Here is a 57671-nt window from a genome sequence, read left to right as displayed (position 1 = left end):
TCGAACACCTAAGGCGTGCTCCGGCGATGGCCCTTTCGGGCGGAGAACGGCGGCGCGTCGAGATCGCCCGCTGTCTGGCAGCGAACCCCAAGTATCTGCTTTTGGACGAACCCTTTGCGGGCGTTGATCCTATTTCGGTCGGGGATATCCGCCACCTTGTTTCTGACCTCAAAAAAAGAGGTATCGGCGTACTGATTACGGATCATAACGTCCGGGAAACGCTGGAGATTGTCGATAGGGCCTATATCTTGCACGAAGGCCGCGTGTTGATGTCCGGCACTCCGGACGAAGTGGTGCAAGACGGTGATGTGCGCCGCGTATACCTTGGCGACAACTTTAAGATTTCTTAAGTAGGTTTAACGCTACTTCCTGCCTGTTCCCATCTTAAATGATTGACTCGTAAGGGTCTCAAGTCGTCTAATCGAACTATGGCGAACTGGCTTTGCATGTTTGGAAAGGTTGCGCCACCTTCGGGTGGGACGGCCTTCAACATTCTAAAGACTGCCGCCATTCCCCGCATCTGATCACACATTGGACCGCCCTTCTTGGGCGCGCCTTTTGCGATCAGATTACACATTAAAGGAGACACTATGCGGTACCAGATCAGCGGAAAACAAATCGATATCGGCGACGCACTGCAAACACACGTCAAAAATGACCTGGGCGCGGCCGTCCAGAAATACGCCGAACGACCGACTGATGCCCTCGTTGTTTTTTCCAAATCGGCCCACGAGTTTGTTTGTGAGGCAACGGTACACCTTTCAACAGGCCTTACAGCTTCGGCCAAGGCCCACGCAAACGAGATCTATGCCGCTTTCGATGCCTGCAGCGAGAAGATGGAAAAGCAACTAAGAAGGTACAAGCGTCGGTTGAAAGATCATCACCAACAACGTGCAGAACCTGTTGAGCTTTTGGGCGCTTCCTCCTATATACTGGCATCAGAGACGAACACAGAAGGGGACGAGCCCGACAGCTTACAACCTATGATCATCGCCGAGATGGAGACAAAGATTGCTACTTTGTCTGTCGGGGAAGCGGTCATGCAGATGGAGCTTTCTGGCGCACCGGTTCTGGTGTTCAAGAAACAAGACAAAGACGGGGTCAACGTGGTATACCGCCGCGAAGACGGCAACATCGGTTGGATTGACCCTGCATAGAGACTGAGCTATGGCGCGCGCTTAGGCGCGCGCTCACAGGGAAAAGCAGACAAATGAACTTTGCAAAACTTCTGTCGCCAGAGGCGGTTAAAGTACTGTCATCGACCACCAGCAAGAAGCGCCTTCTCACGGATTTGGCTGAACTTGCGGAATCGGTACATGGCCTGAACGCACAAACCGTTGTCGAGGCACTTCTTGCGCGTGAAGCGCTTGGCCCGACAGGTGTTGGCCACGGTGTGGCTCTTCCTCATGCGCGGATTGATGGAATCACAAATGTAACCGGTCTTTTCGTGCTTCTTGAAAAACCTGTGGATTTTGGGTCAGTTGATCGCCAGCCTGTCGATATTGCATTTGCTTTGTTTGCGCCCGAAAACGCAGGTGTGGAACACCTAAAAGCACTTGCTCTTGTATCGCGCACACTGCGTGACACCGGCATTTGCGCCAAGCTACGGGCAAACCCATCGGCGAACACCCTCTATACCATCCTTACGGAAGCAGAAGGCGTTAAAGCCGCCTAAGCTTTAGCGCCAGCGCCCAAACCCAAACATCATGTAATCGCGCTGGTATACATCCGCGCCGAGCGCTTCGATTTCATCATCATAGATGTCTTCCAACGCGTATTTTCCATGAAAACCTGCTGGTTCGATTCGCTGTTTCTCATCATATCCAACCGCAGACGCCAGCGCTGTCAGGTCGCGCGGCAACGTATCTTCGCGCAGAATGACATCCGGCAGCGTGAAGTCACCAAAACCCTTGATCGCCTCGGCCTGAGTGCACCAGGCGGGATCAACACGAACGGCGGTCTGCCCCGCAAGATTGCCCTTTAGGAAGTTCAGAAACGCGACAAACGCCGTGCGGTGGGCGTTAACGCCAATGCTTCCCTCTTGCCCCTCTTCAGGCAGTGGCAGTTTGTACCGGCGAACCAAGGTCCGACGCAGTTGCAGGTAGCTACCTTTGTCCGAATTCATGATACGGTGGCAAAAGACCTCATGCGCCCGCAAGATCGGATGGCGTAGCACCGTAAAGCTGCGATGCCCCTCATTCTTGCGTTTCCACTGCCTTAGATCTTTCTGGGTCATCTTACTGCCCAGCGCATTCTGCTTTTCTCCGTCAAGCGCTGCAAGCCATCGGCGCACCTCTTGCTGTGGACCTCCAGCGATCGGCATAAACAGCAAGGGCGCCTTCACGCCCGTCACATAGCCAGGCACATTCGGGCCGCGCCGCGGCTCAAAGTTCGGCGTCCGGCTCAGGTCAAAGCGATCAAGTCGCGCAAGCGCCTGTTCCATTTGCGCGTAGTTAGTAACTTTTTCATGTAGCGGGCTCGGATTTTGCTTCTTAAGGCTATCGTCAAGCTCTTCCAGCATCTCCGGCACGCCAAGATAGGTCGCGATACCGTTCATTACCTCAACGCTTTGAAGGTCTTCGTAAGCAACGTAAAACGCGGTCTGGCCGCTGGTTTGCAAACGATTCATCAACAAAAGCTGGAAAGCCTGCAAAGCATTCAGATGCGCCTCGAATTCCTCGGCCACAAACTCCGCCTTTGCGGTTTTGTGCGCCTTCATATCTGTTAGCTTCCACTGCCCTGTGGTCTGCGCGATCTTCAAGCTCACATAGCTTTCGACCGGATTTCGGGTCAGAATAATCTTTGCCACCTTCGGATCATCCAGAACAACGTCCAGAATCCGCGGATCATGATCGTGGAAATAGCGAAATCCACCCATCGCGGCCGGATCGTAGCGGATCGCCCGCAGCAAAGCAGCTGGTTCCGAGTCACGGGTGGACTGATCCACACCCATAATACTGGTGCTATTCGGGTAGCCTATAAAATGGGGATTGAACGCTTCTCCGTGGCATTTGATCCCCGCAAAGGCGTTCAGATTAGCCTCCAGAAAATTGGAGCCTGTGCGCATTTCTGCAAACACAACAAAGCTGTCAAAGCGTGAAGACATTTATTTCACCAGATAAGGTTTGCGGGGCGCTTCCGTGTTTGAAACAGGCCCACGTTCGACAGGGAAATCACCCATCAAATACGGGTGCATGCCCTGATTTTTAAGGTTCTGCAGGAATTGCCCGAAGCCATGCAGGTCAACCATCTTTGGCGCCTCGGACAGCCGCCTGATTCTGGCCTGACCAATCTCATCCAAGATACCTTGCAACGGCTCCATCGGCGCTTCGATGAACTCAGCCATGTTCCAAATACGAACGCGTGCCTTTGTGTAAGGCGAGCGCAGAACATCCATATGCTCGCTCTCGATTTTTTGCAGTGCTGCGGCTACACGGCGAATTGCTCCAAAATCCATATTCGACCGGAACAGCGGTACAGACCACGCGCCTGTAATCACGGAAATTTGCGCATTAGGGTCTTTAGCCACACGCCAGTTGATGTCCTGATTGTCGAGCGGCCCGAATTGGAAACACTGCCGCTCCCCGCGTGTGTTCCAGATAAGGTTCGTCAAAAACGCCTTGGCATTGTAGTCGCGTTGCACGGCATTATCACTTAGCGCGCCATTAAGCGTCCCTTGACCATCCGCAAAATGCACCCGGTCAGGCGCGAAAAGATGACCATGTACACGCGCACCCGTGGCATTGTGCAACCAAGGCTCAAAATTCTCGAATAGTTCGGAAAACCCCTGAAACATCGAGTATTCGGCTGCGGTTACTCCGTTCTCCCAATCTTCGTTGGGAAACCGGCTTTGCATATAAAGCCCCGAACGGCCACGCGTTCGCCGCTCAACCGCTTTGGCAAAGATGCGGTCGATTTTGCCCGGATTAGGCTCCGTCTTTTTCATCGCTCCGGCGGCGTCCGTCAGGAACGCTTCGTACAGGCGGTCCGCATATGGCCAGATTTTTCGAGCAACGAAGCAGTCGGACCGCCGCAGCAATTGCAGGTGGTCATCGTAGAAAATATGCGGCTTACCCTGAAAGTCGAACTTGGACAACGTGAGCGATCGGCTCTCGATGTTTGTCGAATATAGCCGCGACAGTGTCTGGAAATAGCTTTCATCCGGAATCCAGACATGACGGAAGTACGCATCGTAGTTACCGCGCTCGGGGTCTTGCAGAATGGCAGACAAGGTTTGCCGCGTCAGGCACCACCACTGAGACCCCATATGCGGGACAACACCAGGCGGGATACGCCGCTTAAGGTTCAATTTGCGCTGGATGCTCACGGTTTTGTCGAACAAATACCGGTGCTGTTTCCATGAAAACGGGAAGCGCATTGTAAAACGCTCCTCATCCAACCCGCCAACGGTCCAAGGCACATCAGCTGTGGTCGCGCTCTCAATGAAATCGGTGCGCGGACGGTCAGCCAAATAATCAATCAGCTCATGGACAGGGCGCAGCGGCAGACACGACCCCGAAGCCAGATAGACATGACGCACATCCGGAAAGCTTGCCAACAGCAATTCTGATGCCGCTTGGGATGCCGCCACAATGCCCCAAGTCCCCCATTCACAACGGTATCGCTTACTGAATAGAACATTCGGTACATCGGCCAAAGCCGCCGCAAAATTATCATAGGTTTTCTTGGGCACATTCCGATCCACGTGGATCACAACAGGAACGTTCGCCGCCGCCCAATGACGGGCGACCTGCTCTGCACGGCCAAGTGCGGTATGCACCAACATGGCGACGCCCATCGACGCGCTCATGCCCAGTTCCCCTTTGACATCAGGCCCAGAATTTCCAGCTGGCGCCAGTTGATGTATTTCTCACTCCACTTACACCAGAGTTGCGGATTTTCCTTCACACGCTCGGCATAGGCTCTGTATTCGACCGAACCTGCGTAATGTTCGCCGCGCTCAAGCTCTTCAGCCGCTTTCGCGCCAAAAGTATCAATGAACTTCGCATGCAGCAGAACACCGCTTGCTTTTTCGCCGCCCCATTCATCATAGACCTGATTAAGTCCCCGCGGCAGCAGCATATGGGTCGAACTGACATAGACATATTTCTCGTCCCATTTGACCAACGGCACCTTATTCAGCGCAGGTGCTTTTTCAGGCTCTTCGGCAAAGAAAACCCGCGCGCGCGGCCCGCCCTGTATCCACAGATTGGTAAAGGCCGCATTACGCGCCATCGAGTAGTTGCCGCTGTCAAACCACGACGCAATCTCGATCGGGTCTTGACCAGACCGGTAAGGCTGTTCGTCCAAGCGCCCTTTTGGGTACATGTCCAGCAACATCGCTGAGAAAGACTTGATCGATGAAGCGTCCAGCCAGTCTGTCAGAGCCCGCAAAGGCCGAGTATCACAAAACGGATACACCAGAAATTCATCTGGATCGACAGTCAGCACCCAGTGGCCGTGAGCGTACTTGCGTTGCAGCCAGTTCAGCCAGTCTGCGCCAAAGCGTGACCTGCGATAACTGGCTCGCGTATGCCAGACTGAAACATCGGGCTGGTTGCGCAGATAATCCAACGCACCATCGTCACTATCATTGTCTACGAAGAAGAAGTGGTTCACGCCCTGCTTGCGGTAATAGTCCAGAAAATAGGACAAGCGTATCTTTTCGTTTCGCTGGGTGCAGAACAACAGGATATCGTCGGGCCGAATCTGATCGGTCCGGTCCACAACGCTTTTTAGCTCACGCCGTTTGCGAAATGCCCTGATGCGCCAACGTTGCCGCTGGAGCCTCAGGCGATATGATCGGATCGCACCCAAGCACTGCCCTTTATTCTTGGTCCATCAGTATTCCTGCACGCTTATCAGGTAAAACTTAATGCAATCTTGAAATGCGCTACCCACGTAGGTGCTTCAAAATCGCGGACCCTTAGCGTGATCCGAGCCTTCTTGGACCAGTCCACTATGCATTCTTCCCACAATTTAGTGGCTGAATCATCTACATAATTAGCCTTATCTGCAAGGATTTCCCTGAATGTCGCCATATTACTGCATAAAACAGGTGTACCAAGTACAAGTGCCTCGACAGCAGGCAGCCCGAAGCCCTCTGCGCGGCTTGGAAACAGTAGCGCATGCGCGCCCTCAATCAACGCACTCAGTGCCCCGTCCGAGAGGCCGGAAACCTCAAGCACCCGCGCATCTGCGCCCAGCGCATCAAGTCTTTTAAAAACCGCTTCGTTATTCCAGCCCCGACTACCACAAATCAGCAGCATTGGCGCATCCGGCCCCAAACGTTCCCAGACATCAAGCAAAAGCGCATGATTTTTACGCGGTTCTATGGTGCCTACGGTTATGAAATAGGGCGTTTCGGGTGGAAGCCCTTCTGGCAGCGCCGAACGGTCCGGTGACTGCGGCACTATCCCCAGATGGGCAACGATGCCCTGCGGCGCAGGCCCCCAATCCGACATTACGCGTTCTGTCCGCATCTGCGTATCAGCTGAATTATAGATAATCAGGTCGGCGTGCTGCTGCACTCGACGCATTTTTTGCTCAAAGACCCCAACCGTTCCTTCACGCTGAAATTGTGGAAACTCGATCGGGATAACATCATGCACAAAGACAGAAATCCGCGCCTGCGGTACGGCGCGCACCGCCTTAAAAACACGCTCTGACAAGTTGCTGTGCCCAGTGTTAAGGTAGGCGGTACCGACAGGAAGATGACGGGTCAGCATCTGCGGCAAGCCACGCGGAATACATCGCGCAACGGCCAACTTCCGGATATCGGTCAGCGCGCGTCGCGCTGTGTCCCCCATCCCCCGATGCAAACGAGACAACATATCTGGCGAAGAAAATTCAGCGCTACCAATGAGGCGCTGATGAAAACCGGCAAGACCATCTTGATCAAGCAGGACATACCCGAAAGGTGTTCGGGCCAACCCCCAAACCGGAAGCGGCCCCGCCGATAGCTCGGCGAGATACGCAAGCTCAACCCGATCCACACCTGTCCAGACACGCCCCGCGCGCCGCAGCAAACGGGTTACATCCAGCAATCGCGCCGGTGGGGTCGGGTTATGCGGTGTCCTGTCCAGTTTTAGGCCACTTTCGCGGGTCAGTCCGTGCTTTGGGCGACGCACATTGTGTGCTTGCTTTTCATTTTCCAAGCATGCCCGTTGCAGATCAATCCAAGCCGGGCACAATGCTTTTGAGGTAACCGGCAAGGTCGTCGCGCAATTCAGGACGCGCAAGACCGTAAGAGACAGTCGCCTGCAAAAACCCTGATTTAGAGCCACAATCAAACCGCTGACCAGCGAAACGGTAGCCATGCACCTTGCGACCATGCTCTAGATCAGCGGCAATAGCATCCGTCAACTGGATCTCTCCACCGGCGCCTTTCTTCATCTCGTCGAGGTTCTTCAGAACGGTCGGAGCAAGAATGTAACGTCCGATCACAGCCAGATTGGAGGGCGAATCCTCGGCTTTGGGCTTTTCGACCATGCCTTTGACATCAAGCAGTTTACCCTGATCACTGACAACATCCAGAATACCGTAGGATGATGTCTTGTCAGGATGGACCTCCATGGCAGCGACCATATTGCCGCCGGTCTCTTCATATGCTTCAACCATCTGCTGCAGACAGGGCTTGTCCGCCGCAATAACGTCATCCGGAAGAATGACCGCAAATGGCTGATCTCCGATCAAACGACGCGCACACCAGACAGCGTGACCAAGACCCAGCGCCTTATGCTGCCGGATATAAGCAATCGCACCGCTGTCCATATTTGTCTGTTGTAGAACTTCCAAAAGGTCGTCTTTGCCTTTCTTCCGCAGTTCCTCTTCGAGGTTCGGAGCCAAGTCAAAGTAATCCTCCAGCGCACCTTTGCCGCGCGAGGTAACAAAGATAAATTCGGTAATGCCAGCTGCACGGGCTTCGTCAATCGCGTACTGAATTAGCGGCCGGTCAACCAGTGTCATGATTTCTTTCGGCACGGACTTGGTCGCCGGAAGAAAGCGTGTGCCCATACCCGCGACGGGAAAAATTGCTGTGGTGACTTTGTTACCCATGAATCTTCAACTGCCTCATTTATTTATTCACATTACTAGGTAGTACGAATTACCCCAGCTTTGCGCAGCTTAGGATGCGCGAAAAAACCGAAGTTTCTAACATTTGTTGCCAATTAACGTCCAAACAAGACGTTAACATGACAGGTTGCCTATAACTACACAGAAAGGGTTACCAGCTGCAGGGGAATTAGCGTTGCTCCAACCCACGCACGGCAGCAATTCGCGCACGTTCCCGCTGGCTTCGACGGCGAAATGTTGTGAAGCGGAACAGCGGCTCATCTCGATTTGCCCGACCGAACAAGCCGCCGCGCTGCACCCACACACCGTCCAGCGTGAATTGAACGCTATGAAACAACGCCGTACGTGACAGCACCAGAACCGTTTCGATTGAGCCGGCAGCGACCCGCGCAACCGCGGCCTCGATCGCTGCGGTTGCACGTATGCCCCTCACAGAGGTAAATTTCGCCTCGCGACGACGAAACTCCACGGGGCGGAATGGCTGCATTGCGTGCCGTGGTAACTGGGCCGCGCCAAAGCTTCGATGCTGCCCGTCTTCATACCCCGCATCCAGACGATTCATGAGGCGGCGCACATCGCGCGGCTCAAGCCTTCCGGCTACCATGTGCTGCAACAGCCGCCGTCTTTCAGCGGTATGTTGCAGGCGCCAATGCGCCGGGCGGTCGGCCTTGGGGATATATTTTCGCTGGAACACTGCCCAGCTTGCGCCGATTTCAAACAGGTCACGCGGGACGCGGTCCTGACGCCGCGTGGCACTGGCGGCAAACCCGTGATGAACCTCTGCCAACGGTACCAATGCCGTTGCATGACCGGCCTGCGCCAAGCGCATGTTCACGTCAGTCTCATCCAGAAAAAAGCGGAATGCGGGATCAAACCCGCCAATATCAACCAAGACATCCCGCCGGAACGCCATGTTAGTGCCTTCTGTTTTGATGGCGCGCCCTTTTGGAGGAACCAGAACCGTGGCTTGAAACGGATCAATTTCCACCTCTTGCGGTGTTCCCTGAGCGTCAAGCGTGCGTGCCTTATACTGAAAGCTGATGCCATTTCGCGCCCGCACAAACCCGCCCATCGCAGCGACGTCTGCGCGCGCAGCCGGCGCAACCAGATGGTGCAGCCATTGCGGTTCAGGTACTGCATCGTCATCCACAAAAGCAACGATGTCGCCTGCAGCATGCTTCAGCCCCAAATTGCGCGCAGCAGATATGTTGGCTTCATCGAAGGCGATGCATTTTATCTCAGACAGCGCAGCCGATGCATTTGCCACGGCCACACCTTGTGGACAGGCGACAACAACCACTTCAAAGCTGCGATATTGCAGTTGAGCAATAGCCAGCAAACAGCGACGCAACGCTTCCGGTCGCGCGCGACTGACGACGATGACACTTACTGTCCGGTCATTCATCGCCTGCCTACTTTCATCGCGTTGGTCTGATCATGCTTTTTTCAGGTCAACACCCGGAGCATATGCAATGAAGAACGGATTTGCGTAATCAGCCTTGCCGTAGGTCAACGGGCTGTGGTCATCAAAACGGATCACATCACCACCGGCACCCTTCAGGACGGCATGACCAGCGGCCGTATCCCACTCCATCGTGCGGCCCACACGTGGGTACAAATCCGCCTCACCAGTGGCCACCAAGCAGAACTTGAGCGATGAGCCCGCGCTCTTCATATCCTTGACGTCGTATTTTCCGATGTAGTCGTCCGTTGCCTGGTCGCGGTGCGACTTGCTTGCGACCACCATCAATGCCGAATTGTCTGGCTTAGAGACTGATATGGCGGCTGTTGAACCAACATTTTCTTTGTCGAAGGCACCGGTTTCCTCGACAGACTGACCAGAGGCATCGGTAAAGAACATCCGGTTTTTCGCAGGCGCATAAACAACGCCACGTGTTGGCACACCTGCCTCTACAAGCGCGATGTTTACCGTAAAATCACCACGGCGATGAATGAACTCTTTGGTCCCATCCAGCGGATCGACAATCAGGAACGTATCACCGGTAGTGCTGTGGGTGGCAGACTGTTCTTCGGTAACCAACATAACATCGGGGAATGCCTTGCGCAGCCCGTCCGAGATGATCTTGTCAGCCGCTTCATCTGCTGCAGTTACCGGGCTATCATCTGATTTTGACTTAACATCAAAGTCATCCTGACCGTAAATCTCCATGATTTTGTCGCCCGCTTCCAGCGAAAGTGTCCGCATCACACGCGTCAATTTTTCGTAATCCATGCCCAACTCTCGCCATCCTTCGTTGATAAAAACTTTCGATACCTTATGATGCGCTTGCAACGGAACGGCAAGAATTCCGTGCGACCGTGGTCATATCCGCTAGGCAGTAAACAAATGTTCCAACCCGTCCGCACCCGTAGATCCACGCCGCATGTCGTCCTGACAATGCTGGAGTTGATCTATCACTCCATTGTACGGTCAGTGCGGAAGGGTCATAACAACGCCTTCATGGCCATCGCCACGAACCTGTTGCAGGCTGTAATCTTCGTCGGTGCCTTTTACGTCATGTTTTCCATTCTGGGCCTGCGCGGCGCAGCCCTGCGTGGGGATTTCCTGATCTACATCATGTCAGGCATTTTCCTTTACATGACGCATTCAAAGGCGCTTGGCGCTGTCGTCGGCTCCGAAGGGCCGGCAAGCCCGATGATGCAACATGCGCCAATGAACACCATTATCTCCATCGCCTCTGCCGCCCTTGGCGCACTTTATATTCAGGTTCTGTCGCTTGGCGTGATCCTGTTTGTCTATCACGTGGCGTTCACCCCGCTTGAAATAGAACAACCCATGGCAGCCTTTGCCATGCTGCTATTGGCGTGGTTCACCGGTGTCGCGCTTGGCCTTGTACTGCTTGCGATCAAGCCGTGGTTCCCAACAGCTGTCGGCGTTTTTTCGACGATTTACCAACGCGCCAACATGATCGCCTCTGGCAAGATGTTTGTCGCCAACACTCTGCCCAGCTTTATGTTGGCGATGTTCGACTGGAACCCGTTGTTTCATACAATTGATCAGGCTCGCGGATATGCGTTTATCAACTACAATCCGCGATACAGCGATCCGATGTATGCCTTCTGGGTGGGTTTGATCCTGTTGATGGTTGGTCTGATGGGGGAATTCTATACACGCCGCCATGCGTCACTTTCATGGAGCGCGCGGCGCTAGGAAAGTCTGCCAGTTGAAGAAAGGCTACCTACGGTTTCGCCTTCAACAATTTTGACATTCTGTAATTTGTCAGCGCTGATTCATTCTTGATAACCGCTTGCTTATGGTCAATTACCCACCCCAATCTCACAAAGAAGGGTTTGGCTTTTTCGCTTGCCTCAGTACTCAGCTTTGAAATGCGCTCTGCCAAAGCTCTTATTTCTATTTGGTTATACAGCAACTGACCAATTCCTTGCCCAGACAGCTCAGTTTTCACAAAGGCAAGATCAATATAACCCGATGCGTCCAAAGTCATAAATCCGACCATTAAACCGTCTTTCTCTGCCGCAAACCCTGAAATATTCTCAAATTTGTGCCGCCAGCCTTTAGGGTTGGGGGCACGTCCAGCCCACGCCGTTCGTTGCTCTGACGAGTAAACATCGCTGGTTCCATAGTGCACAGCATCAAAGAAAATCTCTGCGGCGGCTTCGGCATCTTCACGTACCAGCGATCTGATTTTTATCGGCATATAGCCTCCTAGCTCGAGGTAAATGCCTCCCTAAAATATACCTTTCAACAACCTGAAATGGGGTCGAAGCGACTATTCCGCGAAACAGCTATACCGCACCAGTCACTCCACCACTCTCAACGTCAAATTCAGGCGCCCACCCTTGGGCAGGAGTTTGGAGGAACCCGACCTGATCCGATCAACACCGTGATATGCCAAACGTGCAGCACCGCCCATCACCACCACATCACCTGATCGCAGCCAGATACTTTCAGTTTTGCCGCCGCGCGTGACGTTGCCCATGCGAAACAGCCCCTCATCCCCTAATGAAATGGAAACCACCGGCCAGCCCATATTTGTCTCATCACTATCTTGATGCAGTCCCATCTTGGCCTGCGCATCGTAGTAGTTGATCAAGCAACACTCCGGTTGCCGATCTAGCCCAGTCACCTGCTGCCAGATATCCAGAACTTCAACAGGGATCGCAGGCCACGGCGTTCCCTTCGGGTGCTTCGGGATATAGCGATAGCCCTTTTTGTCCGAGTACCAACCATAGGTCCCCGCCGCAGTCATCCGCACCGACATCGCCTTACCATTTGGCGTATCAGGTCGAAAAAACGGTGCCTGCGCCACGACAGCACGCACAGCATTCAAAACTGCACGCTGCCGCCCGACATCCAGAAAACCCGAGTGGATTTCAAAGCCTTTAACCGACAATTTCACCGTGCCACCCTCAATTTATGACCAAATTTCAGGATTTATTCCTGAATCATCACTTCTTGGTGTCCGCCATGGTTGCAGCACCCCTACCCCCTCACTATATACCCACCGAACTGCTGGGAACGACCTGTTTCCAGCGTCAACCAGATCGGAGCCAAGGTGCCGTAACGGGCCTGTGCTTCGTGTAATCGCCTTGAGCTAAAAGAGGGATCGAAAACATGGCCAAAGTAATTGGTATTGACCTTGGAACTACAAACTCCTGCATCGCCATCATGGACGGCAGCCAGCCTCGCGTTATCGAGAACGCCGAAGGCGCGCGCACAACGCCCTCCATCGTGGCCTTCACAGATGACGAGCGCCTAGTTGGCCAGCCGGCAAAACGCCAGGCCGTCACAAACCCAGACAACACAATCTTCGGTGTGAAGCGTCTGATCGGTCGTCGCAATGACGATGCGGATCTTGCAAAAGACAAGAAGAACCTGCCGTTCAACGTGATCGACGGCGGCAACGGTGACGCATGGGTAGAAGCGCGCGGCGAAAAATATTCGCCTTCGCAAATCTCTGCCTTCATTCTCGGTAAGATGAAAGAAACCGCTGAGTCGTACCTTGGCGAAGAAGTCACACAAGCCGTGATCACGGTGCCTGCATACTTTAACGACGCCCAGCGTCAGGCAACCAAAGACGCCGGCAAAATCGCCGGTCTTGAAGTGCTGCGTATCATCAACGAACCGACAGCTGCCGCGCTTGCCTACGGTCTGGACAAAGAGAATACACAAACCATCGCGGTCTATGACCTTGGTGGCGGTACGTTCGACGTGACCATCCTCGAAATCGACGACGGCCTCTTCGAGGTGAAATCCACCAACGGTGATACATTCCTTGGCGGTGAAGACTTTGACATGCGCATCGTCAACTACCTTGCTGACGAGTTCAAAAAAGAGCACCAGGTTGACCTGACCAAAGACAAGATGGCTCTGCAGCGTCTGAAAGAAGCTGCCGAGAAAGCCAAAATCGAACTGTCTTCGTCTTCCCAGACAGAGATCAACCAGCCGTTTATCTCAATGGGCTCAACCGGCCAGCCGCTGCACATGGTTATGAAACTGACCCGTGCCAAACTGGAATCTCTGGTTGGTGACCTGATCAAAGCGTCCATGAAGCCTTGTGCCGCTGCGCTTAAGGATGCGGGTCTGACGGCTGCTGACATCGACGAGGTTGTTCTTGTGGGTGGTATGACCCGCATGCCGCGCGTGATCGAAGAAGTGACAAAGTTCTTCGGCAAGGAGCCACACAAAGGTGTGAACCCTGACGAAGTTGTTGCCCTTGGCGCCGCCATTCAGGCCGGTGTTCTTCAGGGTGACGTCAAAGACGTCGTTCTGCTGGACGTGACACCTCTGTCGCTTGGTATCGAAACGCTCGGTGGTGTGTTCACACGCCTGATCGATCGCAACACAACCATCCCGACAAAGAAGAGCCAAATCTTCTCGACTGCGGAAGACAACCAGAACGCTGTGACCATCCGTTGTTTCCAGGGGGAACGTGAAATGGCTGCCGACAACAAGATCCTCGGTGCCTTCAACCTTGAAAACATCCCGCCTGCCCCACGCGGCATGCCTCAGATCGAAGTGACCTTCGACATCGATGCCAACGGTATCGTTTCGGTCGGCGCTTTGGATAAAGGCACCGGTAAAGAGCAGAAGATCACCATTCAGGCCTCCGGCGGTCTGTCTGATGCGGATATCGAAAAGATGGTCAAAGACGCCGAAGAGAATGCGGAATCGGACAAAGAGCGCCGCGCATTGATCGAGGCGAAAAACCAGGCGGAAAGCCTCATCCACTCGACCGAAAAGTCTGTGGAAGAGCATTCCGACAAGGTTGACCCAACGACGGTTGAAGCGATTGAGCTTGCCATCGCAGCACTCAAGGACGAGCTGGAAACAGAGAACGCCGAGAAAATCAAATCCGGCATCCAGAACGTAACCGAGGCCGCGATGAAACTGGGCGAAGCGATCTACAAGAACGCTCAGGAAGAGGGCGAAGACATGGCGCAAGCAGCTGATGAAGCGGCTGGCGGCAAGTCGGATGACGATGATATCGTCGATGCCGATTTCGAAGACCTCGATAACGACAAACGCGCGTAAATCCGCAGTTCGGAACTAATGACAGGGCCGGTCCGATCAGACGGGCCGGCCCTTCGCGTTCCAGTAAAGGATACTACTGATGGCAAAACGTGACTACTATGAGGTCCTCGGCATCTCAAAAGGTGCATCTGCTGACGAGATTAAGAAGGGCTATCGCACAAAGGCGAAAGAACTCCACCCGGACCGCAACAAAGACAAACCAGAGGCCGAAGGCCAGTTCAAAGAAGCGAACGAAGCTTATGAGGTTCTAAAGGACGCCGACAAGAAGGCGGCCTATGACCGATACGGGCACGCTGCATTTGAAGGCGGCATGGGCGGCGGTGGCCGTCCCGGTGGCGGCTTTGGCGGCGGACAAGGTGATTTCTCTTCTGCATTTTCGGATGTGTTTGACGACCTGTTTGGCGATTTTATGGGTGGCCGTGGCCAGCAGGGCGGCGGACGCCGCGCTGCACGCGGATCGGATCTCCGTTTCAATCTACGTGTTTCCCTTGAGGATGCATTTTCTGGACTGCAGAAATCCATCAATGTTCCTACATCCATAAGCTGCGGTTCCTGCAGCGGCTCCGGCGCAGAAGGCGGTGCAGAACCCACAACCTGCCCCACCTGCTCAGGCATGGGCAAAGTTCGCGCTCAACAAGGTTTTTTCACCGTTGAGCGGACGTGCCCTACATGTTCTGGCCTTGGCCAGATCATTAAGAATCCGTGCAAAACCTGCCATGGTGCGGGACGTGTTGAAAAAGACCGTTCTTTGTCCGTCAACATTCCTGCGGGCGTTGAGACGGGTACGCGTATCCGACTTGCCGGCGAAGGTGAGGCCGGAATGCGTGGTGGTCCCTCCGGTGATCTCTATATCTTCATTGAGGTGCTAGAGCATGAATTGTTCGAACGCGACGGGCCAAATCTGTTCTGTCGCGTCCCTGTAAGCATGAGCAGTGCAGCCTTGGGTGGCAGCATCGAGGTTCCCACAATTGATGGTGGCCGCGGCCGCGTTCAAGTTCCCGCAGGCAGCCAATCAGGCCGCCAAATGCGTCTTCGCAGCAAGGGTATGCCCCACCTGCGTGGCGGCGCAACCGGTGACATGATTATTGAGCTGGCTGTTGAAACGCCTGTGAACCTCACAAGTCGCCAGAAAGAAATCCTGCGCGAATTCGACGAGCTCTCGGAAGAGAACAACCCCGAAAGCAGCAGCTTCTTCTCTTCGGTCAAATCCTTCTGGGATTCGATGAAGGGCTAGCGCCGCAATTAACAGGCGCGCACATCAAGATGCGCGCCTGTTAGACGTTTTCCACATTAAGAGAGATTCTGGAACGGACAGCCTTGGCTGTATAAGAAATTCTTGGCTGTTAACACTTTTCTAACCACCAGCAAGCAATCCTGTTTGCATGTCTGCTTTCAAAGAACAGCCCCTTCCCTTTCTTATGGATGAAGCTCACATAGCGGAGCCTGTGGGGGGCAAGCAACCTTCCTATATTGCAGACCATCGCCAACGCCTGCGCGCCCGTTTCATGGCGGGGGGTGCTGCTGCAATGCCCGAATACGAGCTTTTGGAGCTGGTTCTTTTCCGCGCTATTCCGCGTCGTGATGTAAAACCGTTAGCACGTGCACTCATGGATCGTTTTGGCGATTTTAACCGCGTCGTTACAGCATCAGAGGCACGGCTGCGCGACATCAAAGGCGTTGGAGACGCAGTCATTATCGAGCTCAAGATCGTCGAAGCCGCAGCGCACCGAATGGCGCGATCCAAAATCATGAAAACCCAAATCCTGTCGAGCTGGGATGCACTTTTGGACTATTGCCACACAACAATGGCCCACCGCGAAACGGAGCAGTTTCGTGTTCTTTACCTGGATCGGAAGAACGTTCTGATCGGGGATGAAGAACAGGCCAAGGGCACAGTTGATCATGTACCGGTCTATCCTCGCGAAGTGGCAAAGCGTGCGCTCGAACTGAACGCATCCGCAGTTATCCTTGTGCACAATCACCCGTCAGGGGACCCAACACCTTCTCAATCCGATATCGACATGACAAACCGTGTGAATGCGGCGTGTGATGCGCTTGGGCTCACATTACATGACCATTTGATTATCGGAAAATCTCAAGAGCTTAGCTTTCGCGCGGAAGGCTACCTTTGATCTAGCGAACCCAAACCTCAACGCGCCTGTTCGCCTGGCGCCCCCACGCGCTGTCATCGCAGGCCATCGGCATCGCCTCGCCAAAGGCATCTACGCCCAGCTCAACCCGTTCAAGATCTGCCGCCAGAGCCGCTTCGCTTACCGCCCGGCGGACAGCGTCTGCCCTGCGCAGCGCAATCTCACGGTTCGCCTCGGCAGCGCCATTTCCATCGCTGAACCCCACAAACAGCAAGCGACGCGCATCATATTGGCCTACTTCCAGCGCACGCGCCAATTGCAGCACGTTAGAGCGCGATTGTGCGTCCAGGCGCACTGATCCCGCCTCAAACCTGAATGACGTACTGAGCCTTGCCATAGGTGTCAGCGTCGCAGTCATACGTTGGAGTTCGCCGAGGCTGATCTCGGTCCCTGCGTGAGCGATGGCATTGGCAAAGCGGTTCCCTTGCTGCTCCACCTCTATCTCTTCAGGTGTCTGGTCGACAAATCCAGAACGACGTATCACGATCTGAGCAGCCGGACCGCGGGTGAAGGCCAAAAACTCCCGCGCGAGCTGAGGCAACCGGCGCGCGGGAAAATACAGAAACATCGGGGCTGTCAGGGGATAGTCCTCGGTTTTGATTGTCCGGCGCGATGCCTCCATAGAAAAGCCGCATGTGCCAGTCAGCGCCAGTGCTTGCGTGTCACCACGATCAGCATAGCTGGTCAACCCAAGCGAAAACGTATCTGCCGCGACAGCCCGCGCCAAATCAGATGGCATCGCATGGCGTGTGGCCTGCTTCGACAATTTAGTCAGATTGGCCGGGCGTAATAGCTGGTCTACCAATGCTTGCCCCAAACCTGACGCATCATCAGGTAGATGTAGATCTATCGGAACGTCAGGCCCACCGAGCACTTCCCAATTCGTGATCTGCCCCGCCAATACCATTGAAAGATCGGCAGGCGAAATGCCCCGCACAGGATTGGACCCGGAGACAACTGGGACAATCGCATCCAAAGCCAGAACACGGCTTCGGTTCGGTCCTGTCATATCCCCTAGCCCAGCCTCGCGGGCGCGGCTGCGTTCGTCGGGTCGAATTTCACGCAGAGACATGACGATATCAGCCTCATCAGCCAATAGATCGGCAAATCCCTCGTCGGTATTGCTTACACGGAAATAGAATCGGGCCGCCAGCTTTTCATCTGCGCTGCGACGGATCAGGTAGGTGAAGGTCCCGGAGTCTTCGCCGTCTTCGCGTTCTGTAAAATATCCGTTTTTCTGTGCGAAAGCTTCTATCAGGGCAGGCATCACAATGGCGCCTAAAGTAGGCGCACCTGAAATTTGAAGCTCCGCCACATAATCTTGCAGGTTTGGGCATGCGGGCCCCGCACATAGAACGCCGGAACCGTCGATGGTTAGTTCGCCATATTCGGTCTGGATGCGATAGAATTCTCCATCGAACCCAAGCAACATGCCGCTCAGCTCCACCTTGCTGTCGCGAGAGGTAAGCGTGATATCCTGCGCTTGGGAAGGCAGGGTAGAGCCAAAAAGGAAAAGTGCGGCGAAGATCGCCGCACATATCACTCTGATCATGGGACCTCAGCGTTGCGTTATCTGGACGCAACCTTCAGGTCTTCGAAGAGATTATTCAACACAAGAAAGTTACCAGTCGCGTCACAGTCGGGAACTGACAGCGTCAAATTCCGCGTTGTGATATCGATGCCACTACCTGTTTGTAGTGTTTTGGCTTCGATCTCCAAGCCGCAGTTACTGGCAGCAACTTCTGTTTCAACGCTCAGCGCTACGTCACCGGAGTTCTTCGCGGCATTTGTCGGGAACGTATAGACCTCGGCCAGCAGCCCATCCGGCACGTCGCGGTCACCCAATAGCGAGATATAGCCACCCTGACCCGTTACAGCGTATGACATATCACGGGCAGCACCAGACCAGACGTGTCCATCGGATCCGTAGTCGGCACCAAACTCACGCGCATGAAGTTGAAAGCCTGTCTCGCCCTTCCACTGGAGAGCTACACGGTCAAAGTCGGCCATTTCTTCAACTGTGGTCTGTGCGACCGCGCCTTCACCGTTTGTGAACGCCACGATAAAGACGGCCTCTTCCGCAAGTGCGGGAACTGTAATGTTAAACGCACCAGCCGCGTCGGTAGTCTGGTTGAACACCAGACCACTGTGATGCACCGTCACGCGTTCGGATGGCAAACAGGGGGCGTTCAACGTCAGGTTCACCATTGCCGCTGCGACAGGGCGTGCATTCGCTGCTATATCACAATCAGCCTGCAATTCAGCTTCCTGAATGTCCGGGGTATCTGGCTGATCTATTGCATCTGCGGCCTGCATGTCCGGACGATCACCTGGGTCAGGCGCGACAATCTCTTGCGCGGCGACAGGAGTCACATCTTCTTCTACGCTTGCTGCAGGAGCAGCTTGTGAAAATTCAGCGGAAGTCAGAGTGATCTCTGCAACGTCCAGCACACTAGCCTGCGAGTTAGCGAGGGGCGCACCAGCGAATTGAGCCGTTTGCCTTTCGGCAGATTGGGTATTCTGCATGAAAAACCCGATACTGACAGCACAGGCTAGCGTTCCTGCTGTCGTGACGATTTCCTTGCGATACTTCATGGTCTCGGTCCCTTGATACGGAGTGGGTCGAGGTATCCATGAACTGGAAACAGGGCCGCAATGGGGCAGCCCTGCGCTAGTAATATGGCAAGCTTTCGTTAACGCCTTTAGGAAAGACGACCATGGCAGTGCTTGAACTTCTCGCCGGACCCACATGGGCACGCTTCGTTCCGCCCCGGATTCCCCCATGTTGTAGGGTCATTTTCGTCAAACCCTTCAACAGCTTCGGTCACCTTGGCCTCTGACGCATCAACAGCATCATCAGCGGCTTCTGCCGCGGCTTTTTGCTGCTCAAGCATTTGTTGGATCATGCGCTGCTGGTCTTCTTCGCTCGCAGGTTCTACGCGGGCCAGACGCTTGGTCACTTCCGCACGCAAGCTGTCCAACATGCCTTCAAACAGCTGGAACGATTCGTTCTTATACTCGTTCAGCGGATCGCGCTGCGCATAGCCCCGGAAGCCGACAACCGAGCGCAAATGTTCGAGCATAAGAAGGTGGTCGCGCCACTTGGCATCAATCGTTTGCAGCAAGAAGTGCTTTTCGACATTGCGCATGTTTTCTGCACCAAACTTTTCGGCCTTTTCCGCCATCAGTTTGTCTGTCGCTTCAATCAGGCGTTCGCGAATGATATCGTCATCCACGCCATCTTCTTCGCACCATGCGATAACCGGAACATCCACGCCCAGCTGTTCAATCACTGCGGCATAGAAACCTTCAGTGTCCCACTGGTCTGCATAGGTGTTGCGCGGCATGTATTGATCAACCAGATCGTCAATCATCTGATGACGCATATCTTCTGTAATCTCGTGCAGATCCTGCGATTCCATAATATCGCGGCGTTGACCAAAGATCACTTTGCGCTGCTCGTTCATCACGTCATCGAACTTCAACAACTGCTTACGCATGTCAAAGTTACGGCCTTCTACCTTGGCCTGCGCGCGCTCCAACGATTTATTCACCCAAGGGTGAATGATGGCTTCGCCCTCTTTGAGACCCAGCGATGTCAGGACCTTCTCAAGCCGTTCAGACCCGAAAATCCGCATGAGATCATCTTCGAGGGAAAGGAAGAAAGAAGAGCGGCCCGGATCACCCTGACGGCCCGAACGGCCACGCAGCTGGTTGTCAATCCGGCGACTTTCATGCCGCTCGGACGCAAGAACATAGAGGCCACCAGCTTCCAGTACCTTTTTCTTCTCGTCCGCATGTTCAGTTTCGATACGCGCGCGAATCTCAATCGGATCAGCGTCAGGATCAGCAGCCAATGCCTCCAGCACCTTCAGCTCAACGTTGCCGCCCAGCTGAATGTCTGTACCCCGTCCCGCCATATTGGTAGCGATCGTCACCGCGCCCAGCTTGCCTGCGTCACCGACAATTTGTGCTTCCTGCTCGTGCTGGCGCGCGTTCAGGACATTGTGCTTGATGCCCTCGGCTTCGAGCATCCGGCTAAGCGTTTCTGATTTCTCGATTGAGGTCGTACCCACAAGGCAAGGCTGCCCCTTCGCATGGGCCTCTTTTACCTTTTCGATCATCGCTGCGTATTTCTCGGCTACGGTCCGGTAAACGGCATCATCCTCGTCTACCCGTGCCACTGGCACGTTTGTCGGCACTTCGACCACGCCCAAGCCGTAAATTTCCATGAACTCGTCCGCTTCAGTCAGCGCAGTCCCGGTCATACCGGCAAGCTTGTCATAAAGACGGAAGTAGTTCTGGAAGGTCACAGACGCCAGTGTGACGTTCTCAGGTTTGATATCCACGCCTTCTTTAGCCTCGATCGCCTGATGCAGACCGTCACCCAAACGGCGCCCCGCCATCATACGACCGGTGAATTCATCAATTAGAACAACCTCACCATCGCGCACGATATAGTCTTTGTCTTTTACAAACAGCTTATGAGCCCGCAGGCCCTGATTGACGTGATGGACAATCGACGTGCTTTCCGGATCATAGAGGGTAAAACCCTCTTCCAGCAGGTCACGCACGCGCAGTTGCTCTTCGAGGAATTCGATTCCGTCATCGGTAAAGGTCACATTGCGGGTCTTTTCATCCAGTTCATAGTGCTCTGGCTGAAGCAGCGGGATGATTTGATCGATGGTCAGATACATCTCTGAGCGGTCATCCGTCGGGCCGGAGATGATGAGAGGCGTCCGCGCTTCGTCGATGAGAATGCTGTCGACCTCGTCCACAATCGCGAAATTATGCTCTTTTTGATAGATATCGCTCAGCTCGGATTTCATGTTATCGCGCAGATAATCGAAGCCCAGCTCATTGTTGGTGGCGTAAGTGATGTCGCAAGAGTACGCCTGACGCTTGGCTTCGTCGGTCATATTCGGGAACACAAAACCCGTGGTAAGGCCCAGTGAGGCAAATACTTTGCCCATCCACTCAGCATCGCGTTTTACAAGGTATTCGTTCACCGTGACGATATGCACACCCTTGTGCGTCAATGCGTTCAGGTAAGCTGCGAATGTCGCCGTCAGGGTTTTACCCTCACCTGTCTTCTGCTCGGCCACGTTGCCTTGATGCAAGAAAATGGCGCCCATCAGCTGCGTATCGAAGGCCCGTAAGCCCAAGGTGCGGCGCGCGCCCTCACGACAGTTTGCAAAAGCTTCGGGCAACAGGTCATCAAGGCTCTCGCCTTTCATCGCCCGCGTGGCCAATTCTTCTGTTTTGTCCTTGATGCCTTCATCGGAAAGCTTCTCGAACTCAGGCTCAAGCGCGTTGATCTTATCGATCAGCGGACGAACGGCCCTGATCTTGCGATCATTTCGCGTACCAAAAACTTTTTTGGTGATTTTTCCGAGTCCCAGCATGCGATCTCCAGCCGAAGTTTCAATTCTATTGCGCGATCTGCTTGCCCCGCAAACACCCAGTCCATAAATAGAAGGGGAGAATGGTGGCTTTACGCCGCGCCCATCAGCGATGTAAGGGCCACCACATAGCGTGTCAATGTAACCGGCCCGATAGCACCGGAATGATAGGACGATCCATGCAAAAACCCCTCACTTTTCTTGCGCCACTGGCGTTTGTCGCAGCAATGGCGCTGCCCGCAGCCGCACAAGAGACCGTAACAGCAGACCCATCCGTGGTTGTAGCGACCGTTGGAGATACAGAAATCACTGTCGGTCACATGATTGTAGCTTGGGCAAGCTTGCCACAGCAGTATCAGGACCTGCCCGACGACGTCCTATTCCAGGGCATTCTGGATCAACTGGTTCAGCAGACCGCTTTGCAGCAGCAATTCACCGGCGATTTGCCCAAGCGCGTCGAGCTGCAAATCGAAAACGAGCGCCGCTCGCTCACCGCTGGTGAAGCCATCAATGGCATCATGGAGCAGCCTCTTTCCGAAGAAGACGTGCAGGCCGCGTATGAAGAAGAATACAGCAATGTAGACCAAGAGAAGGAATACAACGCCTCCCACATTCTGGTTGAGACAGAAGAAGCGGCGCTTGCAGTCGTCGAAGAGCTTGCTGGTGGCGCTGAGTTCGCCGCAGTGGCACGTGAAAAATCGACAGGGCCTTCGGGCCCCAACGGTGGTCAGCTTGGCTGGTTCGGAACTGGCGCGATGGTCCCAGAATTCGAAGCCGCGGTTATCGCACTTGAACCTGGCGCTGTTTCTGCACCGGTTAAAACACAGTTCGGCTGGCACGTGATCACGCTGAACGAAACCCGCATTCAAGAAGCACCCGCTTTGGAAGAAGTCCGGGAAGAGATCGAAATGCAAATCCGTCAGGTTCGCGCTCAGGCAAAAATCGAAGAAGTGACTTCGATGGCGGACGTGGATCGCAGTGGCGCCGAAGGCGTTGACACCTCTGTCATCAAACAAGTCACAGTGCTGGAGTAAGCATAACTATGGCAAAAATCACCGCCGTTTCGCCGCTGGCACCCGCCAAGTTTCCCGCTTTGCCGGTCATTGAGGGTGTCAAATTTGCGACCGTTGCGGCGGGCGTAAAATATCAGGGGCGCACAGACGTCATGTTGGCGACTCTGATACCAGGGACGGTCGTTGCCGGAGCGTTCACGCGCTCCGCAACGCGCTCTGCGCCCGTATTGGATTGTCAGGCGAAGATCGGCCAGGCCTCCTCAGACGGGGCAGCGATATTGGTTAACTCGGGCAACTCCAATGCGTTTACCGGCAAAGGCGGCGTGGCTTCTGTCGAAGCGATTACCGCAGCAGTGGCCAAGACGTGCAACATCCCGCAAGCCCGCGTGTTCACGTCTTCTACAGGTGTCATCGGGGAGCCGTTGCCCCATGATCGGATCACAGCGGTTCTCGACATCCTTGCATCTGACAGCAGTTCAGACGGCATTGAGGCCGCTGCCAAGGCAATCATGACCACCGACACCTTCCCAAAAGGGGCCGCCGCGTCTGTAGAGATTGATGGGAAAACAGTCTCTATTGCGGGGATTGCAAAGGGTTCTGGTATGATCGCACCCGATATGGCGACTATGCTGGTCTACATATTTACCGATGCCAAGATTGAGCAATCTGCGCTGCAAAAGCTCGTCTCGGCTTCTAACGATGCAACCTTTAACTGCATCACCGTCGATAGCGACACCTCGACATCTGATAGCCTAATTGTCGCCGCGACAGGTACCAGTGGTGTTGCGGTTGATACGGATAAGGATTTTGCAAACGCACTGCACCGCGTGATGCTGGACCTCGCGCATCAGGTGGTGCGTGATGGAGAAGGCGCCACCAAATTCGTTGAGATCTCAGTGACTGGTGCCGCGTCGGATGCAGATGCAAAAATTCACGCGATGTCGATTGCGAACTCTCCTTTGATTAAAACAGCTATCGCGGGTGAGGACCCCAACTGGGGTCGCGTTGTAATGGCAGTCGGTAAATCAGGTGCCGCTGCGGATCGCGACCTTTTGAGCATCCGGTTTGGTGATGTCGAAGTAGCAAAAGACGGATGGCGTAGTGAAAGCTATTCTGAAGAAGATGCCGCCGCGCATATGAAGGGCGAAAACATCCGCATCGGGGTAGATATCGGGATCGGGAAAGGCGCGGCCACTGTTTGGACGTGCGATTTGACCCACGGCTACATCGCAATCAACGCTGACTACCGCTCATGAAAATGGTGCTTGTCTCGGCCGTTGCCCTGATCGATGTGGACGGGCGGGTTCTGTTGGCGCAACGTCCACAGGGCAAATCCATGGCGGGTCTTTGGGAGTTCCCTGGCGGGAAGATCGAACAGGGTGAAACCCCCGAAGAAGCCCTGATTCGCGAGCTACACGAGGAACTCGGTATTGATACCTGGGCCTCATGTCTCGCACCGTTGACGTTTGCGAGCCATAGTTACGATGATTTCCATCTGATGATGCCGCTTTTTGCCTGCCGGAAGTGGCAGGGGGTGCCACATGGACGCGAAGGACAAGTCCTGAAGTGGGTTAAGCCCAATCAAATGCGTGATTATCCAATGCCCGCAGCGGATATCCCGCTCATCTCTACTTTGCGCGACTGGCTGTAGAATTCCGCGCAGCGCGACTCGATCGGTATTGGCGTTTTCATGATTGTGCTAGATTTGTGAACAATAGTGATTAGGATGGACGCAGTTTGAAAACTGGGGGGAGTTTTATGCTACGTACAATCACATTGGGAAGCTGTGTATCAGTTCAGGGCACATTCGTGAAATCTACGCCGGATGGACGAATTGCCGTTCAAGTCGATAACGTCATCTATTCTGGCTTACCCGTTCTGAAAAAATAGACCTTGGTTGGTGCGAAATGATTAAAGGGACGGTGTAAAACACCGTCCCTTTTCAATTCCGACGTTGAGGTCCGCTAATTACAGCGAACGCTCCACTTCTTCGCGTGTGAAAATCTCGATGACATCACCAGGGCGGATGTCTTCGTAGTTCTCGAAGGCCATACCACATTCCTGACCAGACTGGACCTCTGGCACTTCGTCTTTGAAGCGCTTGAGAGTCTTGAGCGTCCCTTCGTGGATAACCACGTTGTCGCGCAGCAGACGTACCCCAGCCGAACGGCGTGCGACACCTTCGGTAACAAGACAACCAGCGACCTTGCCAACACCCGTGACCTTGAACACTTCTTTGATATTCGCGTAACCAATGAAGTTTTCTTTGATCTCGTTGCTAAGCAGGCCGGACGCCGCCGCTTTCACGTCATCAACCAGATCATAGATGACCGAGTAATAGCGGATCTCGACACCTTTCTGGTTGGCCGTGTTACGGGCAGATGCGTTTGCACGGACGTTAAAGCCCATGATCGGCGCACCGGAAGCTTCGGCCAGACCAACGTCGGTCTCTGTGATCGCCCCAACGCCTGAGTGTAGAACCCGTACGCGGACTTCGTCGTTACCGATTTTCTCCATGGCTTGAACAATCGCTTCGGCAGAACCCTGCACGTCAGCTTTCACCAAGATAGGCAGCTCGGACACGTTCTCGTCGGCTTTTGCATTCGCCATCAGCTGTTCGAGAGTGGTCGCGGCACCAGCGGCAGCGCGCTTATCCTTAGCGGCGTTCGCACGGTATTCCGCAATCTCGCGCGCCTGTGCTTCTGTGCTGGTCACGTTCAGCACGTCACCCGCTTCGGGTGTGCCGTTCAGACCCAGAACCTCAACAGGGACGGATGGACCAGCTTCTTTCACACGGTTGCCCTGATCGTCGATCAGCGCACGGACTTTACCATACTGCTCACCTACAACAAAGATATCACCCTGACGCAATGTGCCGTTCTGGACTAGAACAGTCGCGACAGGACCACGACCAACATCAAGCTGCGCCTCGATCACGGCACCAACAGCGGCGCGATCTGGGTTGGCTTTCAGTTCCAGAATTTCAGCTTGCAGCGCAATGGCTTCCAGCAGTTCATCGAGACCTTGGCCAGTGACAGCAGAAACTTCGACGTCCTGCACATCGCCTGACATCTTTTCAACGATCACCTCGTGCTGCAGCAAAGCTGCGCGCACGCGATCAGGATCCGCTGCTGGCTTATCGATTTTGTTGATCGCCACGATCATTGGCACTTTGGCCGCTTTCGCGTGTGCAATCGCCTCGATCGTCTGCGGCATAACAGCATCATCTGCCGCAACCACAAGAACCACGATGTCAGTTACCTGAGCCCCGCGCGAACGCATGGAGGTAAACGCCGCGTGGCCGGGTGTGTCCAGGAATGAGAGGACCTGACCGCCATCGGTGGTCACCTGATAGGCGCCGATGTGCTGGGTAATCCCACCCGCCTCGCCCGCAACAACCTTCGCGTTGCGGATCGCATCCAGAAGCGATGTTTTGCCGTGGTCGACGTGACCCATGATTGTAATCACAGGAGGACGGTTTTGCAGATCACCTTCGTCGTCAACTTCGATTTTAATCACATCTTCAACGTCAGCGTCGGAAACGCGGACAACTTTGTGGCCAAATTCTTCGATGATCAGCTCGGCTGTATCGGCATCAATCGTTTCGTTTTGCGTGACCATCAAACCGCTGTTCATCAACGCTTTGACAACAGCACCTGTTTTCTCCGCCATGCGCGCGGCCAGTTCCGACACAACAATCGCCGGTGGCAACTGTACGTCACGAATGATCTTTTCACGCTCAACGCTACCGCCCATCGCCTTCGCGCGGGCACGGTCTTGCTTACGCTTCATCTGCGCCATGGAACGTTGACGACCGCCTTCACCACCACGAAGCGCCTGATTGACTGTCAGTTTGCCTGAACGGCGGCTGTCATCATCCTGACGGTTCTTCTTGTTGGTTTCTTCACGGTCACGCTCTGTCTTGCGGGGCGTTGCCGAAGGAAGAGCCTTGTTAGGCGTCGGACGTGACTGAGTTGGCTCAGATACACTTGGCGCAGCAGCCTGTTGTGCTGCGGCCTCGGCGGCACGCTTCGCCCGCTCTTCTTCCTCAGCTTTCGCCTTAAGGCTTTCTTCGCGTTCGCGGTCTTCGCGCTCTTTGGCTTCGATCTCGGCGCGGCGGCGCTCGCGGTCTTCTGCGCGTGCTTTTTCTTCCGCTTCGCGAGCTGCGGCCTCTTCGACCTCACGCGCTTTGGCGGCTTGAACAGCCTTCAGGCGGCGATCCATCTCTGAATCGGTGATGCCCGCAGGACGCCGCGAGGGATCGCCAACAGGGCCCGCACCGGGGCCGGTTGGTTTTTGGCCACCAGGTTTTGGAACAATTACGCGTTTACGCTTTGTCTCAACCACGACGTTTTTAGTCCGTCCGTGGCTAAAGCTTTGCTTTACGTTGCCCGGACGCGATGGTGCGCCCCGCAAACCCAGAGTTTTTTTGCCGTCACTATCGCTCATCTAGCTCGTCTATCCTTTCGGCTGGCCGCTGCCAGCCTCGTTTTTGCGCACGCCGTTCAATCTATGAGCTTCCTCTACAACACGCAGAGTGAGTCCACCAGAGGCGAGCGCCCCATGTATCACAGTTTGGCGTCCGAATGCCAAACCCAATTCATCCGCTGTCAGGCATCCAATATAGTGCCCGTAGTGCGGCGTACTTAGTTTCGATTTGCCGCGTCCCGATCCATCCACAGCCTGAATCAGTACTTGCGCCTCTTCCGTTTGCAGCCAGCTTTTGACTTTTTCGTAGCCCGCAACGGCTTTACCCGCTTTACGCTGCATCGAAATCAGGTCCACCACGCGGCGGGCCAACTGCTTTTCCACATCATCCACCAGATTGTCCGGTGTTTTAACCGGTTGCTTTGCCGACCGCGAAAACAACCCCTTTTTAACAACTGTTTCAAGCGCGGAACGTTCCGCTGATACCCACATCCCGCGACCGGGCAACTTACCCAACACATCGGCTACTGCCTGACCATCCGGCCCAACAACGAACCGGATCATCTTGTACTTTGGCTGCACCTCACCTGTGGCAAGGCACTTGCGTTCTGCGCCGCTTTCACGGTCTTTGGATGCGCCACCGCGTCCCATTCTGGTACCCCCGAAGCCTGAGATCAGGCCTCGGCCTCCTCTTCAGCGTCACCTTCGTCTTCGGCATCTGCTTCAAGTTCGGTTGGATCAACCCAACCCAGCAAAACGCGGGCTGTCATGATCAGATGCTGCGCGTCTTCCAATGACATATCGAAAGGCTCAAGCGTGCCTTCGTCCTTGATACGCTCGCCATTAACTGTCGTCCAGCCACCTGCCAGCTCCCAGTCGGCGCATGTCGCAAAGTCCTCAAGGGTTTTTACATCATCTTTGGCCAGCGCTTCAATCATTTGGGGTGTCAGGCCCTCAAATTCAATAAGGCTGTCTTCGACACCCAACGAACGGGCCGTATCAAGGGCTGCCTTGTTCTGCGCTTCCAGAACATCACGGGCGCGCGCCTGAAGCTCGCTAGCGGTATCTTCGTCAACGCCATCGATTACCAGCAGCTCGTCTACTTCGACGTATGCCACTTCTTCGAGGTTGGTGAAGCCTTCGGAAACCAGCAACTGGGCAAAGAATTCATCCAGATCAAGGTTGTCCATAAACAGCTTGGTGCGCAGTTCAAACTCGGCCTGACGGCGCGCGCTTTCCTGCTCTTCTGTCATGATATCGATGTCCAGACCGGTCAGCTGGCTGGCCAGACGCACGTTTTGGCCACGGCGACCGATCGCAAGGCTCAACTGCTCTTCAGGAACAACCACTTCGATCTTGCCGGCCTCTTCATCCAGAACAACTTTGGAAACCTCGGCTGGCTGCAGGGCGTTCACAAGGAATGTCGGCTGGTCGTCATTCCACGGGATGATATCGATCTTTTCACCCTGAAGCTCGTTTACAACGGCCTGAACACGGCTACCGCGCATACCTACGCAAGCGCCGACAGGGTCGATGGAGTTATCATAGCTGATGACAGCAATCTTTGCGCGCGAACCGGGATCACGGGCAACTGCTTTGATCTCGATGATGCCATCATAGATTTCGGGCACTTCCATCTTGAACAGCTCGGCCATGAATTCTGGCGCTGTACGGGAAAGGAAAATCTGCGGACCGCGCTGTTCGCGGCGCACATCCTTGATGTAGACGCGGATACGATCGTTCGGGCGATAGGATTCGCGGCCAATCTTTTCGTTGCGACGCAGGATCGCTTCGCCAGCGCCCACATCCACGATGACGTTTCCGTATTCTTCACGCTTGACCAGACCATTGATGATCGTGCCCGCGCGGTCTTTGAATTCTTCGTACTGGCGGTCACGCTCAGCTTCGCGCACCTTCTGAAGAATCACCTGCTTGGCAGATTGCGCAGCAATCCGGCCCATTTCGACAGGTGGGACTTCTTCGGTGAATTCCTGACCTACTTCGGGATTGGCCATATACTGCTTGGCCTGCTCAACCGTGAATTCGGCCTGATAGTTCTCAAGCTCGTCATCCGCGACAACTGTCCGAACACGGGTAAACGTGGCGCGACCCGTTTTGCGGTCGATGCTCACGCGGATATCCATTTCAGCGCCATAGCGGGACTTGGCTGCGCGCGCGAGGGATTCTTCCATCGCTTCGATGACCAGACCAGGATCGATCATCTTTTCGCGGGCCACCGCTTCGGCGGTTTGCAGCAGCTCCAACTGGTTTGCGGATGTAATGGCCATTAGTTTTCTCCCTCATCAGACTCATCGGTCTGCAGTTCGTCAAATTGGGTCTCGTCGATTGCACCAGACGCTTTGCGCTGGCGCAGCATTTCCTTGATCAGCTCATCCGTCAGGACCAGCTTGGCATCGGTCAGCCATTCGAATTTCAAGCCTACAGTGCCCTCGTCGATGTTGATCAGAACCTCATCACCCTCGACACCTGCCAGCTCACCCTTAAAGCGGCGGCGACCATCAATCAGATCATCGGTTTCAATCTTGGCCTCATAGCCTTCGAAATTCGCAAAATCCTTAAGACGCGTCAGCGGACGGTCGATCCCCGGCGAGGAAACCTCAAGCGCGTATTCATCTACAATCGGGTCTTCGACATCCAGCACGGCGCCAACGGCAGTGCTGATCTTGGCGCAGTCATCTACTTCGATACCCCCATCGGGGCGATCTGCCATAATCTGCAAGGTCGCGTTCTTGCCAGACATCAGGCGTACGCGCACCAGCTCAAACCCCAAGTCTTCGATAACAGGGGTTATGATCTCGGCGAGACGCCGGTCCATGGCAGCTTTTGCAATCAGGTCATTGTTCATTGTCTACTTGCCTCAAGGCACAAAAAAACGGGCGCGCGGCCCGTATCAGAGGTTCGGTGGGCGCTTGGTGTGGACCCGAGCGCGCCGCTGTTAAGTCGTCATATACGCCGAGGCGCCGAGAACATCAAGCCCCCCACCATCGCTGGGGCGCGCGCAGGTCATCAAACATGCCACGTCCCAACGCCACAGGCATCGCTACGCTGCGCGAAACGGCATGGCCACTCCACTGGGTAACGTCCTCGAATCCCTTCAGGGCGGAGACGTCTGCGATGTCTGCGCCATCCACCAGATATTCCGCCAGCGCCTGCGCGCGCACCGCCTCAGACGGAATCGAGACAAGCTCAACCTTATCAAACCAGCCTGCTTGGCCGTCCCTCCAATGCTGCGTCAGACGCTCGGCCAACAGCTGCTGACCCGGTGAGAAATGGCGCACGCGGTATAGACCTGTACCAATACCGGCATCGGGCGCATGGACCGGACGGATCACATAGGATGCCTGACTAAGCGTGAAAGGCAGTGATGGATCAGGAGTTGCAAGCGTGATCTGCACACGCCCACGTGACACAGCCTGAATATCGCCCAGCGCTGCGAGACTGTGGATGACGTCGGCAGCGGTAAAGGGTTTACCGTCATGAAATAAGACGCCGGAACGCAAATCAAATACCCATACGCGCGCATCCGCAGAGCTGGTCCAACCAGTCGCAAGCTCACCGTGCAGGGTACCATCGGCGGCAATCTCCGTCAGCGTTTCATATATCAATCCTTGGCGGGCCACTTGCATGAACAGGCCATCACCGTGGCTCCAATCGTCACTTCGTGCAGCCCCCGATAGCGCAAGGCGCAGCTTTCCTCCACGATGAGGGAGCGGTCCCGCGCTGACCCCAGCAGCGGCTAAAAAAGCGGCCGCAGCACCGCTGGCAAATAGCGCACGACGATCAAGGGGTTTGCGGCTCATGTGGCGCCAATCCTGTCCATGGCGCGGACCAGCTCGGCGCTGATCCCCGGCTCGCTCAAGGCGTGGCCCGCATTGCGCACCATTTTAAGTTCGGATTTTGGCCACGCCTTGGCAATTTCATAGGCACTGGTTGGGGGGCAAATCATGTCATATCGGCCCTGAACAATCACGCCGGGGATATGGGCGATACGGTCCATCTGCCCCAAAATCTGGCCGTCATATTCCAGAAAGCCATTGTTGGTGAAATAGTGATTCTCTAAACGCGCAAAGGCGCGCGCATACTCTCCGTGGCCCTCAATCATCTGACCACCGGAAGATATCGACGCCAGCGCATTTTCCCAGCCCGACCAAGCCCGCGCATAGCGGGTCTGAAGTGACATATCATCCGAGAACAGTCTCTGGTGATAGGCTTTGATGAAATCGTCACGCTCGTCATGCGGCACAAGCGCGGTGAACTTGTCCCATACTTCTGGCCAGAACTTGCCTGCGCCACCGCCGTAGAACCAATCCAGCTCAGCCTGTGTCATCAAAAAGACACCGCGCAACACCAAATTACGCACCGCCGCCGGATGGGTCTGCGCATAAATGAGCGAAAGCGTCGCGCCCCAGCTGCCACCAAACACGACCCACTGGGCGATGCCCAGCTCCTCACGAATCAGCTCGATGTCGGCAACAAGATGCCAAGTGGTGTTATCCGTCACGCTTGCAAAAGGTGTTGAGCGGCCACAGCCACGCTGGTCAAACAGGATCACACGATATTTCGCCGGATCAAAATAGCGCCGCATGGATGGGCTACACCCGCCCCCCGGCCCACCATGCAACACAACAACTGGTATCCCTTGAGGGTTACCGCATTGCTCCACATAAACCGTATGCCCTTGGCCAACAGAAAGCATTCGCCGGTCAAACGGGTCTATTGGCGGATACAGGTATTGCACTGCGCGCTTTTGATCAGGGGTCTTATCCATTACCAGCCTATATAGTACGAGAGCCGACATTGAATACAGGAGCGCCAAAATGCAAGCGCATCAAACAACAGTAGATCCCGATGAAGTCGCAAAGTTCGAAGCGATGGCCGCCGAGTGGTGGGACACAGAGGGCAAGTTCAAGCCGCTGCACATGCTCAATCCGTGCAGGCTCGACTATATTACAACCCAGATCGCAGGCGAATTTGACCGCGACCTAAGCACACCGGAGCCATTCAAGGGGCTGCGCATTCTTGATATCGGCTGCGGCGGTGGACTGCTGGCCGAACCTATGGCCCGTCTGGGTGCCACAGTTGTGGGGGCGGATGCTGCAGCCGGGAACATCCCCGTCGCCCAAATCCACGCCGAACAGTCCGGCCTTGAGATCGACTATCGACACACCACCGCCGAAGCGATGGCAGAAGCAGGTGAGCAATTCGATGTGGTGCTGAACATGGAAGTGGTTGAACACGTCGCCTCCCCCATCAGCTATCTGACCGCTTGTCGCCAATTGCTAAAACCCGGTGGGCTGCACATCTGTTCGACACTCAACCGCAATCCGAAGTCCTATGTGGTGGCGATCATTGGCGCAGAGCACATCATGCGCTGGCTCCCCAAAGGCACGCATGAATGGTCCAAGTTCATCACACCGGACGAACTGTACAAGCTGCTTGAAGAGGCGGGCCTGCAACCGGTTGACCGGAAGGGTTTCGTCTTTAACCCGCTGCTGTGGAGCTGGAGTATCTCTGCAAAAGACCTAAGCGTGAACTATGTCACCGCCAGCCTTAAACCTCAGGCCTAGCCCAATTGGTTTCGTAGTTCGCGCAGGATTGGCAGGGCCGCGCGGGCCTTGTCCTCTCCTAATTGCTCAACAACCTGAGTGATCATTGGCGCGATGGTACTAAGCGCGGTCTCGCGGGCCTGACGGCCTGCGGGGCTGATCGTAACCATCTTGCGCCGTGCATCATCCCAATCTGGCCGGATATGGATGTAACCGGCCCACTCCAATTTGGTCAGAGTATTTGTCATGGCACCGCGTGTTACATGAAAAGTCTCGGCGAGTTGCGCAGGAGAGCGTTCAACATCGCGCCACGCCAAATGATTCAGCACCGAAAAATGCGAAATTTCCATACCCTTGGGAAGCACCTTACCCAGTCTGGTACGCAAGATTTGATCCGTGCCCAGAATTTCACTGAACAGCATGATCGCTAAGGTATTTGAATCATCGCTCATGCTGGACCATCAAACGCACGCTTGTGGCTCATACTGGGAACCTTGGCCCGCGCGGCATCAGTCTGTGCAACATCCAGATCGAACAGAAACACACCGGCATCCGTACCAGCATCCAAGACAATCTCTCCCCACGGGCTGACCACCAGAGAGTGGCCGTACGTATCGCGCGTCTTATGCGTAGCACTTGCATGAGTGCCAGTTTGTGCTGGAGCAATAATGAAACATCCTGTCTCAATTGCGCGCGCGCGCAACAAGCTGTGCCAATGGGCAGCGCCGGTAACAGGCGAGAACGCAGCAGGCACAGTGAAGACCTGCGCGCCTGCCTCTGCCAGCGCCTGATACAGCTCTGGAAAGCGAATATCATAGCAGATGGTCATCCCGACCGCCGCGAAAGGTGTCCGTGCGAGCATGGCCCGAGAACCAGGGCGGTATGCCGCTGATTCTTTCCACGTCTCGGTGGGCGTGACCTGTACGTCGAACATGTGGATCTTGTCATATTTCGCAACGATATCGCCGTTGGGATCAATCAGAAATGACCGATTTGCAAAACGACCATCCGCATCGTCAGTCTTCAGCCCGAGCGACCCGATCAGAACCCAGATCCCCAATGCAGCCGCATCACCGCGCAACGCGGCGAGCGTGGGATCGCTTGACTCATGATGCAATACGCGCTGCTGGTGATCGCGATTGGTAGAAATACAATTGCTCACCTCCGGCGTACACACAAACTCCGCGCCCTGCGCCGCTGCGTCTGACAGCATGGCGCGGGTCACGACCAAATTGGCCCTGGGATCATCGCTTACGTTCAGCTGGAGAATGGCTGCTTTCATGCGGCCAGCAGCGCATCAAGCTTGCCGGCGCGCTCCAACGCATACAAATCATCGCAGCCACCGACATGGATATCGCCCACGAAAATTTGCGGTACGGTACGTCCGCCATCCGCACGCTTGATCATTTCGGGTTTGCGATCAGGATTGGCCAGCACATCCACTTCGGAAAAGCTTACGCCTTTTTGGTTTAGAAGACGTTTCGCCGCATGACAAAAGCCACAGAGCGGGGAGGTATAAATTTCGACCGGTTTCATAAGACTGTCCTTTTCCACAGAGTGTTGGAATAGGATTTAGGCCTCTTTTGCCGCTCTTGCTAGGGTCAGTACGCGAACAGGGCCCGATCCTGCCTCCAAACATGCATGGGTGCATGCCATCAACGTAGCACCGGAGGCCATCACATCATCTATCAATAGGATGGGCCGATCGCGCAGTTTCGCGCCGCGTTTCGGATGTGGCGTAATCGCCTTTTCCAGTGTCTCGAACCGCGCTTCGCGGCTTAGCCCCTCAAGCGAACTTGTTCGACGAACGCGGGCCAAAGCGTCAGGGCACCAAGGTAGGTCCAACTCCTTAGCGACAGATTTTGCCAAAAGAGCTGACTGGTTGTAGCGACGCTTCAGCAACCGTGTCCAATGCAACGGCACAGGCACGACAAGAGTATCTTCCGAGACCTGCCCACGAACCATGTTTGCCATCCATAATCCGGCAGGGCGTGCCATTTCCTGACGATCACCATGCTTGAGCGCCAAAACAAGCTTGCGGCCGTTATCGCGGTAAAGAACCGCTGCACGCCCTTGAATCCAAGGCCTCTTGGCCTGCATGCAGGCATCGCAATGATGTAAATCGCCCTGACCACCGGGGGTGAGCGGAACCCCACAACCATCACAGATTACACCACCCAGAAAGCTGGTATCGCGCCAACAGGGACCGCACAGGCCAAAATCACTTTCCACCATATCCCCGCACGTGATGCAGCGCGGCGGATAGATCAGTGTGACAGCTGTTTGAAGTTGCGCCAGCACCAGCTTATGTACCTTTCTATGACCTTACCCATGACAGACCCTGCCGCCCTACAGCATCACCGCGCCCGCGCCACGGCAGCGGGATTTTTTCTGCACGACGCTGCCGCAGATGAACTTCAGGATCGTCTGGATATGGTTAACAAGTCATTTACGCAGCCAGCAATCGTGACCGGATTTTCCGATTACTGGGCTGCGCAGCACCCAACGGCAAAGATTGCTTCCGATTCCGAAACGCTTAGGCTTTCGCCAGATTCGCATGATCTGGTTGCCCATGTGATGGGGCTACACTGGTCGAATGACCCGGTCGGACAGTTGATCCAGTGCCGTCGTGCGCTCCGACCCGACGGGCTCTTTATCGGCATCAGCTTTGGCGGAGATACGTTGCAGGAATTGCGCCGTGCGCTGGCAGAGGCCGAGATAGCAGTGACAGGCGGCCTGTCCCCCCGCATCGCCCCGATGCCGGAATTGCGCGATCTAGGCGGGCTTTTGCAACGCGCGGGCTTTGCCCTGCCTGTTGCCGATACAGCGCTAATCAAGGTTGAATATCGTGATATCTGGCACCTGATGCACGACCTGCGCGCCATGGGGGAAACGAACGCCCTGTCTGCCCGTTTGCGTCGCCCCACACGCCGTGCCGTATTCGAGAAGGCGCAGAAACTCTATGCTGAACATTTTGCCGCACCCTCAGGGCGACTGAAGGCGAGCTTTGAGCTGCAAGTGCTTACTGGGTGGGCTCCGGACGCCTCTCAGCCCCAACCGTTGCGGCCCGGGTCGGCACAACAACGTCTGGCAGACGCTCTTGGATCTGCTGAAAAACCCCTGCACGATTGACCCAGCGTGAAATCTATCTATTTGAACCACTGAACTTGCAGGAAGATGGCGCTATGAATGATATCCCGACAGAAGCACGTCCCGTTCACGCAGACGCAGACCACCCGAAGGTACCGCGCCCGAAGGTTGGTGTGTTACTGAGTAATCTTGGTACGCCGGACAACTACGATTACTGGTCGATGCGGCGCTATCTGGGTGAATTTTTGTCAGACCGCCGCGTCATCGACTATTCGCCCTGGCTTTGGCAGCCTCTTCTGCAGCTGGTCATCCTGACCAAGAGACCCTTCACCTCAGGTGCGGCGTACAAGTCGATCTGGAACGAGGCCGAGGGCGAAAGCCCCCTGATGACAATCACAAAAGCCCAGACCGCAAAGATCGCAATAGAAATGCAAAAGACCTATGGCGACGACGTCATAGTCGATTTCTGTATGCGCTACGGCAATCCCTCAACGCAAAGCAAGGTTGAGAAGATGGTCAAGGCAGGATGTCAGAAAATCCTCTTCTTCCCCCTATATCCGCATTATGCTGGCGCAACATCAGCCACAGCATGTGACAAATTCTTCGAAGCGCTCGGGAAAGAAAAATGGCAGCCCGCAAGCCGTACAGTTCAGCCATATTTTGACCGCCCCGATTATATCGACGCGCTTGCAAAATCCATTGAAGCGAAATACGCCGAGCTTGAAAAGCGGCCCGATATTCTTGTCTGTTCCTACCACGGTGTGCCACAGCGCTATCTCATGGAGGGCGATCCGTATCACTGCCAATGCCAGAAAACGACGCGCCTCCTGAAGGAGCGGCTGGGGTGGAAAGATACTGAGATCAAGACGACCTTCCAGTCAAAGTTTGGACCAGAAGAGTGGCTGCGGCCTTATACCGTTGAAGAAGTCGCACGGCTTGCGGAGCAAGGCAAAAAGAACATCGCCGTATGCGCACCTGCGTTTTCTGCTGACTGCATCGAAACGCTTGAAGAGATCAACGAAGAGATCTTTGAGAGCTTCGAAGAAGCAGGCGGTGAGCACTTTACCTATATTCCGTGCCTGAATGATGATGAGGCGCATATCAATGCGCTGTCCAACGTCATCCGCGAAAACCTTCAGGGCTGGATCTAAGGCTTTACGTCAGGCGGTCGCTTTTTCGACAAGCGGCTGCCCGAGATTCCTACAAGATAAAATGCAAAAAAGGCGATGCAAAGCACCGCCTTTTCGCCTTCAGTCGTAAGACTGAATATTAGTCAGCCAAAGCTGCAGCAACCAGAACCAAGATCAACAGTGGAACCAGAACGCCAGCAGAAGAGCTTGTTGCTTCTTCAACGATGACAGGTGCTTCGATGATTGGATCAGCAAGCGAACCAGCGAAAGCTGTAGAAGCGGCAGCTGTCAGAGCAGCGGCGAGAACGAGTTTTTTCATAGTAATAACCTCCAGAAGATGGTGCGCCATGTTTCTCAGCATGAAGCGCACCGTACACTTACCTCGTGGTATTTTCTAAACAGCATCTTTAAACAGAAAGAAACTAAGATTCACAAAACAGACGAGCGTAACGACACCATGTCGTCAAATTAGCAACACCTGTGTGCCAACTTTAGCGAATTCATACAACTCTTCAATGTGCTCGTTGTACAACCCGATGCAGCCATTTGACGATCTGCGACCGATTTTGCGCGTATCATGAGTGCCGTGGATACGGTAATATTGCCAGCTTAAGTGCAAAGAGCGCGTCCCAAGGGGGTTTTCAGGGCCCGGGCCAATAAACGGTGGCCACTCCGGATTGCGCTCCAACATGGAAGGCGTCGGACGCCATGATGGCTTGGGGTCCTTCAGGATAACCTGTGTCCGACCACGGCGCGTCAGATCTGCGGTCAGCGGCACGCTGGACGGGTACAGTTTGTACACGCTCCGGTCTTCAGACCAGTAATGAACGGCGCGGCTATCCAGATCGACAAGGATCGCACCGTTCTGCGTATTGTCAAAATAGGGCTCCCAGCTCAGCGTACGGAAGCTTGATATGTTACGACGTACAACTTCGGTTAAGTCACGCTCTGTCTCGGTCGTGGCTTGGCTATTTACGCTTTCTCCTGTCGACTGCGCCAAAGCGGGCGCGGCCAAGAATGCGGCACTGCCTGCGAGAAAACCGCGGCGAGTGTTAAGTTTGAAAGAATCATTCGACATTTTATGTCTCCGGCTAAAAACAGCTCATATATCGGTCATATATGGCGTCAAAGACACGTTTTCAAATCAAACCCGTGTGAAGAAAGCTGTTCACAGGTAAGTGCATTTGAACTGTTGCAGCTCAGCATGTATGCCGAGCGAAACATTTAGGCTTGGAGTAGCGTAATGATCCGTCTTTTTACCCTTCTGTTGGTTGGCACCATGGCTCTGGCCGCCTGCCAGCCGGCGGCGCCTGCAATTGGCGCTGACGGGCGTGCATTGCCCAAAGCATATAGAATCTCACAAAGGGACGCGCAGCAAATCCCGTTCAGGATGCTTGATTCGGTCAATGCATTGCGTAGCGCATCCGGTTTGATTCCTGTCGAACTTGACTCGCAACTGACAGCGGCTGCCGCGACCCATTCTCGCGATATGCAGGTGCAAAACCGCCCATGGCACTTTGGGTCTGACGGTTCTTCCCCTCTTGATCGCATCCAGCGCGTTGGGTTCGCTGGCTCCCTTGTGGGTGAAGTAATCTCCGAGACTTATGAAACAGAGCTGGAAACGCTGGGCGCTTGGATGGAAAAACCTGACACACGTCGGATCATCCTGTCACCCGAAGCCCGCCGGATGGGCATATCGTGGTTCCAAGAGAAAAGCGGTAAAATCTGGTGGACGTTGGTGATGGGCAACTGACCCTAAGGGTCAGTGCCTAAGTTCATGGATTGATTGCGATAGGTACGCCGTCCTGTACCATTGCATAAATCTTTTCGATGCTGCTGTTGTCCACCGCAATACAGCCCCAGGTCCAGTCATCTTTGTCTTGGCGCATCGGGTGCCGCTGCCCATGGATGAAAATCTCACCGCCCGGTGATTTCCCCATTGCACGCGCAGTCCGGATATCTTCCGCATTCGGATACGATATCCCGAGAGACAGGTGGAACCTGCTATTCGGATTACGCCGATCAATACGGTAAACACCTTCTGGTGTTTTACCGTCCCCTTCGATCCGCTTGTGTCCTTCAGGTGCAAAGCCAAGAAAGACTTTATAGTCTTCCAGAATTCGGTCTTGGCTGAGCAGATACATTCTCCGCTCACCTTTATTCACAACGATCCCCGTTACAGGGGGCCCATTGTACCGTTTGAATTTGCTATCGGAGCATGCTCCTAGAGTGGCGACTGCTGCGCTACCCAAAATCAGATTTCTACGTTTCATATGCCTGCCGCTCTTATCCGTTGTCGGATCATTATTGCGTACACCATAACAAAAAATCGTCAGTTCACAAAGCCGTCAATACAGAAATCACGGCAAAACCGCTGCATTTTTGCATGGGCTCAGCTTCGGCTAAGTTGCGCCGCAAGCTCTACATGCGACGACCAGCGGAATTGGTCCACCGGCTGCACCCAATCAAGCGTGAAGCCGCCAGAAACCATCTCGGCGACATCGCGTGCGAAGGTAACAGGGTTACAGGAAACGTAGGCAATCCGCTTGATATCAGACCGGATCAGTTCAGCCGTCTGCGCCTCGGCACCGGCGCGGGGCGGGTCAATCACAACGGCATCAAACTTCTTGAACTCATCGGGTAACAGAGGCCTGCGGTAGAGATCGCGCGCAACGTGGGTCACGGTTTTCAACCCTTTGGCCATACGCCACCCCTTGTCCATCGCAGCCATCATCTGCGCGTCACCTTCAACGGAAAATATCTCCGCATCAGCGGCCAATGGAAGGGTGAAAGTACCGCAACCAGCGAACAAATCGACGATCCGCTTCGCGCCGTGAACCGCCTCCTGCACCGCAGCAAGAAGCTGCGCTTCGCCATGGGCAGTTGCCTGCATAAACGCACCTGGGGGAGGACAAACATTTGCGGCGCCGAAACGCTGCGTCGGCGGCGCGCGCTGCGCGATCACCTCGTCTTCCCATGTAAGACGGGCAAACCCGCGGCTATCGCAAAGACCGGCAAGCGAGATGCGGAGCTGCCCGTCAATCGGCTTACCTCCGCTGACCTGTACGTCCAGCCCGACCTGAGAGGTCGTCACCGTCACGGCCAGCGTTGCCTTGCGGCTGCCTCCGATCTCGGCAAGAGCCTCTGCAATATCGCGGGCTGCCAACAGTTCTGGCTCTACCAGTTTGCAGTCCGGAATTTCGATTACGGTATCGGAGGCGCGGCCGTAAAAGCCGGACATGGCACCTTTCTTTGTACGACGGGCGGCAAAAGTGGCGCGGCGGCGAGATTGCGACGGCGAAGTTAAGATTGGCCGGATTTCTGTACGGATACCCTGCGCGGCCAATGCCTGCGCGATTACATCAGTCTTCCAATCAGCCACCAAAGCGTCCGACGCATGTTGCAACTGGCAACCGCCACAAGCTTTGAAATGGCGGCATGGCGGCGCCACGCGCTCTTCTGACGGAGTGATGATCTTCACATCCCTCAAGGTAGATCCGTCAAGCGTTCCTGTAACAACTTCACCGGGCAGTGTCATAGGTGCAAAGACTGGTCCTTCGGCAATGCCGTCACCATAAATGCCAAGTCGTGTAATTTTGTAATCTGTCATGCACCCGCCATAGCGCTGCTTGAACCGTCCCGCCAGCCCCTATTCGGCAGCCGCCAGATCAAGAAACCCACCAGATTGCCGCTCCCAATAGCTGGCATAGAGACCGCCCTGCGCCAACAATTCTTCATGGCTGCCTATTTCGGCGATACGGCCCTTTTCCAGCACAACAATGCGGTCCATTTCACGTAGAGTAGATAGACGGTGCGCAATCGCCATGACCGTCTTCCCCTCCATCACACGCTCCAAAGCGGACTGAATCGCGGCTTCGACTTCACTATCAAGCGCACTTGTCGCTTCGTCCAGCACCAGAATTGGCGCGTTTTTGATGATAGCACGGGCAAGCGCGATCCGTTGGCGTTGCCCGCCCGATAGCTTCACCCCCCGCTCACCTAGATGCGCATCATATCCCGTGCGACCTTTGTGATCTTCCAAATCCTCAATAAACCCATGTGCCTCCGCCTTCTTTGCCGCCGCTATCATCTCGGCCTCTGAGGCATCGGGACGGCCGTACAAGATGTTCTCGCGCGCGGAGCGATTAAACATGGCCGTTTCCTGCGTGACCATCGCAATTGAACGGCGCAAACTTTCTTGAGTGACATCGCGGATATCTTGCCCGTCAATCAGTATCCGACCTTTTTCCGCCTCATAGAGACGCAACATCAACGCAACAAGCGTCGACTTCCCAGCACCCGACGCCCCAACGACACCCAATTTTTCCCCTGCCCCGATCGTCAGGTTGATTTCGCTTATTCCGCCAGTCTCTCGGCCATAGGCAAACCCCAGTCCTTCGATCCTGATCTCCCCCCCGGCCGCATCAAGCGGACGGGAGTCCTGCGCATCTTCTAGTCGGATACGAGGCGTGAGCGTTCGCATCCCGTCTTCAATCTCACCGACGTTTGAATAGATCGCCATTAGCGTAAAGCTGACCCAGCCCGTCATCTGCGCAATACGGATAGAAATGGCACCGGCAGCCGCTATATCACCCTCTGAGGCCAAGCCCAGTTGCCACAAATAGACTGTAGCACCGATCAAAAGCACAGGCAGAACGCCTGCCAGGCTCATCAATGAAAACCTGAATCCAGCGGCAAGATAGCCATACTCCAACGCACGGCTACGAAAGCTTTCCATAGCACCAAGCGCTGCGCGGTCTTCGTGATCGTCATGGGCGAAAAGCTTGACCGTTTTGATATTGGTGATCGTATCCACAACCTGCCCGGACACCAGGGATCTTGCGCCGGCACGGTAGGCGGATTTTTTGCGAATCCTTGGCAGGAACCAGTTGATCAACGCAAAATACAGAACCAACCATCCAGCCAGCCCAACAGCCACCCAGCCGTTAATCGCCGTGAGCAACAGGACAGAGCCGACAAGTGACGCCAACGCAAACGCCACGACGTTGATGACTTCGGCTGCAACATCAGTCACAGCCCGCGCAGCCTGCATCTGTTTTTGTGCAATCCGGCCTGCAAAATCATCATCGAAAAAGCTGATGTTTTGTCCAAGTGCCCAGCGGTGCAAACGTGAAAGAACCATCGGGTTCACATTCGGCTGTACTATGATCGCGTTAGACGCAGCAGAAAGGCCAAAGAACACAGGACGCGCGATCAAAAAGAACCCGACCGCCAAGGCAATCATCGCCGCATTGCGACCATCGAAAAACGCATCAGGCCCACTGGATACTGTCGCATCAATGACCCAACCAAGGATCAGAGCGGTCCCGGCTTCAAGTGCGCCGGCAATTGCGGAAAATGCCGCTGCCAGCCAAAGCGCCGGCCACGCCCCAGCCAGACACCATCGCATAAAAGCGCCCAACGTTTGAGGTGGAGGCCCGTCAGCGGGGCGAAATGGATTGATCCAGTTTCCGATATTCACAGCGCATCTTCTTCTGTTTGCAAAAACCCGCCGGATTGGCGCGCCCAGAATTGTGCATATAGCCCACCTGCTGCCAAAAGCGCGTTATGATCACCATCTTCAACAATCTGCCCTTCATCCAGCACCAGAATTCTATCCATTCTGGCTATCGTGGACAGACGGTGCGCAATGGCGATCACGGTTTTGCCTTCCATCATTCCATAAAGTGTTTTCTGGATCGCGGCCTCGACCTCGCTATCCAGCGCACTGGTCGCTTCATCAAGCAGCAGGATTGGCGCGTCCTTCAAAATTACCCGTGCCAACGTTATCCTTTGGCGCTGCCCCCCCGATAGCTTAACGCCGCGTTCGCCCACACGAGAACTATAACCATTGTTACCCTCTGGATCACGCAAACCCTTTATGAACTCATGCGCCTCAGCCTGCTTTGCGGCAGCAACCGCCTCTTTTTCAGTCGCGTCAGGGCGTCCATATCGAATGTTCTCAAGAACGGAACGGTGCAGCAAAGCACTGTCTTGTTGAACCATTCCTATCTGTCGCCGCAGACTGTCCTGCGTCACCTGTGTTACGTCCTGCCCATCAATCTTTATCAAGCCGGCGTCCGCATCATAAAAACGCAAAAGAAGCTTTAACAGGGTCGATTTTCCGGCACCCGATCGCCCGATAAGTCCAATCTTTTGACCGGGCTCAATCACCAGATCGATCGCGTTCAAACCGCCCGATGTTCGCCCATAGTGGTGGGTCAGGCCAAGCATCTCAATCCTGCCATAAGTCAGCTTCAATGGCTTTGCCTCCGGAGCATCTACCAAAGTGATGGGCTGTGCGATTGTCTCCATCCCTTCTGCCACGACGCCAAGCTGGCGAAAAAATGCAGATAGCGCCCACATGATCCAAGCGGTCATGGAGTTCAGCCGCAGTGTCAGCGTCGCGGCGGCCGCCACAGTGCCCACGCTGGCAACCCCCTGCACCCACAACGACAAAGCCCAACCAACAACGCCCACAATCAACAGCCCGTTCAACAAAACCAATGAGAAATCCATCGTCGTGAAAATCCGTTGCTCGACCTGAAAAGTCCGGCGCGCTTCTTCGATTGCCTCTTTGGCGTAAAGTTCTTCCCGGTCGTGATGGGCGAACATTTTGACCGAGTGGATGTTGGTATAGGCATCCACCACCCGCCCGGTGACAGCCGACCGGGCATCAGACGCTGCTTTCGATGCTGGACCAATACGGCGGATCGCCCAGCGCGACAGCAGAACGTAAAGGACGAACCAGATCACAAGCGGCAGTAATAACCGCGGATCAGACGTGGTCAGCAAAATCGCCGCGCCAATGAGGTAAGCCAACGAAAACGATATAGCATCAAACGCCTGAAACACCACTTCACCGGCGGCGGGCGGAGTCTGCATGATCCGGTTCGCAATGCGCCCCGCAAAATCATTCTCGAACCAGCCGACGGACTGCCGCAAAACCTGTTTATGCGCGCGCCAGCGGATCAACGTCCCGAAGTTCGGCAAAATGGCATTGTTCACCAAGGCAACGTCGATGGCCTGAAAGATCGGACGCACAAAAACGATGAGCAATCCGACCACAACCAACTCGGTGCCATTTTTCGCCCACATCTGAGCCGGATCACCCTCAAGCACATCGACGATGCGCCCCATATAGTAAATCAGACCCACCTCAACAGCAGCGACAAGAATCGACATGAAAGCGGTGATAGCGAACACTTTTTTGAAAGGCTGACTGTAGCCCATGAAGAACGGCCACAGATCGCGCGGCGGCTTATCCTCGTTAGGATAATCGACGTAAGGATCCACCAGATTTTCAAAGAATCTAAACATAGCGGTCGCCTTTTTTGCCGGTTTCATTGCGATCTTAGGTCCGGGGATCCGGGCATCACGGTGCGGGCAGCGCGATCAATGCCTCTTTTCCCAACACAAAACCTGACGCAATCCAAGCAGCTTTCAACTGCGCCAACCGCGCGCCAAGGTCCGCCCCTGTGTATTCAGGCATGAGGTCACCGGCGCTAACAGGAAAGACCTGCTGCGCAGCCGACCTCAGTTCTGCGATCACAGCAAGCTCAGGCACAGATTCTGCGATGGCAGAGCGGATCAGATACGCCTGAATGGCAAGGTCAGAGTCATAGTCGAATGCCACTGCCACGAGCGATCCACCCTCAAACGCCGCGGTTTGGATCGTCTCATAACGCCTTTGATCCGCTTTACTGAGCCGCAATCGTTCCGGCACCCTTTCGCCGCCAAGGGAGACAAGCCGCCCGAGCCAATCAGGCGACAGGCCAAGCATCTCTGCTCCGTGGATCACAAGAAGGGCGAACCGGATGTCCGCACCCGGCAATACAGTCCCTAACACATTGGTTTGAGCCATTGCAGCTAAAGCCGTAGATGGGTCATCCGCCGCCAAAAGCTTTTTCATTTCGGCGCCGACACGCTCTGCTGATAGTGTCTCTAAACCTTGGATATTAGAGCCTATCGCAGCCAGTGCTTCAGGCTCCAGACCATTGGAGGTATCTCCATACCATGCGTGGAACCGGAAATATCGCAGGATACGCAGATAGTCTTCTTCGATCCGGCGGTTCGCGTCTTCAATAAATCGCACACGTCGCGCGCGCAGATCATCCAATCCGCCAAGCGGATCAATCACGTTTCCCTGCGCATCCGCATAAAGCGCGTTCATTGTAAAATCACGGCGGCGGGCGTCGTCCAAAATATCAGTCGAAAAGGCGACTACGGCCCGTCGGCCGTCTGTTTCAACGTCACGTCGAAACGTCGTAACCTCATACCCCACGCCACCGGACACAACCGTAATTGTTCCGTGGTCAATACCAGTCGGGACAGGTTTGAGACCGGCATCAGAAGCCAATTCTATCACTTGTTGAGGTGTGGCACTGGTGGCCATATCCAAATCGCTTACGGGAACACCCAAAAGCGCATTACGCACACAACCGCCAACGTAAAAAATCTGATGACCGCCAGCCGCTATGGCGTCACACACAGCGCGCGCTGAAACAGACGTCAGCCACGGCGCGTCTTCGGGTGCTATTTTTGTATAATCTCGCTCCATGCGCGCAGCATACGCGCAGTTGCGCCCCAGATGTAATAGGGTCCGAAAGGCACCACGAAATAGTGGCGCATCTGCCCACGCCAACGGCGTGATTGGACCAAATAGTTGTCTCGGTTCAGCACATGGTCAAGCGGTACTGTAAACACCTCATCCACCTCACCTGGTTCAGGAAGGATGTTGAAAGGTCTATGCACAAAGCCGATCACAGGCGTGACATCAAAGCTGGTGACCGTTTCATGGGACGGCAGCGTACCCAATACTTCGACGTGATCCGGTGGCAGGCCGATTTCTTCGTGCGCCTCGCGCAGCGCAGCCGCTATCACATCTACATCGCCCTTGTCCTGTTTTCCGCCCGGAAAGGCGATTTGACCCGGATGATGTTTGAGCGCGGCAGAACGCTTGGTCAGCAAAAGGCCAAGCCCGCGATCAGTTTCAATGATCGGCGCCAGAACTCCCGCAGGGCGCAGAACCCGGCCCGCGGGTAAAACAGTATCAGGATTAAGGTCAAAATCGGAGGAGCCGACGCCTGTTTGCGTCAGCGCCTCCCGAAAATGATCAAGCGTGCTACGCATCTTTTTCAGCTTCAAAGCCTACTGTCACCGGATCCATATCGTAATGCGCGCCGCAGAACTGACAATCGGCAGTGACGCGGCCATCATCGGTTGTCATGGTCTCGATGTCTTGGGCCGAGTAAATTGACAGGCTTTGACGCACACGCTCTTCGGAACACGTACAGCCAAAATGCACGCGCTGCTTGTCGAACACACGTGGAAGCTCCTCATGGAACAGGCGCAGCAAGACATCTGACGGCTCAAGTGAAGGGCCAATCAACTCCAGATCATCCACCGTATCAAGCAGGATGTTCACACGATTCCAATTCTCTTTTTCATCATCTTCCAACAGATCAGTTGGCTGCATGATTTCACCGACACCCTCTGCCTTTGCAGCAAAAGGTGAAGCTTTCGGCATATGTTGCAGCATCACCCCACCAGCACGCCAGTGCTCTGGCGCATCGGCTGTCGTTGATTTTCCAAAGCTCAGCTCGAACCGTGTAGGCAACTGTTCCGACTGTGCAAAATATCCCTCGGCAGATTTCGACAGACTTTCAGAGGATAGCGGCGCGATCCCTTGATAAGGTGTCATGCCCTTACCTTGGTCAATCATCACAGCAAAGTAACCTTCCCCGATCTGCTCGATCGGAGCACCATCTGTCAGGCGATCTTCGTCATAGCTGGCGTAAGCACGGATTCGCGCAGGCCCGCCATCAAATTCGGGTCCATAGTAATCAGTCGCGATCATCCGCACCGGACCTTTTGACTGCACCTGCAACTGGAGCTTCCAGCGCAGCTTCATCGTTTGGCCAATGAGTGAGGCCAGCAAAGCCATCTCGGCAACCAACGCTTCGACCTGCGGGGGATAGTTATGCTGCTTCAGGATGCCGGCCAAGGCCGTATCAAGACGCGCAATCCGACCGCGAATATCTGAGTTGTCGAGCTGGAAAGGCAGGACCGTATCGTCCCACCCGATGCTGTTTGCATTTGTCATTTTCGTCTATCCTTACCGCGAAGCGCTTGGCATACCGTGTCTATGTAGGACGGACAAGCCGCGACAAAAAGGGGGCGATGATGATCAAACGTGTGGGAGAGGTGCCAGACCGCAGTAAGAACTATACTTTGCGCCCTGGTGCATATGCGATTCTGCCGATCGGACGTCGCTTCTTGCTGACGGCTGAAACCCAGCGCAACATCGACATTCAGCTTCCTGGTGGCGGGATTGATCCTGGTGAAAGCCCCCTGCAGGCACTCTATCGTGAGGTCCGAGAGGAAATTGGCTGGTCCATTTCGCAGCCCCTGCGCCTCGGAGCATTCCGTCGTTTTGTCTTCATGCCCGATTATGATCTATGGGCCGAAAAGATATGCCACGTATATGTGGCCCGTCCCGTTCGCAAGCTTCATGCACCATCAGAGCCCTACCATGAAACACTGATCCTTGATGCTGACGATGCTATCGCCGCATTGGGAAATGACGGTGACAGGATGTTTCTGGCGAATTATGTTTCCGGCAGGCCGTGATATTCAAATAAGATCGCCGACACATCGTCTGGAAAATCCTCTGATCCGTTAAACTCTGTTAATTTCCAGATCAAAGCCTCAAGAAATGCAGGGCCGTTGATCGCAGCCAACTCCTTCATCAGGTCGGTAAGCCCCTCTTCGCCAAGCATGCCGTTGTCAGGGCCGGGGCATTCAGTAACTCCGTCCGACAAGATCAAGATACGATCACCACGCTCAAGCGTCAGTTCAAACCGTTCAAATCGAACACCGGAGAGTAGGCCAACAGGAAAACCGCCTGGGCCTAGCTGTTCGATCCTACCATCGGTACGCTGTACTGCGGGGTGTGGATGCCCGGCTTGTGACAGGACCATATGCCCGGTTTCCAAATCGACAAAAGCAAGCAGCAGGGTGAAATAGTGCTCTGTCTCCATCTCGTCGAGGACCAGATTATTCAAGTCTGCAACAACTTCATCAGGTGGTCGTGGCACAAACAGACCGTCGACATCCTTGCGCAAGGCAACATTCTGATCCGGTGCCGCACTAGAGAGATAGCCCGCCAGCCGCGCAGTCATGAGCGCCGAACTGATGCCGTGACCTGACACGTCAAGTGCGTAAAGACCGATATGGTTGGCACCAGCTTCGAAAAAACCAACCAAATCCCCGCCCACATGCCCAGAAGACCTTAACATCAAAGAAAGGTCCCCAACCGGAAGGGCGCGAAACCGCTCTTTCACCAAAGATTGTTGAAGTTTCTTTGCCTCCTGAAGGTCGCTGTCGATGTGGTCATAAACGCGCTGCAGCTCCGTCAAAGTTTCACTAAGGGCGCGGTTGGATTGCGCCATAGAGCGTTGCATTTCAATCAGGCGCTCTCCCGCTGTGATGCGCGCAAGCAATTCATTATTGTCTACAGGTTTCGTTAGGAAATCATCTGCACCACTATCAAGGCCCCTCGCGATTTCATCCTTCTCGCTTTTTGAGGTCAACAGGATGAAATAGCTGTATTCCTCCCCCTCGGTCGCCCTGAACCGACGACACAATTCCAGACCTGACATGCCCGGCATCATCCAGTCACTAAGAACCAGATCCGGTCGCTGAAGTGAGGCCATCTCTAACGCTTCGGCGCCGCTCGCCGCCTCAGACACGTCAAAACCCCACCGACTCAGTGCCAGCGTCAGAAGTTTGCGCTGAAGCTTACTATCATCCACAACAAGGACGTACTGAATCGCCCCGCCACGTTTAGAAGCCGAAAAATCCAAATTATTTGACAGGTCCGAGGGCATAACGCCTCACAAAATACATTCACGAACAGCTATATCCGTCCCGTATTAACAGGCGGTAAAGCTACGCATTCCTATCCGCGGTCATTCGCTATTAAGAGTTTCAGAATATACGGCATGCAATTGCTGGAGACCGCCATGATCGATTGGGATCGGATCAAAACCTTGCGCGACGAAATCGGAAAAGAGGATTTTCCAGAGGTCGTAGATATCTTTATTGCTGAGGTCGGCCTCATGATTGACCGTCTGCGCACCGCGCCCCAACTAGAAACGCTGGGCGCAGATTTGCACGCGCTCAAGGGAAGCGCGCTCAACCTCGGGTTCCGCGACTTTGCAGAAATGTGCCAAAAGGGGGAAACTGCGGCGAACGATGGTCGCGCGCAGGAAATTGATGTGGAGCCTATCCTGCAATGCTACGAAGATAGCAGGGACATTTTCCTGTCAGGGCTCGAAAGCGTTGTGACCTGTTAAAGGAGTTTATAGAACTCTGACACGCTGATGCCACCATGCTCTGACATCGCTTTGGCACGCAGCATCTGCATACCCTTAATCCAGCGCGATGGATCAGCCCCACGCAGCGCATTGTATTTTGCGACATCCGGGTGCGGCATAATCACAAAAGTACCATCGGTCACCCCTTGCCAGACGGAGCGGGCAACGTCATCCGCGGACAGAAGATTGCCTTGAGCGTCACCGTCACCCAAACCCAACAGCGGCGTTGCCACATATTGCGGACACACGACAGAAACTCCGATCCCCTCCTCACCATGTGAGATCAACAAGGATTCAGCAAAGCTGACGGCGGCATGTTTGGTTGCGGAATAGGCCGCATCACCGATCTGGTTCAAAAGACCCGCAGCAGAAGCGATATTCACAAAATATCCAGAGCCACGCGCAATCATCGCTGGCAACAAAGCACGCGCCGCCCAGACATGGGCCATCACGTGTACATTCCAATTCAACATCCAATCCGCATCGGGTGCTGATGCTGCATGAGACGGATCACCGCGTCCAAGACCGGCGTTAGAAACAAACACATCTACCGGTCCATGAGCAGCTTCTGCGGCTTCGATTGCTGCAATGATCTGCTCTTCTTTCGTCACATCACAGGCAACAGCAATTCCACCGATCTCATCAGCAAGCTGTTTACCTGCCTCAAGGTTCAGGTCGGCAATGCAAACCTTTGCACCCGCCTTCGCTGCCTGCCGTGCAAGAGCGGCTCCGATACCGCTGGCCCCACCGGTGATTACAATAGACTTATCTGAAATATCCACAAACGCCTCCCTAGATCACGAATTGGGCAAGCGTTTCATCATTGGTGATATCTGTATAGGTGAACCCTGCGTCATCAAGCTGCGCCAAGAACCGCGGGAAGGCATCAGGGCTGGGCGTTTCGATCCCGATCAACACAGAGCCAAAGTTGCGGGCAGATTTTTTAAGGTATTCGAACCGACAAATGTCATCATCCGGGCCAAGGATATTCAGGAACTCTTTCAGAGCGCCAGGACGCTGTGGCATCCTCAAGATGAAGTATTTCTTAAGCCCCGAGTAGCGCTGCGCGCGCTCTTTTACTTCGGGTAGCCGTTCAAAATCAAAGTTCCCGCCAGAGGTCACGCAGACCACGGTTTTTCCCTTAATCTGATCAGCCACCTCGCCCAGCGCTTCAATGCTCAGCGCGCCGGCAGGTTCAAGAACGATGCCCTCAACATTCAGCATTTCGATGATACTGACGCAAATGCGGTCTTCGGATAAATGCACAACATCTTCGCGGCGTGCGTCTTTGAGCCATTCAAACGTGCGCATCCCCAACTTGGCCACCGCCGCGCCGTCTACAAAGCTGTTGATCGGGGACACATCAACCGGCTTGCCCTCTTCCAATGCGCGGCCAAGACTGGGCGCGCCAAGCGGCTCAACATAAGTATATCGGCACCGATCTCCGAAAAACGCGCGGGTACCGGCAGATAAGCCTCCGCCGCCAACGGGCAAGATAATGTGATCGGGTACGCGTCCCAGCTGATCTTCAATTTCTACGGCGACTGATGCCTGCCCCTCAATAACATTGTCATCATCAAATGGTGAAAGGAAATAGGCCCCCTCGTTCAAGCAGAATTCCTGCGCCGCGCTTAAGGTCTTGTCAAAGTAATCGCCAACCAAACGCACTTCGATGTTTGCGCCACCGAACATCTTGGTCTTCTGTATCTTTTGCTGGGGCGTGGTGACTGGCATAAAAATCACTCCGCGCACACCGAAATGGCTGCACATGAACGCAACACCCTGTGCGTGATTGCCCGCAGACGCGCAAACAAAAACCTGATGTTCCGGGATCAGCTTTCGCATCGCATTGAAAGCGCCGCGAAGCTTATATGACCGAACAGGGCTCAGGTCCTCACGCTTCAGATAGATGTCCGCGCCATAGCGTTCTGACAGATGTTCGTTCTTAAGAAGCGGGGTTGGCGGAAAGACGCCACGCATGGCGCGGGTGGCTGCGATAGCGCCCATCTGGAAATCTTCGCTCATATGCTCCGGCCCTCTGTTGCGATAGTCTTCGATAGGTGTCTATTGCGGAAGCGTCAATAAACCCGTCTACCTTGCCGTGCGGCACAAAAACCGCTACGCCAACCGCGAAACTCGACAAAGGAAAAGATCATGTCCGCGCCCAAGAAAGTTGTGCTCGCCTACTCTGGTGGGCTTGATACCTCGATCATCCTCAAATGGCTACAAACCGAGTATGGCTGCGAGGTTGTTACCTTCACCGCCGATCTGGGTCAGGGCGAGGAGCTGGAGCCAGCCCGCGCCAAGGCCGAGATGATGGGTGCGTCCGAGATTTACATCGAAGATGTGCGCGAAGAGTTTGTGCGGGATTTCGTCTTCCCCATGTTCCGCGCCAACGCCGTGTATGAAGGTTTGTATTTGCTGGGCACCTCAATCGCGCGACCGCTGATTTCCAAGCGGTTGGTCGAGATTGCTCACGAAACCGGCGCAGACGCTGTTGCCCACGGTGCGACAGGCAAAGGCAACGATCAAGTTCGCTTTGAGCTCGCAGCATATGCGCTGGACCCGAACATCAAGGTAATCGCACCTTGGCGTGAGTGGGATCTGAGCAGCCGCACCAAACTGCTGGAATTTGCGGAACAGAACCAGATCCCCGTTGCCAAGGACAAGCGCGGCGAAGCACCTTTCTCTGTCGATGCGAATCTTCTGCACACGTCTTCCGAAGGCAAAGTTCTGGAAGATCCTGCCGTCGATGCACCTGAGTATGTCTATCAACGCACCGTCAGCCCGGAAGAAGCGCCGAACGAACCAGAATATATCGAAGTTGGGTTTGAGCGCGGAGACGCGGTTTCCGTGAATGGCGTGGCGCTTTCACCCGCCGAGCTGCTGACCAAACTGAACGAGCTGGGTGGCAAGCACGGTTGTGGCCGTCTTGATCTGGTTGAAGGCCGTTTCGTTGGCATGAAATCACGCGGTATCTATGAGACGCCCGGCGGCACACTGCTGCTGGAAGCACACCGCGCCATCGAATCAATCACGCTGGACCGCGGTGCAATGCACCTCAAGGACCAGCTGATGCCACAATACGCCGAGTTGATTTACAACGGCTTCTGGTTCTCACCAGAGCGCACGATGCTGCAAGCCGCCATCGACGCGAGCCAAACACACGTCACCGGCACCGTCCGTCTGAAGCTTTACAAAGGCCATGTGCGCACCGTGGGCCGCTGGTCAGACTTCAGCCTCTATTCAGAGGCGCATGTGACCTTCGAGGATGACGCCGGTGCCTATGATCAAAAAGATGCGGCAGGCTTTATCCAGCTTAACGCGCTGCGCCTGAAACTATTGGCAGCACGCGATAAACGGATGAAATAAAAATAGGCCCGGTCAGAAATATCTGACCGGGCCCAACTACTCGTTACTGAAATCGTTACCGAAACTATTAGTTTGCTTTGATGACCTGCATCACCAATTTGTCGTCCATGCGAATGGGGCCGTCTTCTTTTGCGCCCAAGGTGTATTCAAACACACCAGTCTTCATGCCGCCTTCTTCTGCATGAACCATCAACATCAGCATTTCACCTGATTTGACCTCTTCCTGCAGGATCGCAGCAACGTCGGTGTTCTCACCCGCACGCAGCGGTGCATACCCCACGACGGGACCCGGCTTCATCTCAGCGTCCGTGCGGTGTACGACCAGCCAGCCGTTTGCGCCAGCCATCACGCTTTCTGCGCTTACGACACCATTTGAGACATCCTGATCTCCTGCCATAACCATGGGCGTCGCATGCCCGTCAGCCATAGCCATACCGGCTGTCATCATCAAAGCGATTGCAGTTGTTGTCATACGTTTCATCAAAAATCTCCTCGGGATTTCATGTTACCTGCGTAATCACGAAACGCCTCTCCGAAGAGTTTCAGGTGGCCAGAAAAAAATTTAAAAACACGAACGGCCCAGACGAACAACTGCCCGGGCCGCCTACTCGTTAACCTAACCGGAAACCGGTCTACGCTTTACGATGTAAAGTGATACTCTTTAAGAACACTGAACATGTAACAGCCATCAGCTTTTGTTCACGGGGAAAGGCGGCGCTCATGTAACCGCAAATAATGTGGAAGGGCTTCTTTTAGTACCGGTTGCAACGCGAGTGGAACATCCGGCAACGGCCCTTCTGCACCAGCAAAGCCCCTGCTTTCATGTACGGCCCCGTACCAGTGTCGCGCCCAAATACCGTCTTCTGCCCGCGGACCTGCGGGCCAACTCAGCATTGCAGGATCAAATGGCAGATCTATCGCGTCACAGAGCGCCCTCAACATTTTCTCAGGTTGTGCACGGATATCGGTACTGTCGATCACGATACCGCCCAACTTGTCGAACAACTGTGCTTGCTGAACGTAACCGATATCTTCCAGCGTGGGAGCCTCGCGTTTGGCAGCATAACTTGCGATTACGCGCGCCGGATGGCGGATCAGGTGTACATTTACGCAGTCTTTCGTCCAATCCATAGGAAAGCCAGACAGCATATGATGCGGCATATGTTTCATGTACAAGTGAGGCTTCCCACCATCCTGACAGCTTTTGGCAACACGCTCCGGGGCAATTTCATGCGCTGCCAGGATCTCGTCCGTCATCGGATGATCAATGCCAGACGCGGCAAGATAAGGCGCATAAAACGGTTCATCCATAACGGCAAAGTCATTTCGCTCGCCAAAGGAGTACATCATCGCTGTACTCAGGTTTCGGGGTCCGGACCACATCGCAATGCGCATATTAAAATCCTTTTGCAGTTTTCGCAGTGATACCAGCCCGCACGCGGCGGTAAACTGAAATCACCACTGCGTGATGTATGCGGTCAATCGTTGCGTATGGCCATTCTCGACCGCACCATGCCGCAAAAAGGAGAGCACAATGACCAAGCTGAGCAATCTCAAGGCACTCACCCTTGCCGGGCTTATTGCCCTCGGCCTGATGGTACAGGCCGCACCGCTAAAAGCAGCGGGAAGTGAAACACTAACCGTGGCCGGCGGCTGTTTCTGGTGTGTCGAAGCCGATTTCGAAAAGGTTAAAGGCGTCAAAGAAGCCATATCAGGTTTTGCCGGAGGCAAGACAGCGAACCCAACATACAAGCAGGTGACAGGAGGCGGCACAGGCCACTATGAGGCCGTGCAAATCATCTTTGATCCAAATGTCGTCAGCGCATCGACGTTGCTGGACCTGTTTTTCCGGTCGGTTGATCCTACAGACGCGGGTGGCCAGTTTTGTGACCGTGGACCCAGCTACCGGACGGCGGTCTTTGCTACCAGCAACCAAAAAGTAGCCGCAGAGCAGGCAAAATCAAAGGCGCAGTCTGAACTGGGAAAAAAGGTTGTGACCCCCATTTTGGGTTCGTCCAAGTTCTATCCTGCAGATGCCTATCATCAGGATTACGCCAAAGGCAGCAAGATCGTTCTGACACGCTTTGGACCGAAAAGTCAGGCCAACGCTTATAAAGCTTACCGCAACGCCTGTGGTCGTGACCAGCGCGTCAAAGAACTATGGGGGTCTGCCGCACCCTTCGCCGGCTAAAGACCAAAGTGATCCTGGATTTCCTTCAGGTCCGGGATCACATCGGCCGTTCCGCGCCGCATCACCATCAGCGCAGCGGCTTTGAGAGCCAAGTCAATTGACGCCTCCATCCCCAAGCCGCGATCAAGTCCAGCCACCAGATATCCGGTAAAGGTGTCACCTGCGCCCGTTGTATCCACCGCTTGCGCCGGATAGGCGTCAAAGCGCTTTTCGCCTGAGTTAGAGACCCATTTGCACCCCTGTGCCCCCAATGTGACGACCACGTCGGGTAGCCCCAGCGCCTCGGGGGCCTTGCCGGTTGCCTCTTCAAGCTGCGCGGCTTCGACCTCGTTCATAACAAGCAGGTCGATCTTGTCCAAAAGCAGCGCTACTGCTGACGCCTCAAAAGGCGCAGCAGCATAGACCACCCGCAATCCAAGCGATTGTGCAGTGGTAGCTGCGTATTCCTGACCGTTTGTTTCATTCTGCATGAGCAGGAAATCACCCGGGGATGCTTCGGTCAACGCGACGCCAATAATTGCCTCGGTCAGTTGAACATTCGCACCGTGAAACAAAACGATGCTGTTCTCTCCTTCGTCGTCGACCACGATATTCGCATGGCCGGTCGGCTCGCTGATCTGGGCGATATGCGGTGTATCCACACCGTATTCCATCAGCCGTTCGCGGGTCCAGCGACCTTCTTTTCCGATCGCACCGATATGGGAAACATGCGCGGCACCGCGCGCAGCTGCCACGGACATATTCGCGCCCTTGCCGCCCAAACCAAAGCCATAGCTGCGCGCCGCCAATGTTTCGCCCGCTGCGGGCAGGTGGGGAACCTCGTAAAAATTGTCGATGTTAATCGAGCCGAGGTTCCAGATCATCCGCCCACCTTACATGCGGCAAGGATCGCCATATTAAGGATATCATTCGTGGTAGATGTCGAAGAAGCAATCTGGATCGATTGATCAAGCCCTGTCAAAATCGGACCAATCACGGTCGCGCCAGCCATTTCTTGCATCAGCTTAACCGAAATGCTTGCCGAGTGACGCGCCGGCACCACAAGAATGTTGGCAGGACCGGTGAGCCGTGAGAACGGATAGTTCTTCTGGCTTTCGACATTCATCGCCACATCGACTGTCATCTCGCCTTCGTACTCAAAGTCGACCCCGCGCGTGTCTAGCACATCAGGTGCAACGTGCATCTTTTCAGCCCGCTCAGACACCGGATACCCGAACGTCGAAAAGCTGACGAATGCGACGCGCGGTTCCATTCCCAGATGCCGAGCAACCCGCGCGCCACTTTCTGCGATGTTCGCGAGATCCTCGGCGTTTGGCCATTCATGCACCAACGTGTCACCAATCAGCACAATACGGCCATTGTGGAGCAAGGCTGTAATGCCGGCAGCGCCACCCTCAGCTGTGGCGTTAAAAACGTGATTGATCCGCTCCAGCACATGGGCTGATTTACGTGTTGCGCCCGTGACCAGACCGTCACCGTGACCGTGTGCCAACATCAGTGCCGCAAACACATGACGGTCCCGCGCCGCAAGACGGTGAATGTCTTTCTTGTCAAAACCGCGCCGCTGCAACCGTTCATACAAGAACGACTTATACAAATCCAAATGCTGGCTGTTGGCTGCATTGACGACTTCAAGCTCACGGGTAGCATCCTCTAGCCCTGCTGCGATCAGCTTGGCCTTCACATCATCCGCCCGTCCCACAACCAAAGCTTTGCCCAAACCTTGACGCTGGTACATGACCGCAGCGCGCAGCACCTTGGGGTCATCGCCTTCTGCGAAAATCATACGTGCCTGATTGGCCCGTGCGCGCGCGTTGATGCCGCGCATGATATTCGCTGTCGGGTCGAGACGCGATTTCAGGCTTTGTTCATAAGCATCCATATCAATGATAGGCCGACGCGCTGCGCCGGTATCCATACCTGCGCGTGCAACTGCTGGCGGGATGCGGTGTATCAAACGCGGGTCGAAAGGTGTCGGGATGATATAATCACGACCAAAGCTGAGGTTTTTCCCATAGGCCAGCGCCACCTCGTCTGGAACGTCCTCACGCGCAAGATTAGCCAGCGCATGGGCGCAAGCGATCTTCATCTCGTCATTGATAGCACGTGCGTTGATATCCAATGCCCCACGAAACAAGTAGGGGAAGCCCAGAACGTTGTTCACCTGATTGGGGTAGTCGCTGCGACCGGTCGCCACGATGGCATCAGCGCGCACCTCGTGTGCTTCTTCTGGCGTAATTTCCGGATCGGGGTTTGCCATAGCAAAAATCACTGGATCATCTGCCATGCTGGCAACCATATCCGTGGTCACAGCACCCTTGACCGATACACCAAGAAAGACGTCAGCACCTTTCA

At 54.8% G+C, this 57671-nt stretch carries 56 protein-coding genes (2 of these 56 cut by a window edge); 18 read left to right on the top strand and 38 right to left on the bottom strand.

The window, feature by feature from the left end; translation table 11 throughout:
* The 3 genes from lptB to K3757_RS00535 all read left to right on the top strand — a co-directional run.
* Positions 1-350, top strand: the 3' portion of a protein-coding gene (lptB, locus tag K3757_RS00545; RefSeq protein WP_259998260.1) for an LPS export ABC transporter ATP-binding protein. The gene continues 409 nt to the left of window position 1, outside the view; only the last 350 of its 759 coding nucleotides appear in the window; the start codon falls outside the window, past its left edge; the stop codon is at positions 348-350.
* A 240-nt stretch (positions 351-590) separates the two neighbouring features.
* Positions 591-1157: a ribosome hibernation-promoting factor, HPF/YfiA family gene (hpf, locus tag K3757_RS00540; RefSeq protein WP_259998258.1), complete on the top strand. Its 567-nt coding sequence runs from the start codon at positions 591-593 to the stop codon at positions 1155-1157.
* Positions 1158-1210: 53 nt separating this feature from the next.
* Positions 1211-1675 carry a PTS sugar transporter subunit IIA gene (locus K3757_RS00535; protein WP_259998257.1) on the top strand — a complete coding sequence of 155 codons (465 nt, stop codon included), beginning with the start codon at positions 1211-1213 and terminating at the stop codon, positions 1673-1675.
* Positions 1676-1678: 3 nt separating this feature from the next.
* Here the strand turns inward: K3757_RS00535 and K3757_RS00530 are convergent, their stop codons facing one another.
* The 7 genes from K3757_RS00530 to cysQ all read right to left on the bottom strand — a co-directional run bounded on the left by K3757_RS00530 (position 1679) and on the right by cysQ (position 10309).
* Positions 1679-3106 carry a nodulation protein NodH gene (locus K3757_RS00530; protein WP_259998256.1) on the bottom strand — a complete coding sequence of 476 codons (1428 nt, stop codon included), beginning with the start codon at positions 3104-3106 and terminating at the stop codon, positions 1679-1681.
* Positions 3107-4810, bottom strand: a complete 1704-nt coding sequence (locus tag K3757_RS00525; protein ID WP_259998255.1) for a beta-1,6-N-acetylglucosaminyltransferase — start codon at positions 4808-4810, stop codon at positions 3107-3109.
* Positions 4807-5817 (bottom strand): glycosyltransferase family 2 protein, encoded by a 1011-nt coding sequence (locus K3757_RS00520; RefSeq protein WP_409202562.1) that lies wholly within the window; start codon positions 5815-5817, stop codon positions 4807-4809. Before K3757_RS00520 ends, K3757_RS00525 begins: the two co-directional genes overlap by 4 nt.
* Positions 5818-5861: 44 nt before the next feature.
* Positions 5862-7130: a glycosyltransferase family 1 protein gene (locus K3757_RS00515; protein WP_259998254.1), complete on the bottom strand. Its 1269-nt coding sequence runs from the start codon at positions 7128-7130 to the stop codon at positions 5862-5864.
* A gap of 43 nt (positions 7131-7173) precedes the next feature.
* On the bottom strand, positions 7174-8058 hold the full coding sequence (gene galU, locus K3757_RS00510) for a UTP--glucose-1-phosphate uridylyltransferase GalU (RefSeq protein WP_259998253.1): 885 nt from the start codon (positions 8056-8058) through the stop codon (positions 7174-7176).
* Positions 8059-8245: 187 nt separating this feature from the next.
* Positions 8246-9481 carry a glycosyltransferase family 2 protein gene (locus tag K3757_RS00505; protein ID WP_259998251.1) on the bottom strand — a complete coding sequence of 412 codons (1236 nt, stop codon included), beginning with the start codon at positions 9479-9481 and terminating at the stop codon, positions 8246-8248.
* A gap of 30 nt (positions 9482-9511) precedes the next feature.
* The gene (cysQ, locus tag K3757_RS00500) at positions 9512-10309 is read right to left on the bottom strand and encodes a 3'(2'),5'-bisphosphate nucleotidase CysQ (protein WP_259998249.1); all 798 of its coding nucleotides are present in this window, start codon (positions 10307-10309) and stop codon (positions 9512-9514) included.
* Positions 10310-10423: 114 nt separating this feature from the next.
* Here cysQ and K3757_RS00495 point away from each other — a divergent pair, with 114 nt between their 5' ends.
* Complete coding sequence (locus K3757_RS00495) at positions 10424-11248, top strand: ABC transporter permease (RefSeq protein WP_259998247.1); 825 nt, start codon at positions 10424-10426, stop codon at positions 11246-11248.
* A 28-nt stretch (positions 11249-11276) separates the two neighbouring features.
* Here K3757_RS00495 and K3757_RS00490 read toward each other — a convergent pair whose 3' ends face one another.
* Positions 11277-11756 carry a GNAT family N-acetyltransferase gene (locus tag K3757_RS00490; RefSeq protein WP_259998245.1) on the bottom strand — a complete coding sequence of 160 codons (480 nt, stop codon included), beginning with the start codon at positions 11754-11756 and terminating at the stop codon, positions 11277-11279.
* 102 nt (positions 11757-11858) lie between these two features.
* On the bottom strand, positions 11859-12458 hold the full coding sequence (locus K3757_RS00485; protein WP_259998243.1) for an alpha-ketoglutarate-dependent dioxygenase AlkB: 600 nt from the start codon (positions 12456-12458) through the stop codon (positions 11859-11861).
* 215 nt (positions 12459-12673) lie between these two features.
* Between K3757_RS00485 and dnaK the strand changes: the two genes are divergently transcribed.
* From dnaK to radC, 3 genes are all read left to right on the top strand, one after another.
* On the top strand, positions 12674-14593 hold the full coding sequence (gene dnaK / locus K3757_RS00480; RefSeq protein WP_259998241.1) for a molecular chaperone DnaK: 1920 nt from the start codon (positions 12674-12676) through the stop codon (positions 14591-14593).
* Positions 14594-14672: 79 nt separating this feature from the next.
* Positions 14673-15827, top strand: a complete 1155-nt coding sequence (dnaJ, locus tag K3757_RS00475) for a molecular chaperone DnaJ (RefSeq protein ID WP_259998239.1) — start codon at positions 14673-14675, stop codon at positions 15825-15827.
* A 148-nt stretch (positions 15828-15975) separates the two neighbouring features.
* Entirely contained in the window at positions 15976-16725 is a 750-nt protein-coding gene (radC, locus tag K3757_RS00470; RefSeq protein WP_409202561.1) for a RadC family protein, read from the top strand.
* Between the two features lies 1 nt (position 16726).
* Here the strand turns inward: radC and K3757_RS00465 are convergent, their stop codons facing one another.
* From K3757_RS00465 to secA, 3 genes are all read right to left on the bottom strand, one after another.
* Positions 16727-18295: a phosphate ABC transporter substrate-binding/OmpA family protein gene (locus tag K3757_RS00465; RefSeq protein ID WP_259998237.1), complete on the bottom strand. Its 1569-nt coding sequence runs from the start codon at positions 18293-18295 to the stop codon at positions 16727-16729.
* Positions 18296-18312: 17 nt separating this feature from the next.
* The gene (locus K3757_RS00460; protein WP_259998235.1) at positions 18313-19338 is read right to left on the bottom strand and encodes a hypothetical protein; all 1026 of its coding nucleotides are present in this window, start codon (positions 19336-19338) and stop codon (positions 18313-18315) included.
* Positions 19339-19445: 107 nt separating this feature from the next.
* Complete coding sequence (secA, locus tag K3757_RS00455) at positions 19446-22148, bottom strand: preprotein translocase subunit SecA (RefSeq protein ID WP_259998233.1); 2703 nt, start codon at positions 22146-22148, stop codon at positions 19446-19448.
* A gap of 176 nt (positions 22149-22324) precedes the next feature.
* On the opposite strand from secA, the gene K3757_RS00450 reads away from it, so the two are divergent.
* The 3 genes from K3757_RS00450 to mutT are packed head-to-tail and all read left to right on the top strand — an operon-like array spanning position 22325 to position 24809.
* Complete coding sequence (locus tag K3757_RS00450; protein ID WP_259998231.1) at positions 22325-23179, top strand: peptidylprolyl isomerase; 855 nt, start codon at positions 22325-22327, stop codon at positions 23177-23179.
* Positions 23180-23187: 8 nt separating this feature from the next.
* Positions 23188-24414, top strand: coding sequence for a bifunctional glutamate N-acetyltransferase/amino-acid acetyltransferase ArgJ (argJ, locus tag K3757_RS00445; RefSeq protein ID WP_259998229.1), 1227 nt, complete (start codon positions 23188-23190; stop codon positions 24412-24414).
* The gene (gene mutT / locus K3757_RS00440; RefSeq protein WP_259998228.1) at positions 24411-24809 is read left to right on the top strand and encodes an 8-oxo-dGTP diphosphatase MutT; all 399 of its coding nucleotides are present in this window, start codon (positions 24411-24413) and stop codon (positions 24807-24809) included. The genes argJ and mutT overlap by 4 nt, the downstream gene beginning before the upstream one ends.
* A 317-nt stretch (positions 24810-25126) precedes the next feature.
* Here the strand turns inward: mutT and infB are convergent, their stop codons facing one another.
* The 6 genes from infB to pip form a co-directional block, all read right to left on the bottom strand.
* Positions 25127-27607: a translation initiation factor IF-2 gene (gene infB / locus K3757_RS00435; protein ID WP_259998225.1), complete on the bottom strand. Its 2481-nt coding sequence runs from the start codon at positions 27605-27607 to the stop codon at positions 25127-25129.
* 9 nt (positions 27608-27616) lie between these two features.
* Positions 27617-28237 carry an RNA-binding protein gene (locus K3757_RS00430; protein ID WP_259998223.1) on the bottom strand — a complete coding sequence of 207 codons (621 nt, stop codon included), beginning with the start codon at positions 28235-28237 and terminating at the stop codon, positions 27617-27619.
* 23 nt (positions 28238-28260) lie between these two features.
* Positions 28261-29874 carry a transcription termination factor NusA gene (gene nusA, locus K3757_RS00425; RefSeq protein WP_259998221.1) on the bottom strand — a complete coding sequence of 538 codons (1614 nt, stop codon included), beginning with the start codon at positions 29872-29874 and terminating at the stop codon, positions 28261-28263.
* Positions 29874-30452 carry a ribosome maturation factor RimP gene (gene rimP, locus K3757_RS00420; RefSeq protein ID WP_259998218.1) on the bottom strand — a complete coding sequence of 193 codons (579 nt, stop codon included), beginning with the start codon at positions 30450-30452 and terminating at the stop codon, positions 29874-29876. The genes nusA and rimP overlap by 1 nt, the downstream gene beginning before the upstream one ends.
* Positions 30453-30576: 124 nt before the next feature.
* Complete coding sequence (locus K3757_RS00415) at positions 30577-31407, bottom strand: ABC transporter substrate-binding protein (RefSeq protein WP_259998215.1); 831 nt, start codon at positions 31405-31407, stop codon at positions 30577-30579.
* On the bottom strand, positions 31404-32375 hold the full coding sequence (gene pip / locus K3757_RS00410; RefSeq protein ID WP_259998212.1) for a prolyl aminopeptidase: 972 nt from the start codon (positions 32373-32375) through the stop codon (positions 31404-31406). Before pip ends, K3757_RS00415 begins: the two co-directional genes overlap by 4 nt.
* Before the next feature lie 49 nt (positions 32376-32424).
* Between pip and ubiG the strand changes: the two genes are divergently transcribed.
* Positions 32425-33174, top strand: coding sequence for a bifunctional 2-polyprenyl-6-hydroxyphenol methylase/3-demethylubiquinol 3-O-methyltransferase UbiG (ubiG, locus tag K3757_RS00405; RefSeq protein WP_259998209.1), 750 nt, complete (start codon positions 32425-32427; stop codon positions 33172-33174).
* Here ubiG and K3757_RS00400 read toward each other — a convergent pair.
* The 4 genes from K3757_RS00400 to K3757_RS00385 are packed head-to-tail and all read right to left on the bottom strand — an operon-like array spanning position 33171 to position 35454.
* A complete protein-coding gene (locus K3757_RS00400) occupies positions 33171-33605 on the bottom strand; it encodes a MarR family winged helix-turn-helix transcriptional regulator (RefSeq protein ID WP_259998205.1) in 435 nt (144 codons plus the stop codon). The genes ubiG and K3757_RS00400 overlap by 4 nt on opposite strands.
* The gene (locus K3757_RS00395) at positions 33602-34435 is read right to left on the bottom strand and encodes a carbon-nitrogen hydrolase family protein (protein WP_259998203.1); all 834 of its coding nucleotides are present in this window, start codon (positions 34433-34435) and stop codon (positions 33602-33604) included. The genes K3757_RS00400 and K3757_RS00395 overlap by 4 nt, the downstream gene beginning before the upstream one ends.
* Positions 34432-34689 (bottom strand): glutaredoxin 3, encoded by a 258-nt coding sequence (gene grxC / locus K3757_RS00390; protein ID WP_259998201.1) that lies wholly within the window; start codon positions 34687-34689, stop codon positions 34432-34434. Before grxC ends, K3757_RS00395 begins: the two co-directional genes overlap by 4 nt.
* 36 nt (positions 34690-34725) lie before the next feature.
* A complete protein-coding gene (locus K3757_RS00385; protein ID WP_259998199.1) occupies positions 34726-35454 on the bottom strand; it encodes a ComF family protein in 729 nt (242 codons plus the stop codon).
* 30 nt (positions 35455-35484) lie between these two features.
* Between K3757_RS00385 and K3757_RS00380 the strand changes: the two genes are divergently transcribed.
* Positions 35485-36285 carry a methyltransferase domain-containing protein gene (locus tag K3757_RS00380; RefSeq protein WP_259998196.1) on the top strand — a complete coding sequence of 267 codons (801 nt, stop codon included), beginning with the start codon at positions 35485-35487 and terminating at the stop codon, positions 36283-36285.
* A gap of 53 nt (positions 36286-36338) precedes the next feature.
* Positions 36339-37394, top strand: a complete 1056-nt coding sequence (gene hemH, locus K3757_RS00375) for a ferrochelatase (RefSeq protein ID WP_259998193.1) — start codon at positions 36339-36341, stop codon at positions 37392-37394.
* A gap of 118 nt (positions 37395-37512) precedes the next feature.
* Here hemH and K3757_RS00370 read toward each other — a convergent pair whose 3' ends face one another.
* Positions 37513-37692 (bottom strand): hypothetical protein, encoded by a 180-nt coding sequence (locus tag K3757_RS00370; RefSeq protein WP_259998191.1) that lies wholly within the window; start codon positions 37690-37692, stop codon positions 37513-37515.
* A gap of 144 nt (positions 37693-37836) precedes the next feature.
* Positions 37837-38451 (bottom strand): L,D-transpeptidase, encoded by a 615-nt coding sequence (locus tag K3757_RS00365; protein WP_259998190.1) that lies wholly within the window; start codon positions 38449-38451, stop codon positions 37837-37839.
* A 165-nt stretch (positions 38452-38616) separates the two neighbouring features.
* Between K3757_RS00365 and K3757_RS00360 the strand changes: the two genes are divergently transcribed.
* Positions 38617-39126, top strand: a complete 510-nt coding sequence (locus K3757_RS00360) for a CAP domain-containing protein (RefSeq protein ID WP_259998186.1) — start codon at positions 38617-38619, stop codon at positions 39124-39126.
* Between the two features lie 22 nt (positions 39127-39148).
* On the opposite strand, the gene K3757_RS00355 is transcribed toward K3757_RS00360, so the two are convergent.
* From K3757_RS00355 to K3757_RS00325, 7 genes are all read right to left on the bottom strand, one after another.
* Entirely contained in the window at positions 39149-39646 is a 498-nt protein-coding gene (locus K3757_RS00355) for a murein L,D-transpeptidase family protein (RefSeq protein WP_259998184.1), read from the bottom strand.
* A gap of 119 nt (positions 39647-39765) precedes the next feature.
* On the bottom strand, positions 39766-40983 hold the full coding sequence (locus K3757_RS00350; RefSeq protein ID WP_259998181.1) for a class I SAM-dependent RNA methyltransferase: 1218 nt from the start codon (positions 40981-40983) through the stop codon (positions 39766-39768).
* Positions 40984-41022: 39 nt separating this feature from the next.
* Positions 41023-42855, bottom strand: coding sequence for an ABC transporter ATP-binding protein (locus K3757_RS00345; RefSeq protein WP_259998179.1), 1833 nt, complete (start codon positions 42853-42855; stop codon positions 41023-41025).
* The gene (locus K3757_RS00340) at positions 42852-44693 is read right to left on the bottom strand and encodes an ABC transporter ATP-binding protein (RefSeq protein ID WP_259998174.1); all 1842 of its coding nucleotides are present in this window, start codon (positions 44691-44693) and stop codon (positions 42852-42854) included. The genes K3757_RS00345 and K3757_RS00340 overlap by 4 nt, the downstream gene beginning before the upstream one ends.
* 55 nt (positions 44694-44748) lie before the next feature.
* On the bottom strand, positions 44749-45933 hold the full coding sequence (locus K3757_RS00335) for a CCA tRNA nucleotidyltransferase (protein WP_259998171.1): 1185 nt from the start codon (positions 45931-45933) through the stop codon (positions 44749-44751).
* Positions 45909-46505, bottom strand: a complete 597-nt coding sequence (locus tag K3757_RS00330) for a CoA pyrophosphatase (protein WP_259998169.1) — start codon at positions 46503-46505, stop codon at positions 45909-45911. The genes K3757_RS00335 and K3757_RS00330 overlap by 25 nt, the downstream gene beginning before the upstream one ends.
* Positions 46498-47478, bottom strand: coding sequence for an Hsp33 family molecular chaperone HslO (locus tag K3757_RS00325; RefSeq protein WP_259998166.1), 981 nt, complete (start codon positions 47476-47478; stop codon positions 46498-46500). The genes K3757_RS00330 and K3757_RS00325 overlap by 8 nt, the downstream gene beginning before the upstream one ends.
* Before the next feature lie 80 nt (positions 47479-47558).
* On the opposite strand from K3757_RS00325, the gene K3757_RS00320 reads away from it, so the two are divergent.
* Complete coding sequence (locus tag K3757_RS00320) at positions 47559-48005, top strand: NUDIX hydrolase (RefSeq protein WP_259998164.1); 447 nt, start codon at positions 47559-47561, stop codon at positions 48003-48005.
* On the opposite strand, the gene K3757_RS00315 is transcribed toward K3757_RS00320, so the two are convergent.
* A complete protein-coding gene (locus K3757_RS00315) occupies positions 47984-49264 on the bottom strand; it encodes a PP2C family protein-serine/threonine phosphatase (protein WP_259998161.1) in 1281 nt (426 codons plus the stop codon). The two genes, K3757_RS00320 and K3757_RS00315, sit on opposite strands and share 22 nt — an antisense overlap.
* Positions 49265-49399: 135 nt before the next feature.
* On the opposite strand from K3757_RS00315, the gene K3757_RS00310 reads away from it, so the two are divergent.
* Positions 49400-49732: an Hpt domain-containing protein gene (locus K3757_RS00310; RefSeq protein WP_259998158.1), complete on the top strand. Its 333-nt coding sequence runs from the start codon at positions 49400-49402 to the stop codon at positions 49730-49732.
* Here K3757_RS00310 and K3757_RS00305 read toward each other — a convergent pair.
* Together K3757_RS00305 and ilvA are read right to left on the bottom strand one after the other, a co-directional pair.
* Entirely contained in the window at positions 49729-50535 is an 807-nt protein-coding gene (locus K3757_RS00305) for an SDR family oxidoreductase (protein ID WP_259998156.1), read from the bottom strand. The two genes, K3757_RS00310 and K3757_RS00305, sit on opposite strands and share 4 nt — an antisense overlap.
* A gap of 10 nt (positions 50536-50545) precedes the next feature.
* Positions 50546-51778 (bottom strand): threonine ammonia-lyase IlvA, encoded by a 1233-nt coding sequence (gene ilvA, locus K3757_RS00300; RefSeq protein ID WP_259998155.1) that lies wholly within the window; start codon positions 51776-51778, stop codon positions 50546-50548.
* Between the two features lie 129 nt (positions 51779-51907).
* On the opposite strand from ilvA, the gene K3757_RS00295 reads away from it, so the two are divergent.
* The gene (locus tag K3757_RS00295) at positions 51908-53125 is read left to right on the top strand and encodes an argininosuccinate synthase (protein ID WP_259998152.1); all 1218 of its coding nucleotides are present in this window, start codon (positions 51908-51910) and stop codon (positions 53123-53125) included.
* A 67-nt stretch (positions 53126-53192) separates the two neighbouring features.
* Here K3757_RS00295 and K3757_RS00290 read toward each other — a convergent pair whose 3' ends face one another.
* Both K3757_RS00290 and K3757_RS00285 read right to left on the bottom strand, forming a co-directional pair.
* Positions 53193-53606, bottom strand: a complete 414-nt coding sequence (locus tag K3757_RS00290) for a hypothetical protein (RefSeq protein WP_259998150.1) — start codon at positions 53604-53606, stop codon at positions 53193-53195.
* A gap of 218 nt (positions 53607-53824) precedes the next feature.
* Entirely contained in the window at positions 53825-54520 is a 696-nt protein-coding gene (locus K3757_RS00285) for an HAD family hydrolase (protein WP_259998148.1), read from the bottom strand.
* Positions 54521-54659: 139 nt separating this feature from the next.
* On the opposite strand from K3757_RS00285, the gene msrA reads away from it, so the two are divergent.
* Complete coding sequence (msrA, locus tag K3757_RS00280) at positions 54660-55316, top strand: peptide-methionine (S)-S-oxide reductase MsrA (RefSeq protein WP_259998146.1); 657 nt, start codon at positions 54660-54662, stop codon at positions 55314-55316.
* Here the strand turns inward: msrA and K3757_RS00275 are convergent.
* Positions 55313-56179, bottom strand: coding sequence for a ribokinase (locus K3757_RS00275; protein ID WP_259998144.1), 867 nt, complete (start codon positions 56177-56179; stop codon positions 55313-55315). The two genes, msrA and K3757_RS00275, sit on opposite strands and share 4 nt — an antisense overlap.
* Positions 56176-57671 carry the 3' portion of an NADP-dependent malic enzyme gene (locus K3757_RS00270; protein ID WP_259998141.1) on the bottom strand. Its footprint extends 763 nt past the window's final position, so 1496 of the gene's 2259 nt are visible here — the last part of the coding sequence; its start codon lies off the right edge, out of view — the gene reads right to left on this strand; the stop codon is at positions 56176-56178. The genes K3757_RS00275 and K3757_RS00270 overlap by 4 nt, the downstream gene beginning before the upstream one ends.

Origin of the sequence: Sulfitobacter sp. S223, from assembly GCF_025143825.1 — a bacterium.
Taxonomy (GTDB): Bacteria; Pseudomonadota; Alphaproteobacteria; order Rhodobacterales; family Rhodobacteraceae; genus Sulfitobacter.
The sequence above is the reverse complement of the archived record's forward strand: the minus strand, read 5'-3'. Positions and strand labels throughout refer to the sequence as shown.

Excerpts from the sequence above, each read along its gene's own strand:
- hpf (WP_259998258.1), top strand. The coding sequence starts at position 591 with ATGCGGTACCAGATCAGCGGAAAACAAATCGATATCGGCGACGCACTG.
- K3757_RS00535 (WP_259998257.1), top strand. The coding sequence starts at position 1,211 with ATGAACTTTGCAAAACTTCTGTCGCCAGAGGCGGTTAAAGTACTGTCA.
- K3757_RS00530 (WP_259998256.1), bottom strand. The coding sequence starts at position 3,106 with ATGTCTTCACGCTTTGACAGCTTTGTTGTGTTTGCAGAAATGCGCACA.
- K3757_RS00525 (WP_259998255.1), bottom strand. The coding sequence starts at position 4,810 with ATGAGCGCGTCGATGGGCGTCGCCATGTTGGTGCATACCGCACTTGGC.
- galU (WP_259998253.1), bottom strand. The coding sequence starts at position 8,058 with ATGGGTAACAAAGTCACCACAGCAATTTTTCCCGTCGCGGGTATGGGC.
- K3757_RS00505 (WP_259998251.1), bottom strand. The coding sequence starts at position 9,481 with ATGAATGACCGGACAGTAAGTGTCATCGTCGTCAGTCGCGCGCGACCG.
- cysQ (WP_259998249.1), bottom strand. The coding sequence starts at position 10,309 with ATGGATTACGAAAAATTGACGCGTGTGATGCGGACACTTTCGCTGGAA.
- K3757_RS00495 (WP_259998247.1), top strand. The coding sequence starts at position 10,424 with ATGTTCCAACCCGTCCGCACCCGTAGATCCACGCCGCATGTCGTCCTG.
- K3757_RS00490 (WP_259998245.1), bottom strand. The coding sequence starts at position 11,756 with ATGCCGATAAAAATCAGATCGCTGGTACGTGAAGATGCCGAAGCCGCC.
- dnaK (WP_259998241.1), top strand. The coding sequence starts at position 12,674 with ATGGCCAAAGTAATTGGTATTGACCTTGGAACTACAAACTCCTGCATC.
- dnaJ (WP_259998239.1), top strand. The coding sequence starts at position 14,673 with ATGGCAAAACGTGACTACTATGAGGTCCTCGGCATCTCAAAAGGTGCA.
- radC (WP_409202561.1), top strand. The coding sequence starts at position 15,976 with ATGTCTGCTTTCAAAGAACAGCCCCTTCCCTTTCTTATGGATGAAGCT.
- K3757_RS00465 (WP_259998237.1), bottom strand. The coding sequence starts at position 18,295 with ATGATCAGAGTGATATGTGCGGCGATCTTCGCCGCACTTTTCCTTTTT.
- K3757_RS00460 (WP_259998235.1), bottom strand. The coding sequence starts at position 19,338 with ATGAAGTATCGCAAGGAAATCGTCACGACAGCAGGAACGCTAGCCTGT.
- secA (WP_259998233.1), bottom strand. The coding sequence starts at position 22,148 with ATGCTGGGACTCGGAAAAATCACCAAAAAAGTTTTTGGTACGCGAAAT.
- K3757_RS00450 (WP_259998231.1), top strand. The coding sequence starts at position 22,325 with ATGCAAAAACCCCTCACTTTTCTTGCGCCACTGGCGTTTGTCGCAGCA.
- argJ (WP_259998229.1), top strand. The coding sequence starts at position 23,188 with ATGGCAAAAATCACCGCCGTTTCGCCGCTGGCACCCGCCAAGTTTCCC.
- mutT (WP_259998228.1), top strand. The coding sequence starts at position 24,411 with ATGAAAATGGTGCTTGTCTCGGCCGTTGCCCTGATCGATGTGGACGGG.
- infB (WP_259998225.1), bottom strand. The coding sequence starts at position 27,607 with ATGAGCGATAGTGACGGCAAAAAAACTCTGGGTTTGCGGGGCGCACCA.
- K3757_RS00430 (WP_259998223.1), bottom strand. The coding sequence starts at position 28,237 with ATGGGACGCGGTGGCGCATCCAAAGACCGTGAAAGCGGCGCAGAACGC.
- nusA (WP_259998221.1), bottom strand. The coding sequence starts at position 29,874 with ATGGCCATTACATCCGCAAACCAGTTGGAGCTGCTGCAAACCGCCGAA.
- rimP (WP_259998218.1), bottom strand. The coding sequence starts at position 30,452 with ATGAACAATGACCTGATTGCAAAAGCTGCCATGGACCGGCGTCTCGCC.
- K3757_RS00415 (WP_259998215.1), bottom strand. The coding sequence starts at position 31,407 with ATGAGCCGCAAACCCCTTGATCGTCGTGCGCTATTTGCCAGCGGTGCT.
- pip (WP_259998212.1), bottom strand. The coding sequence starts at position 32,375 with ATGGATAAGACCCCTGATCAAAAGCGCGCAGTGCAATACCTGTATCCG.
- ubiG (WP_259998209.1), top strand. The coding sequence starts at position 32,425 with ATGCAAGCGCATCAAACAACAGTAGATCCCGATGAAGTCGCAAAGTTC.
- K3757_RS00400 (WP_259998205.1), bottom strand. The coding sequence starts at position 33,605 with ATGAGCGATGATTCAAATACCTTAGCGATCATGCTGTTCAGTGAAATT.
- K3757_RS00395 (WP_259998203.1), bottom strand. The coding sequence starts at position 34,435 with ATGAAAGCAGCCATTCTCCAGCTGAACGTAAGCGATGATCCCAGGGCC.
- grxC (WP_259998201.1), bottom strand. The coding sequence starts at position 34,689 with ATGAAACCGGTCGAAATTTATACCTCCCCGCTCTGTGGCTTTTGTCAT.
- K3757_RS00380 (WP_259998196.1), top strand. The coding sequence starts at position 35,485 with ATGACAGACCCTGCCGCCCTACAGCATCACCGCGCCCGCGCCACGGCA.
- hemH (WP_259998193.1), top strand. The coding sequence starts at position 36,339 with ATGAATGATATCCCGACAGAAGCACGTCCCGTTCACGCAGACGCAGAC.
- K3757_RS00370 (WP_259998191.1), bottom strand. The coding sequence starts at position 37,692 with ATGAAAAAACTCGTTCTCGCCGCTGCTCTGACAGCTGCCGCTTCTACA.
- K3757_RS00365 (WP_259998190.1), bottom strand. The coding sequence starts at position 38,451 with ATGTCGAATGATTCTTTCAAACTTAACACTCGCCGCGGTTTTCTCGCA.
- K3757_RS00360 (WP_259998186.1), top strand. The coding sequence starts at position 38,617 with ATGATCCGTCTTTTTACCCTTCTGTTGGTTGGCACCATGGCTCTGGCC.
- K3757_RS00355 (WP_259998184.1), bottom strand. The coding sequence starts at position 39,646 with ATGAAACGTAGAAATCTGATTTTGGGTAGCGCAGCAGTCGCCACTCTA.
- K3757_RS00350 (WP_259998181.1), bottom strand. The coding sequence starts at position 40,983 with ATGACAGATTACAAAATTACACGACTTGGCATTTATGGTGACGGCATT.
- K3757_RS00340 (WP_259998174.1), bottom strand. The coding sequence starts at position 44,693 with ATGTTTAGATTCTTTGAAAATCTGGTGGATCCTTACGTCGATTATCCT.
- K3757_RS00335 (WP_259998171.1), bottom strand. The coding sequence starts at position 45,933 with ATGGAGCGAGATTATACAAAAATAGCACCCGAAGACGCGCCGTGGCTG.
- K3757_RS00330 (WP_259998169.1), bottom strand. The coding sequence starts at position 46,505 with ATGCGTAGCACGCTTGATCATTTTCGGGAGGCGCTGACGCAAACAGGC.
- K3757_RS00325 (WP_259998166.1), bottom strand. The coding sequence starts at position 47,478 with ATGACAAATGCAAACAGCATCGGGTGGGACGATACGGTCCTGCCTTTC.
- K3757_RS00320 (WP_259998164.1), top strand. The coding sequence starts at position 47,559 with ATGATCAAACGTGTGGGAGAGGTGCCAGACCGCAGTAAGAACTATACT.
- K3757_RS00315 (WP_259998161.1), bottom strand. The coding sequence starts at position 49,264 with ATGCCCTCGGACCTGTCAAATAATTTGGATTTTTCGGCTTCTAAACGT.
- K3757_RS00310 (WP_259998158.1), top strand. The coding sequence starts at position 49,400 with ATGATCGATTGGGATCGGATCAAAACCTTGCGCGACGAAATCGGAAAA.
- ilvA (WP_259998155.1), bottom strand. The coding sequence starts at position 51,778 with ATGAGCGAAGATTTCCAGATGGGCGCTATCGCAGCCACCCGCGCCATG.
- K3757_RS00295 (WP_259998152.1), top strand. The coding sequence starts at position 51,908 with ATGTCCGCGCCCAAGAAAGTTGTGCTCGCCTACTCTGGTGGGCTTGAT.
- K3757_RS00290 (WP_259998150.1), bottom strand. The coding sequence starts at position 53,606 with ATGAAACGTATGACAACAACTGCAATCGCTTTGATGATGACAGCCGGT.
- K3757_RS00285 (WP_259998148.1), bottom strand. The coding sequence starts at position 54,520 with ATGCGCATTGCGATGTGGTCCGGACCCCGAAACCTGAGTACAGCGATG.
- msrA (WP_259998146.1), top strand. The coding sequence starts at position 54,660 with ATGACCAAGCTGAGCAATCTCAAGGCACTCACCCTTGCCGGGCTTATT.
- K3757_RS00275 (WP_259998144.1), bottom strand. The coding sequence starts at position 56,179 with ATGATCTGGAACCTCGGCTCGATTAACATCGACAATTTTTACGAGGTT.